General features: G+C 40.0%; 44 protein-coding genes, 1 tRNA gene and 1 pseudogene. 30 read left to right on the forward strand and 16 right to left on the reverse strand.

From position 1 onward, the window contains the following. The first annotated feature begins 42 nt into the window (after window positions 1-42). From GLIP_RS00575 to yjjX, 4 genes are all read left to right on the forward strand, one after another. Window positions 43-846 carry a substrate-binding periplasmic protein gene (locus tag GLIP_RS00575; RefSeq protein WP_008842590.1) on the forward strand — a complete coding sequence of 268 codons (804 nt, stop codon included), beginning with the start codon at window positions 43-45 and terminating at the stop codon, window positions 844-846. 72 nt (window positions 847-918) lie between these two features. Next, window positions 919-1,938, forward strand: a complete 1,020-nt coding sequence (locus tag GLIP_RS00580; RefSeq protein WP_040521514.1) for a hypothetical protein — start codon at window positions 919-921, stop codon at window positions 1,936-1,938. Between the two features lie 121 nt (window positions 1,939-2,059). Next, window positions 2,060-3,814, forward strand: coding sequence for an ABC transporter transmembrane domain-containing protein (locus GLIP_RS00585; RefSeq protein WP_008842592.1), 1,755 nt, complete (start codon window positions 2,060-2,062; stop codon window positions 3,812-3,814). Window positions 3,815-3,837: 23 nt separating this feature from the next. After that, window positions 3,838-4,380: an inosine/xanthosine triphosphatase gene (gene yjjX, locus GLIP_RS00590; protein WP_008842593.1), complete on the forward strand. Its 543-nt coding sequence runs from the start codon at window positions 3,838-3,840 to the stop codon at window positions 4,378-4,380. Window positions 4,381-4,431: 51 nt separating this feature from the next. Here yjjX and GLIP_RS00595 read toward each other — a convergent pair whose 3' ends face one another. Continuing rightward, complete coding sequence (locus GLIP_RS00595) at window positions 4,432-5,145, reverse strand: PepSY domain-containing protein (protein WP_008842594.1); 714 nt, start codon at window positions 5,143-5,145, stop codon at window positions 4,432-4,434. Window positions 5,146-5,282: 137 nt separating this feature from the next. Continuing rightward, complete coding sequence (locus GLIP_RS00600) at window positions 5,283-7,418, reverse strand: exonuclease domain-containing protein (protein WP_008842595.1); 2,136 nt, start codon at window positions 7,416-7,418, stop codon at window positions 5,283-5,285. 142 nt (window positions 7,419-7,560) lie between these two features. Here GLIP_RS00600 and GLIP_RS00605 point away from each other — a divergent pair, with 142 nt between their 5' ends. Next, on the forward strand, window positions 7,561-7,752 hold the full coding sequence (locus GLIP_RS00605) for a CPXCG motif-containing cysteine-rich protein (RefSeq protein ID WP_008842596.1): 192 nt from the start codon (window positions 7,561-7,563) through the stop codon (window positions 7,750-7,752). Window positions 7,753-7,924: 172 nt separating this feature from the next. Beyond that, window positions 7,925-10,168 carry a YgiQ family radical SAM protein gene (locus GLIP_RS00610; protein WP_008842597.1) on the forward strand — a complete coding sequence of 748 codons (2,244 nt, stop codon included), beginning with the start codon at window positions 7,925-7,927 and terminating at the stop codon, window positions 10,166-10,168. Window positions 10,169-10,576: 408 nt separating this feature from the next. Here GLIP_RS00610 and GLIP_RS00615 read toward each other — a convergent pair whose 3' ends face one another. Together GLIP_RS00615 and GLIP_RS00620 are read right to left on the reverse strand one after the other, a co-directional pair. Further along, window positions 10,577-12,118, reverse strand: coding sequence for a cryptochrome/photolyase family protein (locus GLIP_RS00615; RefSeq protein WP_008842598.1), 1,542 nt, complete (start codon window positions 12,116-12,118; stop codon window positions 10,577-10,579). A gap of 15 nt (window positions 12,119-12,133) precedes the next feature. Continuing rightward, on the reverse strand, window positions 12,134-13,564 hold the full coding sequence (locus GLIP_RS00620) for a cryptochrome/photolyase family protein (protein ID WP_008842599.1): 1,431 nt from the start codon (window positions 13,562-13,564) through the stop codon (window positions 12,134-12,136). Window positions 13,565-13,713: 149 nt separating this feature from the next. Here GLIP_RS00620 and GLIP_RS00625 point away from each other — a divergent pair, with 149 nt between their 5' ends. The 8 genes from GLIP_RS00625 to GLIP_RS00660 all read left to right on the forward strand — a co-directional run bounded on the left by GLIP_RS00625 (window position 13,714) and on the right by GLIP_RS00660 (window position 22,323). Continuing rightward, the gene (locus GLIP_RS00625) at window positions 13,714-14,832 is read left to right on the forward strand and encodes a M14 family metallopeptidase (RefSeq protein WP_008842600.1); all 1,119 of its coding nucleotides are present in this window, start codon (window positions 13,714-13,716) and stop codon (window positions 14,830-14,832) included. Window positions 14,833-14,940: 108 nt separating this feature from the next. Further along, window positions 14,941-15,549, forward strand: coding sequence for a hypothetical protein (locus GLIP_RS00630; protein ID WP_008842601.1), 609 nt, complete (start codon window positions 14,941-14,943; stop codon window positions 15,547-15,549). 14 nt (window positions 15,550-15,563) lie between these two features. Further along, on the forward strand, window positions 15,564-16,244 hold the full coding sequence (locus tag GLIP_RS00635; RefSeq protein ID WP_008842602.1) for an RDD family protein: 681 nt from the start codon (window positions 15,564-15,566) through the stop codon (window positions 16,242-16,244). Further along, window positions 16,241-17,227 (forward strand): stage II sporulation protein M, encoded by a 987-nt coding sequence (locus tag GLIP_RS00640; RefSeq protein ID WP_008842603.1) that lies wholly within the window; start codon window positions 16,241-16,243, stop codon window positions 17,225-17,227. The genes GLIP_RS00635 and GLIP_RS00640 overlap by 4 nt, the downstream gene beginning before the upstream one ends. Then, window positions 17,224-18,774, forward strand: coding sequence for a hypothetical protein (locus GLIP_RS00645; protein WP_040521517.1), 1,551 nt, complete (start codon window positions 17,224-17,226; stop codon window positions 18,772-18,774). Before GLIP_RS00640 ends, GLIP_RS00645 begins: the two co-directional genes overlap by 4 nt. Continuing rightward, on the forward strand, window positions 18,771-19,946 hold the full coding sequence (locus tag GLIP_RS00650) for a DUF4350 domain-containing protein (protein WP_008842605.1): 1,176 nt from the start codon (window positions 18,771-18,773) through the stop codon (window positions 19,944-19,946). The genes GLIP_RS00645 and GLIP_RS00650 overlap by 4 nt, the downstream gene beginning before the upstream one ends. Further along, window positions 19,943-20,989 (forward strand): AAA family ATPase, encoded by a 1,047-nt coding sequence (locus GLIP_RS00655; RefSeq protein ID WP_008842606.1) that lies wholly within the window; start codon window positions 19,943-19,945, stop codon window positions 20,987-20,989. Before GLIP_RS00650 ends, GLIP_RS00655 begins: the two co-directional genes overlap by 4 nt. Then, window positions 20,986-22,323 (forward strand): DUF58 domain-containing protein, encoded by a 1,338-nt coding sequence (locus GLIP_RS00660; RefSeq protein WP_040521520.1) that lies wholly within the window; start codon window positions 20,986-20,988, stop codon window positions 22,321-22,323. Before GLIP_RS00655 ends, GLIP_RS00660 begins: the two co-directional genes overlap by 4 nt. A gap of 37 nt (window positions 22,324-22,360) precedes the next feature. Here the strand turns inward: GLIP_RS00660 and hemN are convergent, their stop codons facing one another. Both hemN and GLIP_RS00670 read right to left on the reverse strand, forming a co-directional pair. After that, the gene (gene hemN / locus GLIP_RS00665; RefSeq protein WP_008842608.1) at window positions 22,361-23,728 is read right to left on the reverse strand and encodes an oxygen-independent coproporphyrinogen III oxidase; all 1,368 of its coding nucleotides are present in this window, start codon (window positions 23,726-23,728) and stop codon (window positions 22,361-22,363) included. Between the two features lie 188 nt (window positions 23,729-23,916). Continuing rightward, complete coding sequence (locus GLIP_RS00670) at window positions 23,917-25,329, reverse strand: hypothetical protein (protein WP_008842610.1); 1,413 nt, start codon at window positions 25,327-25,329, stop codon at window positions 23,917-23,919. Window positions 25,330-25,522: 193 nt separating this feature from the next. Here GLIP_RS00670 and GLIP_RS00675 point away from each other — a divergent pair, with 193 nt between their 5' ends. Continuing rightward, entirely contained in the window at window positions 25,523-26,371 is an 849-nt protein-coding gene (locus GLIP_RS00675; protein WP_008842611.1) for a substrate-binding periplasmic protein, read from the forward strand. A 140-nt stretch (window positions 26,372-26,511) separates the two neighbouring features. Beyond that, window positions 26,512-26,958: a DUF2721 domain-containing protein gene (locus GLIP_RS00680; RefSeq protein ID WP_008842612.1), complete on the forward strand. Its 447-nt coding sequence runs from the start codon at window positions 26,512-26,514 to the stop codon at window positions 26,956-26,958. 31 nt (window positions 26,959-26,989) lie between these two features. Here the strand turns inward: GLIP_RS00680 and GLIP_RS00685 are convergent, their stop codons facing one another. Then, the gene (locus tag GLIP_RS00685; RefSeq protein WP_008842613.1) at window positions 26,990-28,105 is read right to left on the reverse strand and encodes a c-type cytochrome; all 1,116 of its coding nucleotides are present in this window, start codon (window positions 28,103-28,105) and stop codon (window positions 26,990-26,992) included. Between the two features lie 311 nt (window positions 28,106-28,416). Here GLIP_RS00685 and GLIP_RS00690 point away from each other — a divergent pair, with 311 nt between their 5' ends. The 4 genes from GLIP_RS00690 to GLIP_RS00705 all read left to right on the forward strand — a co-directional run bounded on the left by GLIP_RS00690 (window position 28,417) and on the right by GLIP_RS00705 (window position 30,796). Next, on the forward strand, window positions 28,417-28,623 hold the full coding sequence (locus GLIP_RS00690; RefSeq protein ID WP_008842614.1) for a ParD-like family protein: 207 nt from the start codon (window positions 28,417-28,419) through the stop codon (window positions 28,621-28,623). Continuing rightward, window positions 28,616-29,401, forward strand: coding sequence for a type I methionyl aminopeptidase (gene map / locus GLIP_RS00695; protein WP_008842615.1), 786 nt, complete (start codon window positions 28,616-28,618; stop codon window positions 29,399-29,401). The genes GLIP_RS00690 and map overlap by 8 nt, the downstream gene beginning before the upstream one ends. A gap of 100 nt (window positions 29,402-29,501) precedes the next feature. Continuing rightward, entirely contained in the window at window positions 29,502-30,293 is a 792-nt protein-coding gene (locus GLIP_RS00700) for a hypothetical protein (protein ID WP_008842616.1), read from the forward strand. A gap of 122 nt (window positions 30,294-30,415) precedes the next feature. Next, window positions 30,416-30,796: a glutathione S-transferase N-terminal domain-containing protein gene (locus GLIP_RS00705; protein ID WP_008842617.1), complete on the forward strand. Its 381-nt coding sequence runs from the start codon at window positions 30,416-30,418 to the stop codon at window positions 30,794-30,796. Between the two features lie 3 nt (window positions 30,797-30,799). On the opposite strand, the gene GLIP_RS00710 is transcribed toward GLIP_RS00705, so the two are convergent. Next, window positions 30,800-32,014 carry a winged helix-turn-helix domain-containing protein gene (locus GLIP_RS00710; RefSeq protein WP_008842618.1) on the reverse strand — a complete coding sequence of 405 codons (1,215 nt, stop codon included), beginning with the start codon at window positions 32,012-32,014 and terminating at the stop codon, window positions 30,800-30,802. A gap of 379 nt (window positions 32,015-32,393) precedes the next feature. Here GLIP_RS00710 and GLIP_RS00715 point away from each other — a divergent pair, with 379 nt between their 5' ends. Continuing rightward, on the forward strand, window positions 32,394-33,137 hold the full coding sequence (locus GLIP_RS00715; protein ID WP_008842619.1) for a hypothetical protein: 744 nt from the start codon (window positions 32,394-32,396) through the stop codon (window positions 33,135-33,137). A gap of 277 nt (window positions 33,138-33,414) precedes the next feature. Further along, window positions 33,415-34,308, forward strand: a complete 894-nt coding sequence (locus GLIP_RS00720) for a TIGR01777 family oxidoreductase (RefSeq protein WP_008842620.1) — start codon at window positions 33,415-33,417, stop codon at window positions 34,306-34,308. Window positions 34,309-34,564: 256 nt separating this feature from the next. Here GLIP_RS00720 and kduD read toward each other — a convergent pair whose 3' ends face one another. After that, window positions 34,565-35,329 carry a 2-dehydro-3-deoxy-D-gluconate 5-dehydrogenase KduD gene (gene kduD, locus GLIP_RS00725; protein ID WP_008842621.1) on the reverse strand — a complete coding sequence of 255 codons (765 nt, stop codon included), beginning with the start codon at window positions 35,327-35,329 and terminating at the stop codon, window positions 34,565-34,567. 174 nt (window positions 35,330-35,503) lie between these two features. After that, the gene (locus GLIP_RS00730; RefSeq protein WP_008842622.1) at window positions 35,504-36,697 is read right to left on the reverse strand and encodes an MFS transporter; all 1,194 of its coding nucleotides are present in this window, start codon (window positions 36,695-36,697) and stop codon (window positions 35,504-35,506) included. Window positions 36,698-37,386: 689 nt separating this feature from the next. On the opposite strand from GLIP_RS00730, the gene GLIP_RS00735 reads away from it, so the two are divergent. Both GLIP_RS00735 and GLIP_RS00740 read left to right on the forward strand, forming a co-directional pair. Further along, the gene (locus tag GLIP_RS00735) at window positions 37,387-38,553 is read left to right on the forward strand and encodes a hypothetical protein (RefSeq protein ID WP_008842623.1); all 1,167 of its coding nucleotides are present in this window, start codon (window positions 37,387-37,389) and stop codon (window positions 38,551-38,553) included. 30 nt (window positions 38,554-38,583) lie between these two features. After that, window positions 38,584-40,410, forward strand: coding sequence for a hypothetical protein (locus GLIP_RS00740; protein ID WP_008842624.1), 1,827 nt, complete (start codon window positions 38,584-38,586; stop codon window positions 40,408-40,410). A 167-nt stretch (window positions 40,411-40,577) separates the two neighbouring features. Here GLIP_RS00740 and GLIP_RS22425 read toward each other — a convergent pair whose 3' ends face one another. Continuing rightward, window positions 40,578-41,078 (reverse strand): prepilin-type N-terminal cleavage/methylation domain-containing protein, encoded by a 501-nt coding sequence (locus GLIP_RS22425; protein WP_008842625.1) that lies wholly within the window; start codon window positions 41,076-41,078, stop codon window positions 40,578-40,580. 761 nt (window positions 41,079-41,839) lie between these two features. On the opposite strand from GLIP_RS22425, the pseudogene GLIP_RS21610 reads away from it, so the two are divergent. Next, a pseudogene (locus tag GLIP_RS21610) lies at window positions 41,840-42,202 on the forward strand (tryptophan--tRNA ligase); the annotation flags it as partial. On the opposite strand, the gene GLIP_RS21840 reads toward GLIP_RS21610, so the two are convergent. The 3 genes from GLIP_RS21840 to GLIP_RS00760 form a co-directional block, all read right to left on the reverse strand. Next, the gene (locus GLIP_RS21840; protein ID WP_008842626.1) at window positions 42,109-42,468 is read right to left on the reverse strand and encodes a hypothetical protein; all 360 of its coding nucleotides are present in this window, start codon (window positions 42,466-42,468) and stop codon (window positions 42,109-42,111) included. The pseudogene GLIP_RS21610 and the gene GLIP_RS21840 sit on opposite strands and share 94 nt — an antisense overlap. An 89-nt stretch (window positions 42,469-42,557) precedes the next feature. Continuing rightward, window positions 42,558-43,235 carry a DUF2306 domain-containing protein gene (locus GLIP_RS00755; protein ID WP_008842627.1) on the reverse strand — a complete coding sequence of 226 codons (678 nt, stop codon included), beginning with the start codon at window positions 43,233-43,235 and terminating at the stop codon, window positions 42,558-42,560. Between the two features lie 18 nt (window positions 43,236-43,253). Beyond that, the gene (locus GLIP_RS00760) at window positions 43,254-43,904 is read right to left on the reverse strand and encodes a hypothetical protein (RefSeq protein WP_153886228.1); all 651 of its coding nucleotides are present in this window, start codon (window positions 43,902-43,904) and stop codon (window positions 43,254-43,256) included. A gap of 199 nt (window positions 43,905-44,103) precedes the next feature. Here GLIP_RS00760 and GLIP_RS00765 point away from each other — a divergent pair, with 199 nt between their 5' ends. Beyond that, window positions 44,104-44,799: a response regulator transcription factor gene (locus GLIP_RS00765; RefSeq protein WP_040521559.1), complete on the forward strand. Its 696-nt coding sequence runs from the start codon at window positions 44,104-44,106 to the stop codon at window positions 44,797-44,799. 95 nt (window positions 44,800-44,894) lie between these two features. Next, window positions 44,895-46,085 (forward strand): HAMP domain-containing sensor histidine kinase, encoded by a 1,191-nt coding sequence (locus tag GLIP_RS00770; protein ID WP_008842630.1) that lies wholly within the window; start codon window positions 44,895-44,897, stop codon window positions 46,083-46,085. A gap of 41 nt (window positions 46,086-46,126) precedes the next feature. On the opposite strand, the gene GLIP_RS00775 is transcribed toward GLIP_RS00770, so the two are convergent. Further along, a tRNA-Ile gene (locus GLIP_RS00775) sits at window positions 46,127-46,203 on the reverse strand. Window positions 46,204-46,379: 176 nt separating this feature from the next. Then, window positions 46,380-47,792 carry a YdgA family protein gene (locus GLIP_RS00780; protein ID WP_008842631.1) on the reverse strand — a complete coding sequence of 471 codons (1,413 nt, stop codon included), beginning with the start codon at window positions 47,790-47,792 and terminating at the stop codon, window positions 46,380-46,382. 355 nt (window positions 47,793-48,147) lie between these two features. Here GLIP_RS00780 and GLIP_RS00785 point away from each other — a divergent pair, with 355 nt between their 5' ends. The 3 genes from GLIP_RS00785 to GLIP_RS00795 all read left to right on the forward strand — a co-directional run. After that, window positions 48,148-48,477 (forward strand): hypothetical protein, encoded by a 330-nt coding sequence (locus GLIP_RS00785; protein WP_008842632.1) that lies wholly within the window; start codon window positions 48,148-48,150, stop codon window positions 48,475-48,477. A 433-nt stretch (window positions 48,478-48,910) separates the two neighbouring features. After that, complete coding sequence (locus GLIP_RS00790) at window positions 48,911-49,213, forward strand: DUF3718 domain-containing protein (protein ID WP_040521525.1); 303 nt, start codon at window positions 48,911-48,913, stop codon at window positions 49,211-49,213. 886 nt (window positions 49,214-50,099) lie between these two features. Then, on the forward strand, window positions 50,100-50,957 hold an 858-nt coding region (locus GLIP_RS00795; RefSeq protein WP_040521526.1), incomplete at its 3' end, for a response regulator.

Raw genomic sequence — 50,957 nt, forward strand, 5'->3', positions numbered from 1 at the left:
GGATTGCTGAATTTTGAATAAAGTCAATTGTCAGGGAAACAAATGGATACTTCTATTTTGGCTAAATTTCGCGTGTTGAAATATATTATTTGCTTTTTCGTACTCTTTTCAAATATTGCTGCAGCGCAACAAGAATCGGAAACATTACGAAACTATGTCGCATTGACTACGGGTGATAATTATTATCCTTTTGTAGATCCAAAAGCGCTTGATAATGGTTGGTCTGTTGCAATCATGAAAGCTGTTTTTCAGCAAATGGAAAAAGAGTTAAACATCGACGTTCTTCCATGGCAAAGAGGCTATAAATGGGCATATGAAGGTCGTTACGAGGGAACGTTTCCATATGTGTTTACCAACGAGAGAGCGCAAAGGTTTTTATATTCCAATCCTATTAACTCGGTTCCGGTGAGAGTTTATACGGCAAAACATAAACATATAACATCAATGGAACAATTGACTAAAGGTCGTTTATGTCTACCTCGCGGTTACAGCTTAAGTTCTGAACTTGAGTCAGTGATTAAAGAGTATCAGCTAATAATTCAAACTGCAGCCGATGCTGGAGGTTGCGTTTTACAAGTTGAAAAAGGCTGGAGTGACCTAGGATTTATTAACGGTTATATGAAAAGTGAAAATGTTAATAGGCTTTTTACGTCAATGGATAAAGTCAATGTACTTGAAATTCCAATTGCCAACATACCTTTGTATTATATCGTCTCTCGCAAAAATATAGACGCCCAGTTACACATTGAGCGGTTTAATCAGGCGCTAGATGCGATTATCGCTTCTGGCGAAAAACAAAAAATTGATCAACGATTTACCCAATTTTTCGAGCAATCAGAAAAGTAAAGGTTTCGTTTTTTAGATATTTAACAGAAATATTTCAACACATGCATCATAAACTAAAAAGGATTTTCCCGCGTGCGACGCCCCCTAAAATGTAGACTGATTTTCTTAAGTCTTGCTGTAATATGTTTTAGTGCTGGATTTTATTTTCTTCCTGAGCAGATAAATACTCAATTTGAAAAGATGGTAAGTGCTAGTTTTGCTGTCATTTATTTTGTTGTATTACCTTTACTGTATTGGTTGTTAATCATTAAAGCGGGAAATCAAAAGCCGTGGAAAATGATTTTGATTTTTTCCTTAAGTGCGGCAGTGGCGCGATTTAGTTTTGCACCACAAATCGCCGAGTATTTTGATTTTGTCATGTGGTTACGCATTCCTATCATCGTTTTGTTAATCGCACTTGAGTTCTTTTTGTTTACTCATGTTATTAAGTCTTTATGGCAGGCTCGTAAGCTCAAAGGTGATCCTAGAGTGCATATGCTGAATAAAATGGGGAATGAAGGCGATGAGAAAAAGCTACAGATGTCTCTCACCTTATCTTATGAACCCGCTAGCTGGTATTACGCGCTACCGTTTCTGTCTAGGACTCATGCAACGTCTATTGGTCGATTAAAATTGCTGTCAGGTCATTTTTGGCATCTGTTGCTCTTGTTAACTGGCCTGGTAATTTTAACGGCTATAAGTTACTTTTTGATCGCATCTTTCAGCGAACTGGTGGCAATAATTGTAGCTTCTATAATCGGTTATTCGCTTATCTCAATTTGCGCTAATTATCGTATTAGTCGTTACTTCTCTGCGTATATTCTCAATCATCATCTAGTTATCAATCATTCCTTTTTGTCCTTAATGGTTATTCCACTTGATGTGATAAAAGGCGTAGAGCAAGGTAATTGGTCAAAACATCAATTATCTGAGTCATTGGTTTTAGGAAGAGGTAAACAGGCCAATATCGAGCTGACATTTAATCAACGAGTAGGTTATTTTTCGATGATGGGCATGATTAATGAAGCCTTTGAAAAAGTGTATTTGGTTGTTGAAAATCCAGAAGGTTTTGTCAAAAAAATCAATCAATCGGATAATATTCGCACGAACTGAGCGAAACAATATTGTGCATCTGAAAAAAGATGTTCTTGTTTCGCGCTATTTCTTCGGATTTGTAAATACAAACTGGGCTTGTTTCAGTAGGATAGTTAAAACTAAGATTATTTGAGAATGCATGTCTACTGATAAAGTCGAAACTCGCCAACTAATACGCTGGATTTTTGGTCAGCTCAAACCCTACCGACGTAGAGTCATCATCGCCATTTTAGCGTTAATTGTCGGTGCGGTATCTTGGTTATTACTTGGTCAGGGCGTTAAAGTCGTGGTTGATGAGGGTTTCTTGGCTAACAATGCAGGTAAACTCAATCAAATGGTATTTGCAGTTCTGGGAATTGCTCTTGTCGGCAGTTTGGCAGCCTATGTTCGTTTTTATTTGATGATCTGGCTGGGCGAACGAGTTAGCTCAGACATTCGTAAACAGGTCTATTTTCATTTGTTGAAACTGTCCCCCGGGTTCTTCGAATCCACTCGTACCGGTGAAGTGATTTCACGATTTACGGCCGACACCACGGTATTGCAGACGGTGGTTGGTATGGGGTTGTCGATGGCTCTTAGGGCATCAATAACCTTTGTCGGCTCCATGTTGCTGATGTTGATCACCAGCCCGCTACTGACTTTATATGTTTTAATCGCTGTGCCATTGGTATTGCTACCCATTAAGTTTTTAGGTGCAAGAGTGCGCACTTATGCGCGAAATAGTCAGGATCGTGTGGCTGACATGGGCGCGTATGTAGATGAAAGCCTGCATGAAATTCAAACCGTACAAGCTTATACACACGAAGACATTGATCGCAGTTTATTTGCCCAGCGCATAGAAGCAGTTATGCAAGCTGCTAGTCATAGAATCAAGTATCGCGCGCTAATGATATCGTTGGTGATGGGGATCAGCATAAGTGCTATTACAATTGTAGCCTGGCTAGGTGCGACTGAGGTGCTGAATTCGGGGATAAGTGCAGGTGAGCTGACTGCATTTATGTTTTATGCAGTTATGGCGGGGGGCAGTGTAGCAACTATCAGCGAAGTCATTGGTGAAATACAAAAAGCAGCCGGCGCCAGTGAGCGGTTGTTGGAGTTACTCAATACTAAACCATTAATTGAGCCTCCTTCGAGTCCCGCTGTTTTACCAACTAAGCTTCGCGGTACACTAACCCTTCAGAACGTGAATTTTACGTACCCCAGTGCACCACAGAATCCCGTCATTAAAAACCTCAATCTTGAGATCAAATCCGGTGAGCGCATTGCGTTAGTGGGGCCAAGTGGGGCGGGCAAATCTACCTTATTTCAGTTACTGCTGCGTTTCTACGATATTACATCGGGCAATATTTATATTGATGATCTTGATTCCCAAAAGTTAGATCCCTCAGCGCTACGTAAACAATTTGCTCTGGTGCCACAAGAGTCAGTAATTTTTGCTAGTAACGCAATAGAGAATATTCGTTACGGACGTCCCGATGCAAGCATTGACGATGTAAAAGCTGCAGCCAAAGCGGCAAGGGCAGATAAATTTATAGACGAGCTCACAGATGGTTACTTCACCGATTTAGGCGAACGGGGAGTTAGATTATCCGGTGGCCAAAAACAACGCATTGCCATTGCCAGAGCAATACTCGCCGATCGTCCGATTTTGCTATTAGATGAAGCCACCAGTGCACTTGATGCTACCAATGAGCAGTTGGTTAAACAGGCGCTAGATAAACTAATGGAAGGCAAGACCACATTGATCATTGCCCACCGTTTATCAACGGTGGTGAATGCCGATAGAATCGTGGTTATGGACAAAGGTGAAATTGTGGCGATAGGCAATCATCAAGAGTTGATGCAAGGTAATAGCGTATATCGTCAATTCGCTGAATTGCAGTTAGTTAATTAATTGAAGACTCAGGTTTAGTTAGTATGGAATATAAAAATAATATAATAGAGGCCATCGTTGGTTCGAAAAATCCAGTCAAAATTAAGGCATTTAACGACACACTAGAACGTATTTTTCCCAATCATCAAATAAACTGCCGTGGGGTAGATGCCCCGTCTTTGGTGGCCGAACAGCCGATGACTGAAAAAGAAACCTGTGAAGGAGCAATGAATCGTGTTCACTATTGTCAGTCACATTACTCTGCAGATTTTTATGCGGCAATGGAAGGTGGCGTAGACAACTTTGAATATGGGCCAAGTACATTTGCCTTTGTAGTCGTTGCAACAAATGACAAAAAACAGGTAGGGCGAAGTGCAAACTTACCCATACCGCAATCGGTATTTGATCAGTTGCAAAAAGGCAAAGAGCTAGGTCCACTGATGGATGAATTATTTGGAACAAGTAACATTAAACAAAAAGGGGGAGCTATTGGTCTTTTGACAAATGGCTTAGAAACACGAGCTGGTAATTATACTCAAGCATTGACCTTAGCCATGGCGCCCTTTCTGCATGCTGACCGTTTTTAAATTATGGTAGGTGGAGACTCTCAGGGAATAAATTCCCTGCTACAAGTATTATTATGTGCGCTTTGTTTTTCCTGAGATTTTAAAGCTTTTAAACAACAATACGATTCCTGTAAGAGTAAACAACAGTGCCGAAATAGAAAACGTAATCAGTATCGGGTTGTTAAAGTTTTCTCGCTCGTCATAATCCATAATATGTAACATCCAAAAAAAGTCGAAAATACGCCACAAATCGCTTCGAATTGTGGTTAACGTGCCAGTTTTTGGTGAAATATATAGTGTTGTATTCCAAGTATCGTCAAATTGAACTTGCCATATTGGGCCTACATTTCGTGATGCTTCCCTTGGGGCTTTATCCAACAACGAATGTGACGCTATTTCACCGTCGCCTAAATAATGCTGCTGGGCGATTTGGATTGCCTGTACTGACGTAATTGTATCAAATGGGTCGCCGGTTAAAGCATGAAATAATTTATCTCCCTCAACAGTCTTAAACGCATAATAGGGTTCATCTAAAATTTGCGTGTAGGCAATGTTGGTAATGGGGGCGATGATGTTCAAACGAAGTGTATCTATAGAATATAAATGTTGCGAGTTGTCCGGTGTTGAGGTGAGAACTTTTGTCGCTAAATGATCGCCATGTACTTTATCTAACGGGATAACGCTCATCACAACGCCACCTAAAATCCATAATAAAATTTGTAAGGCAAGAAATAACCCTGCCCATTTGTGGATAAACCGAGAGACCCGAAAAAGCTTTTTAATCATAATCTTATGTTAATCATCTAGATATATTCCGATTTACTCACGGATGGAGTTGGGTGTCAATCTCACCCAATTTGGTGTTTATTTCATAGAATAAATTCCATGCTACAGAGTTATCGTCGCAATGTAGACAGGGGGGCTCATTGCTGATGGCGAACTTCGTTGATGATAAATAATAACTCGGCGGCGGCTTGGGCATCGGAAAGGGCACGATGATGACGAGTCATATCTATGCCAAAATGACGGGTTAAATTTGCCAACGAATATGATGGCAGTCCAGGCACCGCTTTACGCATTTCACGCACGGTACACAATTTAGGCATTCGAAAGTTTTGTTCCAAGCGTTCGAATTCGGCGCGAATAAAACCATAATCAAAATTCACGTTGTGGGCAACAAATACACAATCCGCTAAGTAGTTGCGCAGTGTCTGAGCTATTTCGACGAAAAGAGGAGCATCAGCAACCATTTCATCGTCAATGCCAGTTAGCTGAGTAATCTTTTGTGGAATATGTCGCTGTGGATTGATTAACGTTTGCCAAGTATCAATGACTTTATCCCCAACCACTTTTGCAATACCAATCTCTGTAATTCGGTGCTGATTTGCTCGCCCGCCAGTCGTCTCAATGTCCACTACAGCATAGGGTTGTTGAGGGTCTAAAAACCACTCTACTTGAGAAACACTGACATTAAATCCTGATTTTCGAAGAGAATTTATGGTTAACAATTGGTTTTTACGTAATTGATCACCAGGGGATTTAACTTCTTCAAATCTAAGGCCCTGTTCGTCTACTATCATTAAGTCTGGGTAGCCGTCACTGTAGTTTTTAAAGTCCTTGGCCATCACCCGCAGATGGTCTTTAAACCCGTCAATACTTACGTGGTCAAAAAACACTGCCAGCACCTCTAATAAAGACTTATGCCAACGAAATATGCCATTCGGTTTACCGTATTTTTCGAGCATTACTTTAGATATCTGCTTAAACGCCATCTGCGAACTTGTGATGCGATATAGACGCGTTTCTATACTTTGTTGGTAAAGTTCAAAAAAATTATTTTGACTAATTGCTTGCGGTTTGTAATCAAATTCAGTGACCAGAGCGTTGCTATCCATTTCAAATAACTCATGCCAAAAGACTAATCCAAACAATGCACGCCATAACCGATTTTCTGTACGAAAAGCTTGCTTACCTTGCTTCTGGTAATATAGCTTTACACCTTGTTCCACGCTATCCATGTACATTTCGTCTATCATGATGGTGGATGATTGCTCGCGTAACATGTCTGTGAGTACGCTTGTCCGTTTTTGTTGAAATTTACGTGCTAGAAAGTCTTGGGCGAAGGTGAGTAACATTTCTGAATCAGGTTCTTCAATTATCTTTTCTAAGCGCTCTTTTACCCACTCTTTATTGCCGAGTTTGTAGTTTTCACGAATCACTTTTTCCTGTGCTAAGGGTTCAGAAGATGATGCCAATACTTCCAAAGCCAGCGGTAAATCATGTTGTATTAGGGATTTCCCCAACTTCAGTAAAAACCGATCGTAATTGACATTGGCTAAAGTACCTTGCGGGTTAGGGAAAGACGCGAGTTGTTTTGCTAAAGCCATTTGCTGCTTTGGCAGCAAAGTGTTTACTTCTCGTCGCTTTTGCGCGTAAAAAAAAGCGCTTTTTGCCTCGTCAATAAAGTCAAATCGGGCGTTATCGCTGGTTACCCCTCGTTGCGTCGGCATGATTCCCAGATCACGCATAGAAAACTTAGATAAGTTACTGTTTAAATCACCAAAAAACAGAAATAAAAAATAATTGATATGGAGGTCGTGTCCTCTACGTAATATCAACTGGGGATCTAAAAAAGCTGAAAAATCTTCAAACTGACAATAGTCTTCGACTAATTGTAAATAGTCGGCTTTGCTTTGCGAACTTTTAAATGCAACGCCTGCATTTTTTAGTGCTTGTGCTAGTTCTGCTTTGGTTAATGTCGCAATTAGTTCAGTTAAATGTTGATCTGTCACTTCGTTGTAAAAACCCTGTGCTAGTAGTTCCTCTATGTGAATTTGATGATGATTTATTTCGTCGTAGAGTAATGAAGCTCGTTTAATGATTGACGACTTTCTATTTAGTCCTCTGACATATAAACATTGTGCATCTTCACAAAGAGTATGAAATTTACCTATAAAAGCGCTATCTTCATTAGAGAGTAAATGTGCACAAGGGCCTGAAATGAACGCAAGAAACTCTTGAAAGTGAGTTAAATAATATTTACTTGGTAGTTCTTTCATCGATCAATTAAAACGTTTGACTGGACACAATTACAGTGTATTTTAAAAACAACTGTATATCTAGTCAGTATTTTGAATGTTTCAATCTTTTTATCGGACTTGTGCGTAACCAAATATAAATTAATCACTTTTAGGAGAGAACATGAGTCTCACCATAGCAAGCAAATTCGAATGTCCGTACTGTATGACATACAACGACTTAGAAATTGATGAAGTGAATGATATTGGTCAACAGCAAATTGTGGATTGTCAGATTTGTTGTCAGCCAATTGAATTACAAATTATTGATAACGGTTTTGGTATTGAAGTGATTGCTAAGCGAGATGACGAGTAGTGGAGGCGGAGGGTAAACACAGTAATAGTTACAAAGTGTGTAAATTGTGAACAGTTATGTTGACAATAGTGCCAGTGCTTAACTAGTTTAAAAGTCGATTAAATTCTTGTCTGCAGGCTTTTTCTGGTATACTCCCGCGAAATTTTAAACCGATAACTTCTTGGTAAAACAAATGACTGTCATGCGACAGCCTGCTCAGCGAATGAAAGCTGAAAGAGGGCTATTTTCCTATCCTAAATATTGGGCCGAATGCTTCGGACCAGCACCGTTTTTACCTATGTCTCGCCAAGAAATGGAGCAATTAGGTTGGGATAGTTGTGACATTATCATCGTCACCGGGGATGCTTACGTAGATCATCCTAGTTTCGGTATGGCGGTTATCGGAAGGGTGCTTGAATCTCAAGGATTTCGTGTTGGTATCATCGCGCAACCTGATTGGACAAGTAAAAAAGATTTTATGCAGTTGGGCGAACCAAATCTGTTTTTTGGGGTAACTGCCGGCAACATGGATTCGATGATCAATCGATATACCGCTGATCGCAAGTTACGTCACGATGATGCATATACGCCAAATAACGAAGGTGGAAAGCGTCCAGACAGAGCTGTAACTGTTTATACCCAGCGCTGTAAAGAAGCCTATAAAAAACCCGTTATTATCGGTGGTATTGAAGCCAGTTTAAGACGAATTGCCCATTACGATTATTGGTCAGATAAAGTTAAACGTTCGGTTTTATTTGATTCTAAAGCTGACATGTTGATGTTCGGAAATGCGGAAAGACCGTTACTTGAAATCGCCCATCGATTTGCTGCTGGTGAGACGATTGCAGAGATGCAAGATGTGCGCGGAACAGCGGTTATTCGTAAAGAGCCATTACCTGAGTGGCAGGGCGTCGATTCAACACATGTTGATGTGATTGGCAAAATTGACCCTATTCCTAGCCCCTATGAATATATTGAGGATAAATGTGCAGTTGCTGAAGGCGAGCAACAACAAGTGCTAGAAGATGCGCAAAAAGCCAAGCCAGTTGTAGTGCAACCATTTACCTCTAAAACTCAGCGCAGAAAACCTTGGGAAAAGACCTATGTAATGCTTCCACCTTATGATGTGGTGCGGGCAGAAAAGACCCATTACGCGCATACCTCACGCATATTGCATCAAGAAACTAATCCCGGATGCGCCAGAGCGTTGGCTCAGCGTCACGGCGATCGTATTATTTGGATAAATCCGCCGGCATTTCCATTAGAAACTGAAGAAATGGATGCGGTTTTTGATTTACCTTACGCACGTATTCCTCATCCGAGTTATGGTAAAGCTAAAATTCCAGCATACGACATGATTAAAACCTCGGTAAATATCATGCGAGGTTGTTTTGGTGGCTGTACATTCTGTTCTATTACTGAACATGAAGGTCGGGTTATTCAAAGCCGTTCAGAAGAATCAATCATTCGTGAAATCGAACAAATTCGCGATAAAGTACCCGGTTTTACAGGTGTTATTTCAGATTTAGGTGGGCCAACGGCTAACATGTATAAGCTGCGCTGTAAGAGCGCAAAAGCTGAACAAACCTGTCGTCGATTGTCGTGTGTATGGCCGGATATCTGTGGGCACTTAGATACTGACCAAACTCCTACCGTTGAGCTATACAAAAAAGCGCGAAAAGTAGAAGGGGTCAAAAAAGTATTGATTGCTTCTGGCGTGCGATATGATTTGGCAATAGAAGATCCAAACTATGTACGTGAGCTTGTGACTCATCATGTTGGTGGCTATTTAAAAATTGCTCCTGAACATACCGAAAAAGCACCACTAGATAAAATGATGAAACCGGGAATGGGAACTTACGACCGGTTTAAAGAAATGTTCGATAAATACACCAAAGAAGCGGGTAAAATTCAGTACTTAATTCCGTACTTTATCTCTGCGCATCCGGGTACAGAAGACATGGATATGGTGAGTTTGGCGATGTGGTTAAAAGAGCACAATTTCAAACTTGATCAGGTACAAAATTTTTATCCATCCCCTATGGCTAATGCGACGACTATGTATCACACGGGTAAAAACCCGATACATAAAGTGAATCACAAAAGCGAACAGGTAACGGTACCAAAAGGCGAAATTCATCGTAGATTGCATCGTGCGTTTTTGCGATATCATGATCCTGCCAATTGGCCCGTGATCCGTAAAGCCTTAAAAGAAATGGGGAAAGCCCATTTAATTGGCAATGGTCCTAAACACCTAGTCCCTGCTGAAAGCAAAGAAGAATTAAGTGGTAAAGCACATAAAGAATATGCCAAGCGTTCGCGCAATAAAGCATTTGCTAAAGGCAAAGGTAAGCCTAAAGCCCAGCAAGGCTTAACACGTTTTAGCGACAATCAACCGCATAATAAGGCGGCAAATAAATCCAACAAGAAGCGTTAGCCCTTGTAGCACGGAATTCATCCCGTGGAAGGTTTTAAATTGTTGCGGGACTAAAGCCCCACCTACAGGTGTGTTGTAGCACGGAATTTATTCCGTGGAAGGTTTAAAATTGTTGCGGGACTAAAGTCCCACCTACAGTTGTGTTGTAGCACGGAATTCATCCCGTGGAAGGTTTAAAATTGTTGCGGGACTAAAGCCCCACCTACAGGTGTGTTGTAGCACGGAATTTATTCTGTGGAAGGTTTAAAATTGTTGCGGGAATAAAGTCCCACCTATAGTTGTGTTGTAGCACGGGATTCATCCCCTGGAAGGTTTGAAATTGTTGCGGGACTAAAGTCCCACCTACAGGTGTGTTGTAGCACGGGATTTATCCCGTGGAAAATCTCAAATTCTTGAGGGACTAATCACTTAGACTTTTTGATTATTATCTAAGGCCGTGAAAAAAATATCACTGTCTTGGCGAATGCGTCGCACTTTGTCATCTGACATTTTATTCAAGGTGGAATAGGGCATACCCAGCCTAGGATTTTTTTGCAATGCTTCTTTATTGCGCTCTAAAAAATCCCAATAGAGATAATTAAAAGGGCACGCTTGCGCCCCGTTTTTTTCTTTGACGTTATAATGACAATGTTGGCAATAGTTTGACATCTTGTTGATGTAGCTCCCGCTAGCAGCGTAGGGTTTGCTTGCTAATAACCCACCATCTGCATACAAAATCATGCCACTTACATTTGGCATTTCTACCCATTCGTATGCATCTGCATAAACAATCAAATACCATTCATTAACTTCATCAGGGTGAACACCTGATAGCAACAGAAAGTTGCCTAGCACCATTAAACGCTGGATGTGGTGCGCATAGGCATTGTCTCGGGTTTCAGTAATGCATTGCTGAAGACAGTTCATGTTTGTGTCTGCTGTCCAGAAAAATTCAGGCAATCTGCGTTTAGCATTGAGCGCGTTTTCAACTTTGTAGTCCGGCATTTTAAGCCAATAGATTCCACGGACATATTCTCGCCAACCTAGGATTTGACGAATAAAACCTTCTACAGAATTCAATGGGGCATTACCATTTCGATAGGCATTTTCTGCCTCTTCAATCACTTCTTTTGGTAGTAGTAAGCCACAATTTAAATAAAAACTTATGTGCGAATGAAACAGCCAAGGCTTTCCTTGTACCATAGCGTCTTGGTATTGACCAAAGTTTTCTAATCGCTGCGCAACAAACGACTTTAACACCTGCAATGCTTGCTCTCGCGTACATGCAAAATGGAAATGTTCTAAATTGCCAAAATGATCTGCAAATTGATGTGCAACTAAATCCAACACTTCTTGTGTAATGGCATCCGGTTCAAATTGCGTATGTACGGGAATGGATAACTCGTTATCCATAGCGCGTCGATTTGCGCTATCATAATTCCACTTTCCCCCGGTGGGTTCTTGCCCCTCCATTAAGGTGAAAGTAGAGCGACGAATTTGTCGATAAAAATACTCCATTCGAAGTTGTTTTTTACCCTGTGCCCAATCTGCAAAATCATCAATAGAGCTTAAAAATCGGTCATCGTCTAAAATATTAACTGGGATATTGAATTTTTGCCGCCAACTCTTGAAATCTTCAAGTACCCGAAATTCACCTGGAAAAGTGAGCTCAATTTTATCTACTCGACTAATTTCCACGGCACGTTTTACTTCCTTGAAAAGTGATCCCTGATTGTCTTTGTCGTCGTATTTAATATATCGAACGTTAAAGCCCTCATTTTCAAGCTTCGCGGCAAAGTGGCGCATGGCGGAGAACAGAAAAGCGATTTTCTTTTTGTGATGCTTAACATAACTGGCTTCTGACTTTACTTCTGCCATCAATATCAGATCATTTTTTTTGTCACAGTCCCTAAGACTTGCTAACGAAATACTGAGTTGATCTGCTAACACCAATCTAAGAGCGCTCGCCATTATTTTTTCCAACCACTATGCATTTTTAACGGCTTCGTATGCGTCTAACGCCTGCTGGCGAGATTCTTTTAAGTCGACTAACGGATGAGGATAGTCCTGCCCTAGACGAATGTTTGCTTCGATTAACACGTCCTCTGGTGCATCCCAAGGCTTATGGATGTATTTATTCGGTAAGTTCTGTAGTTCAGGGCAATATCGGCGAACATATTCGCCTTCGCTATCAAACTTTTCACCTTGCGTGACAGGATTAAATATTCTAAAAAATGGTGATGCATCGGCGCCGGAACCAGCAACCCACTGCCAACTTGCGCTATTGGCGGCTAAATCCGCATCTAATAAACAGTCCCAGAACCAGCTTTCGCCATGATGCCAGTGGGTTTTTAGATTCTTAACCAAGTATGAGCCAACAATCATTCGTACTCGATTGTGCATGTAACCGGTTTGCCACAACTCTCGCATACCTGCATCGACTATCGGCACGCCCGTTTGACCCCGTTGCCACGCTTCTAAATCATTGTTACGACCTCGCCAGTGGTACTGATTGAACTTAGGGTTGAAGTTTTCACTTGGTAAAGTAGGAAAGTGGTATAACAAATAGTAACTAAATTCCCGCCATCCAATTTCGCTTAAAAAGCAGTCCATATCAGCGTTAGCCATACTGCCATTAAATTTATGCAGGGTGGCATACCAAATTTGATGAGGTGAAATTTCACCAAAGTGCAAATGAGGAGATAAGTGAGATGTGCCGTTCAAGCTTGGTACATCACGAGCTTGTTTATAGTCGTTTATAGATTGGTTAAGAAATTCGCTCAACGCGATGCCTGCACCTTCTTCGCCAGGCTGCCAATGCGCTTGCATTTGTTCATACCATGGAATATCAGGCATTAAATTAAGACTATCTATTCCTTCATCCAAGGCGCTTTCATAAACATAACTTGCCTGAATAGGGGCGGATGTGACAGAACGAGGAGAGGGGGCTTGTAAACATCCTTTACGATAAAATGGCGTAAACACTTTATAGGGGGAACCGCTTTGATTCATGATTGTCCACGGTTCCCACAATAGGCTGCCATTAAAGCTTTCAACCTGAATATTGCGCTGCTTGAGTTGCTCTTTAAGTTCTTTGTCTCGATGTATTTGCCAAGGTTCGTAACACCGATTCCAGACAACATGAGTCGCGCCAGTTTGTTCGATGATATTGTTTAAAACGTCGATAGGGTTGCCACGCATGACGTGTAGCTTTTCTGACAATGACGCGTTTAGGCTTAACAGCGATTGGTGTAACCACCATTTACTGGCTGCACCGGGAGAAAAACTCTGTGCATTATGCTCATCAAGAATATAAACGGGTATCACATCCCCGTTTGCACAGGCCGCACACAAGGCAGGATTGTCGCGTAAACGCAGATCTTGACGAAACCACATAATACTTTTTGCTTTGCTCAATGCAGGGTGTCCTTTTGATTTATTCTAAAGTCAGTTTTTACTTATCTTTGCAAGATTTGGATCTATTTCAACACGCATAATAATTTGTAGAACAGTCCGCATTCAATTACCGTAATCTGTAATCAGATAAAGAATAGATGGGCTGGTAAATGAATCAATTTTCTAAAGAGTACTTGGTCGTGGCGCAAAATGCCTCCGGACGAAACATGAATGTGCCTCTGTATCGCTTTAAGGGCAACCAACCTGGACCTAAAGTCTATATGCAAAGTTCAATTCATGGCGCTGAAGTACAGGGGAATGTTGTGATTTATCACTTGATTCAATTGCTTAAAAATATTGATATTTGTGGTGAGATTACTCTTGTACCGAACTGTAATCCAGTTGGTACTAATATCAAAGCAGGCGAGTACACGTTAGGCCGATTTGATCCCATTAATGGCACCAATTGGAATAGAGGGTATTATTTTGATCACAATTTAGTGACCGAGTTTGTGGATACTGTCACTGACGACGAGTCATTAGCTTCCATCAAATCTCGATTTCGGCAGGCAATAAAACATAAAATTGATGAAAAACTGACAGATACTTGGGGTTTGGGCCTCGCTCAACAGCTTAATCTCAAATTACAACAGCTGGCATTTGATGCAGATATCGTGATCGATTTACATAACGGCCCAGTATCTACGCGTCATATCTATGTGCCCGAATATGCTAAAGCGTCTGCATCTTTGTTTAATATTCCCCACGTCATTTTGATTCCCAATAAATTTGCAGGAGCACTAGATGAAGCCACATTTTGTCACTGGTGGAGCCTACAAGATTTATTAACTGAAAAGCGAACATGTGAAGTGAATTTTGCAGTTGAGGCCTTTACATTAGAGATGGGTTCTCAAGAAGTTATTAGCTTTGATGAAGGCTTGTATGACGCGCAAAGTATTATGGCCTATTTGAATGCAAAGGGCAGTTTGCAGAAAGCAGACTATAAACCCAAAGACATGACTAGAGTGGCAGTAACACTTAACAACTATAAAATTTTATATACCCATCAAGGTGGCATTGTGGATTATTTAGCAAAACCGGGAGAGCTAATTAAACAAGGAGAACTCTTGGCGAAAGTACTCAATGTCGATGAGTTAGATAATTCGCGAGCGACTGAAACGATTTTTGCACCCTGTGACCTGATTCCGATTTTACATTTTCCTTCTGCATCGGTACTTAGTGGCACACAGTTGTATAAGTGCTTTACCCATTATTTCCAGCTCACCTAAGTTTCTTTTGCCTACTCTAAATTGCTGGATCTCAATAGATATTCTGGCATACTCAAACGTGGGCGAGCTAATGCTCTGTTTGTTAAGCCTTCAGTACAAGGAAGTATCATGTCGTTAAATCAAACTTCAGAAAATAGTTTATATGCAGCACCTAAATCAGATTTAGGCAATATAGAAAGCCATGAAGCATTAGATCAAAAACCATTTTATGTGGTTGCTAAAACAAAACTCATCATTTTGTCTGTGTTTACCCTAAACCTTTATTTGGTTTTTTGGTTTTTCCGCAATTGGCGGTTACAAAAAGTCAATGCTGATTATCCTTGTATCCCTATTTTGCGTGCTATTTTTAATATCTTTTTTATTCACGCATTATATGCGCAGGTACAGGATGCCCTCGAATCCAAGAAGATTGAACGCAATGTCTCAGGGGGGATGGCCAGTTTATATGTGATTACTGTGATTATAAATGCGCTTACCAACAGGTGGGAACCGTCAGTTGACCAGCTAACCATTTACATAATAGTTTTCGTCGCTATTTTAGTATTGCAATTGTTACCGATTTGGTATGTCCAAGACCGCATTAATCAGGTGTGTGATGATCCAGAAGGTCATCAAAACGCATCCTTTAGTATTTTCAATTGGTGCTTTATTTTGCTCGGAACGGCTTTTTGGGGACTGATGTTGTTCGGTATATTTGCACCTCTAATTCTCAATTAAAAAGAGCCAACTAATTGAAAATTGACAACCAAATTAACTTGGAAACAGCAGAAGGTATTGATATTCAGTTGACGCCAGCTGGTATCGGCGTTCGCACTCTCGCATTTGTTTACGACCTTTTAATCCGTGTTGTCATTGTCGCTGCAGCGGCGATTGCTTTGTCATTTGCTGGAAAAATGGGGATCGGATTAATACTTATTGTTGTTTTCTTAGTGGAATGGTTTTATCCCGTCGTGTTCGAAATTACCAAAGGACAAACTCCAGGTAAAAAATCTTTTGGTCTCACTGTCGTTTATGACAACGGGTTGCCAGTAAACTTGGCAGGCTCGCTAATCCGCAACCTATTTAGGGCGGCAGACTTTTTACCTGCGTTTTATCTGTTAGGTGGAGTTTGCATGTTATTGTCATCGCACAATAAACGTGTTGGAGACTATATCGGTGGCACAATGGTGGTTTATAAAGAAGCCCCAATTAGAATGAGCTATTTTAGTTTCGATAAGCAACAAAAAGTAGACATTAAGCTTGATGAAGAGACGCAAAAGTCGGTCATAGCGTTTGCGGAGCGCAGTAAAACCTTGAGTCCACAGCGTCAACAAGAGTTAGCCGATATCATGTCACCCATTACCCAAGTTACGGGGCCTGAAGCGATTAGCCACCTTAAATCAATCGCCGCAAATTTGGTGGGTAAAACATGAAACAACATGACTTTATTCAAATGCGCCAAAAAAGCTGGGATGTGTTCGCTGAGGCAGTCAAAGAACCACATAAATTGCATGAATATGATATCGATTTACCGCATGCATTTAGACAGTTAACGCATGATTTAGCAGTAGCGAAAAGTCGTTTATACAGCCCGGCTTTAATTTCTCGGTTAAACGATTTACTGCTACAAGGTCAACAATGTTTGTACAAGCCTGGTAACCGTATTTGGGCCCCATTTTGGCAATTTGTTAAATATGATTTTCCTGCGCATTTATTGCTTATTCGTCCGTATGTGATTTGGGCACACATTCTCTTTTACGGGTTTGCCTTAATTACATTCACGGCGACTATGATTGAACCTGATTTTGTGCGTAATGTGATGCCGAACGCGCAGGTTACTCAGTTAGAACAAATGTATGATCCTGCGTCGCGAATAGATGAAAATACCGGAAATTTTCGCAATGAACGAGATTCTGACAGCGACTTTCTTATGTTTGGTTTTTACATCAAAAATAACATATCAATCGCTTTTCAATGTTTCGTGGGTGGCTTTTTGTTGGGCTTTGGTACGCTCTATTATTTGCTGTTTAACGCCATCTTTTTTGGTGCGGTCAGCGCGCACATTGTGAATGTCGGCTTTTCTAGCACGTTTTTCTCTTTTGTTATCACGCATGGATCATTTGAATTAACTGCTATTGTGCTTTCAGCTGCTGCCGGTGGAGTGGTGGGGATGCATGTCATTCGTCCCGGCGCATTGTCTAGAGCGGCCGCGTTAAAAAGGGCTGGTAAAATAACCTTCCCTATTATTTTTGGTGCATTTTTAATGTTAGTCGTTGCTGCATTTATTGAAGCATTTTGGTCTAGCAGCACTACGTTACCCAATGCCGTCAAATACACGGTAGGTGCGATTTGTTGGGTGTGGATATTGATTTATATTTTTCCCCGCGGCAGTCGAGATACTAAGGTGTTACCGTGAATCTTGATAATCTAAGTATCGAAATACGCCCCAGAAGTAGTTGGAAAGCATTCGATCTTGGCTGTCGAATGGCACTGCGCTGGTGGAAGTCACTTATGGGATTTTGGCTGGCAGTTACGTTACCTATATTTGTCATCGCTTGTAGCATTGATATCGTATGGGGGGTAGTCGCATTTTGGTGGCTCAAGCCGCTCTACGAGCGGGGCTTACTACACATTTTGAGCCGAAGGGTGTTCGCTGAGAATGTCACGGCTAAAGATGCGATTAAAGCGTGGCCGGGATTATTAAAGAAACAGTGGTTTGCCAGTATCACTTGGCGCAGAATTTCGCCTACCAGAGGGTTTGATTTAGCCATTCAGCAGTTAGAAGGCCTAGAAGGGGCAGAGCGCAGCAAACGTTTATCCATATTACATCGCACTACCGACGATAACACTGCTTGGTGGACGATCGTTTGTATGGTCTGGGAACTGATCATTATTCTGGGATTAGTTGCACTGATTAGTTTTGTAATCCCTTCAGGGGTTGAGTTTGATTATTGGCAAGCAATTAACAGTGATAGTTGGGGAGTTGAGTTAACCTACAACCTATTTACTTTTTTAGCATATTTGTTGGTTGCACCGTTTTATATTGCTGGCAGTTTCGCGGCTTATTTAAATCGTCGAATTATGCTTGAAGGATGGGATATAGAAATTGGTTTTAAGCGCGCAGTAAGTAGAGTCTCTAAGCCGCTAACGGGGGCAGTCACAAGTTGTATTTTGATAATGTGTTGTTTCGCACTTGTTACTGAATCGTGGGCGGATGAGAACCTTCCCGAAACACCGCCAGCGCAAACGATAGAAACTGATAGCGCCATATTTGTTGATACAGACCCTGCCGGACAAAAAAATATTGAATTTGAAAGTGAAGCGCAGATTAAGGCGATACTGGATGTGCCGCCGTTTAATGGACAAAAAACCGAAACTGATTATCGTTGGGTTGGTTGGGGAGACGAAGAGAAAGAAAAGGAACAATCATCCGATAGTTTACCTGATTGGTTGTCGAGTGCGATTATATTTGTTGCCAATATTGCAGAAGGTTTAATGTGGTTGGTCTTTGGATCATTGTTATTGCTGTTATTGTATTTATCTAGAGACCACATTAAAGCCTTGTTTAATCGACCGGCATCACCTCAAGATGCTCAAGAGCTCGATCTGACCGTGTTTAGTCAAAGTTATGATGGCGATAGTTTGCCTGATGATGTGCCATCAGAACTAGACCGCTTACTGGAGGCAAAAGCATATCGTAAATTGATGTCTTTGATGTTGATTACTAGCCTCTTGGAAATCAGCAAAGAACAAGCATTGCCTTTAACTAAATCAATGACGGAAAGAGAGTGTCTGGAGGTCATCAAAAAATCCATTGAGGGCGATCGACGTGAGTTTATGCAACAGCTAATTGACACTTGGATCCATTTAGCGTGGGCACATACTTGGCCACAAAAGTCGACAATGCAGATGTTGTGTGAAAAGTGGAAAACACTGTTCAATCAAACGGTGCCTGTTACATGAATAATCATAATTTACGCCCCGTTGAGAGTCGACAAACTTGGACAGTGCGCATTTTATTCGCCCTAATTCTGTTGATTGCCGGTGTCTACTTGTATAAAGGGTTTGAGTCATTCGAAAAAGTAACCCATTTGGGTTTGAGTGAAGAAGCACGGAACCAACCCTACCTTGCAGCGAAAATGTTTTTGCAAGAAAAGGGAGCACAGGTCGCGTTACTAGAAGATTATCGTGTGTTGTATAACGACACAAATACATCTATTTATCCACAAAATGACGACTCGATAGTGTTAACTGAAGGCGAGATTGCATTGTCAGACTCGTTAGCCAGTAAAATTCTTGATTGGGTGCATTCTGGCGGTCATTTGGTCGTTGCGCTTAATGCTACTGAAGGTACAGAAGGTTTTCGGGCCAACGCTTTAGTGCAAAGATTAAACGTTGGGGTTAAGTGGCGTAATGATGAAACATTCATAGAACGCTATCCCACTGAAATCATAAATCCAGATGAACTCCCTATGATGGTAAATTTGGAAAGCAGTTACCATCTGGATTTGCCTGAAAATCCTGACATTTTTTACACAGCAGGAGATGATTACGGTGCTACATTTGCACAGATGGACATGGGCGAAGGACTGATTACCCTGCTCACTGATGCCTATATTTGGAATAACTACCAAATTGGGCAAGAGGATAATGTTGTATTACTTGAACAATTAGTGAGTGGCTCACCTAACGTTTATATTTTTTCTACGCGTGAATTACCGCACTGGTTTACATTACTTTATGATTTTGCTCCCTATTTTATTTGGTTTGGCGGCGTATTGTTGGTATTCGCAATGTGGCATTGGGCGTTGCGTTTTGGACCGATACAAAATGTAGATGAACATAAGTACACCCCTTTTTCATTGCACATCAAAGCGGCCGGTGAGTTTTACTGGCGTCTTAAACGTCAAACAGAGTTAACAGAAGAGATTCGTCACTCGATTATTGTGGCGCTGCACAAAAAACGACCGGCCACCAAAAGTGCCAATAAAGACAAGCTGCTCGAACAATTGTCACAAATAAGCGGATGGCCTATCGACACCATCAATTCGCTTATGTTTAGTCAGACCCTCGTTAATGAAACGCAATTTACTCAACGGATAGCGAGTCTACAGACTCTCAGGAAAATGTTATGAATGACGCTGAATTAGAAACCAATCAAACATCGCCGGAGCTGCCGAATAGCACGGTGACTGACGCGCAAGCGGAATCACTTATCGATAGTGATACATTGCATAAAGCAAGTACACAAATTAGCGCATTGAAAAACAATGTACAGCGTTTGTTAATTGGTCAGAATGACGTCGTCGAGCAGGTTATTATTGCATTTCTCGCCGGTGGACACGTGTTGCTAGAAGGGGTGCCAGGTTTAGGGAAAACATTACTTATCCGAGCTTTGGCGAAAAGCATCGACTTAGATTATAAACGGGTGCAATTTACGCCCGATTTGATGCCAGCCGATGTAACTGGCCACTCAATGTTAGATATGGCAAGCGGTCAATTTTCGTTGCGCAAAGGCCCAGCATTTACCCATCTGCTGTTGGCTGATGAGATAAACAGAGCGCCAGCTAAAACGCAGGCCGCTTTGTTAGAAGTGATGCAGGAATATCAAATCACAATCGATGGTAAAAGTATGCCGCTGGAAACGCCATTTATGGTTCTCGCCACGCAAAACCCTATCGACAATGAAGGTACTTATCCTTTACCAGAAGCTGAACTTGACCGCTTCATGTTAAAAGTGTTGGTCAGCTATCCAGAACATCAAGATGAAATAAAGCTAACAAAACTGAATACTGAAAATCAGACAGGCATTGTGAATGCGTCGATACAAAGTGTGTTGAGCAAACAAGATGTGCTTGAGCTTAAAGCGTTGGTTAGCAAAGTATTGATAGACGACAACGTGGTGGATTATGCGGTTGGATTGGTCAGAGCTACACGAGAATGGGATGGTATAGTGCATGGTGCCGGGATTCGAGCCAGTATTGCATTGGTGCAAGCGGCAAAAGTTAAAGCATTATGCGAGGGACAAAGCTTTGTCACACCGGACCATATCAAAGCCATGTTATTGCCTGTTTTGCGTCATCGCATAATACTGTCCGCTGAGCGCGAAATATCTGGATCTTCCGCTGAACAGGTGTTGTCTGAAATCATTCAACAGGTAGCTGCACCTAGACAATGAGAAGAATTAGGTTAGCCCCCTCCACTCGATTGCTAAGTTGGACAGCGGCACTTACCGTTATAGGCTTAGTGATACCGATTGGTATTTACGCCAATGGCTTGGGTCAGTTTGCTGGTATTCCACTGGGTTTAGCGTTGATTGTTGCACTTTTGGTTGGTTATGATTTGCTGATTAGTCGACATCCTCCTCAAGTGGCAGTAAAACGAGAAATCCCCGCCAACTTGTCTGTGCACGTTGCACAACCGGTAAGTATTGCATTGGCAAATCGTGGTCATTTTGCTTTGTCGTTACAGTGTAGTGAAATGGTGCCAGAGCATTGGTTATGTTCTGATAATTATCATGGCTGCAGTTTGCAACCAGGACAAATCGCCGAGTTCAGTTATACAGTTACTCCAACTAAGCGTGGTCCTTCACAAATTTCAGCAACAGAAATTAAAGTTGCGTCTAAATTAGGCTTTTGGCTATATGTTTACTGGATTGAACATGTCAGCGATCACAAAGTATTCCCCAATTTTACCGCAATAAGTGATTTGTCTGGGTTGAAGGGGAGTGTGAATTTGGCTCAAGCTGGATTGAAGAAGTTCAACATGCGTGGCAGTGGTATGGATTTCTTACAACTGCGAGATTATCGCGAAGGCGAAAGCATTAAACAAATCGATTGGCGAGCGACGAGTCGTTTCAACAAGCTAATTTCCAGAGAATACCAAGAAGAAAAAAACCAACACCTAATCGTTATGCTCGATTCTGGCAGACGTATGCGGGTCCAAGATGATCAACTGAGCTATTTTGATCATGCTTTAAATTCACTCATCATGTTGTCGTATACTGCTTTGAAAAATGGCGACAATGTCAGTTTACAAAGTTTTGGTAGTGAATCACGCTGGTTGAGTCATATTCGGGGTGCTCAAAATGTTAGTAAAGTGATGCAACACTTTTATGATCTGTACCCGCAAAAAATAGCAAGTGATTACCTTAGTGCCGCTCAAGAGTTATTAGTGAAACAGCCTAAACGTGCGCTGATTTTGCTTGTCAGTTGCTTACGTGATGAAGACTTTGACGATTTACTCAAAGCAGTACAATTACTTAAGGCAAAACATTTAGTTGCCGTGATCAGCATAGAAGAGCCAATCTATAAACAGATAGAATCTCAACCTGTTGAAACGTTTGAAGAAGCGATTACCTATGCCTCCGCCCATAAAATCAAAAAATCCATTGATAGAAATGTTCAGCGTTTAAAACAAAAAGGGGTGATATGTATCAATGCTCCTGCTTCGCATTTAACGCCGAATGTATTAAATACTTATTTGAGCGTGAAAAAAGCGGGATTGTTATAATTAACCCCAATTCCTTATTCAGGATTGAGGTAAATCGCTAAATCACTGACGAGTACTTTAGAGCTTGTTGATTTTTAATATGCGCATCAAAACTCATGCAAATATTTCGAATTAACAATCGCGCTTTCTCACTCACTTTGATTTTTGTTGAATTGATGTCAACTAGTTGGTCTTGAACAAACGGCAATAATGAATACAAACTGTGTTGGAAATAGGTGTCAAAGTCGATATCAAACAAGGCTTCTACTTGACCTTTGTCGACCTGCAAATTACACATTAATTGACTGATTACATAGCCGCGTATTTGGTCGTCGAGCGAGGTTTTCACCCCTTTGTGAACTGCGTTATTGCTGTTATTTAATGCTTGATAATAATCTGATAAATTTTTATGGTTTTGGCTGAAACAATTGCCAATATGACTAATTGCAGATAAGCCTAAGCCTAAAAGATCACAATCTGCATGAGTAGTATATCCTTGAAAATTTCTATGCAGCTTTTGCTGTTGTTGTGCAATGGCTAATTCGTCGTTAGGTTTTGCGAAATGATCCATTCCCACCATCAAATAACCTGCAGAGAGCAAGCGTTCTATCGCGAGTTGCATTAAAGCAAGTTTTTCAGTTGCGTTAGGTAGCCATTCATCACGTAATTTTCGTTGTGCTGGAAAACGCTCTGGTAAATGTGCGTAACTGAACAACGAAATTCGCTGCACATTCATGGCAATTGCTGCGTCAAGCGTGCGAGCAAAGCGATCAGGTGTTTGATGTGGTAGACCATAGATTAGATCTAAATTCACCGACCTGAACCCTAGTTTATGAGCACGTTCGACTAATTGCTTAATTAACTCGGTCGATTGAACGCGATTGATGGCGATTTGTACTTGTGGATCAATATCTTGTACACCAATACTGAGTCGATTAAAGCCGATATTGGCTAAATGTTCGATGTAATCTTGAGATACGTTTCTGGGATCGATTTCGATCCCTATTTCTGCATTTTCAGCTAGATTAAAATGGCTTTTTAACACTGCTAATAAATTCGATAGTTGTTGCTTGCTTAAAAAACTTGGAGTGCCTCCCCCTAAATGAATTTGCTGCACTAAGTGCTTCTTAAATAGGTTTTTTCGCTGTGCTATTTCTGCAATCAAAAAAGTTAGGTATTCCTCCGCTTTTTCTGTATGGCGAGTGACTATTTTATTGCATCCGCAGTAATAGCATAGGCTTTGACAGAAAGGGATATGCAGATACAGCGAAAGGTCTGTATTAGGGGAGGTTTTTACCGCTTTAATCAAATCATCATTAAAAAAGGATTCGTTAAATGATAATGCTGTCGGATAAGAGGTATAGCGGGGACCATTAATATTGTATTTTCTAAGCAACTTAGGATCGAAGAAGCGTGTTGAATTCATGTTACATTTGCCATTGATAAAACCTGTTTGCAGTTTAAACAAATGGGTAAATGAGTTATTGATCTCGCGCAATACTTTGCTGGGTTATTCGTGAAATGGCAAAAGTAAGGAAAAAACTAGCAGGCATAAAAAAATGGCAGGGGTGAAGTGCTGCCATTTTTATATTAAGATTTTGACGTTGAGTTAGCTTAATCGCGATAACCAAAAAACTTGTGTTCAATGATTTCGTCAGCCACTTTTTGCGGTACACAATCTTCCCATTCACCACGTCCAGATGGTAGCTGTTTTAGCAAGTCACGGGAGTAGATTGAAAACAAATTGTTGTCGCTACACTCAATACCTGCCAAGAAGCCATTTTCAAGTAAATGACGATACAAAAACCGTAGATGTTCAGGTACTTTTACTAACGTGAAGTCATTGAGTTGACCATTGTCATCTAACTCAGGATAAATAAACATTTTGGTATTGTCAGGGAACAATTTACCAAAGCCTTCCATAATGCCGCCTTCTACGCCTTTGTAGCTAGCTTCATCGAATATTTGTTTAATATTGACCATGCCGACCACGATACCTATTTGCAATTTGGTATATTGGCGGAAATAAGCGCGTAGTGAGAAATATCGAGTGTAATCCGATACCATGACGTTATAGCCTAACGAATTGAGTAGTTGTACTCGCGCGACTATATCTTTTTCAGGCATTTGCGCATCATTACCTTTCATATCATTCAATGATATTTCAGCAATCACGGCGGTATTTTCTTTACTTACATCTTTGAGCTCGTAAAACGATGTTTGGCCTTGTTCAATCATATCAACATTGAGTTTAGTGACTGGCCTAAACGAACCACGAATGGTCAATATATTCTTTTTGTAAAGTAATTCAGCAGGAATCGCTACGCTACCATCAGGTTTGAACATTACTGCGCGTGTTTTCCAACTACGGATTAAGTGTAAGTTCTTAGCGCGATTGTCTACATCGAGGAAATAAGGACCTCTAAAGTCGATAAAATCAATTTCAACTCGATTCGGTTTCATGCCATCGGTAAGAGAGTCAATGATTTTTTTAGGATCTTCGAAATAAAAGTAGGCTGCATAAATTAGATTTACACCGATAACACCTAGGGCTTGTTGTTGGGCTTCAGCATTGTCGTCAAACATACGAACATGCACTTTAATATCAGATGGCTCAGCCCCTGGATACATTTGAATACGAATGCCCAACCAAGCGTGGCATTCATTTTTGCGACCAAAACTTTTGGCAGCCACAGTGGCAGCATAGGCAAAATAACGTGAACTTTTTGAACGTAGTTCACCTACTCGATCAACCACCAGATCAAATTCTTGTTCCATCATGGCTTGAACACGCGCTTGACTCACATAACGCCCATCGGCTTGCACACCATATATTGCGTCTGAAAAGACCATATCGTATGCAGACATGGTTTTAGCAATGGTTCCAGCAGCCGCACCGGCTATAAAAAATTGTCTGGCTACTTCTTGTCCAGCACCAATTTCAACAATAGTGCCATATTTCTTTTCGTCGAGATTGATTCGTAACGCTTTTTGACTGGTTGACCTAGAGCTGACTTGTTTGTCCATGAATTTTCCTCAACTGATGTACCCAGGTTGTGAATTTTAGAATATCCGTAAAAGGAGTAACAGAGAAAATTTGTATTAAATGCGCCTACTTACGCAAATTGATTGTATGGAATTAATCAAAAAGTGTCTTGAAAATAGCAAATTTAAGAATCTGACATAAACTTATGTAGAATTATTTAAGGACGCCACCATTATGAAAACAGTTAAATTGCTACTAATAATGAGTTTGTCTTATGCCTTAATTGCATGCAGTCCACAACAGGCACAGTCGTCAAGTCAAACAACTGAAAAACAACTCGCTGCTAATTCAGAAGAAACACAGGATAACGCAGTGGATTTACCTTCTTGCTCTTACAGCTTAGGTTTTGATGTCTGGGAACCCTATCAATATGTCAATGTTGATGGAGACATTAAAGGACTAGATATCGAAATTGTCACCGAAGTGCTAAAAGAAATGGGCTGTAACGTCACTTTCGTCAGAGGTACTTGGGTATCCTTGTTGGAAGATTTACGCGAAGGCAATGTAGATTTGTTACTCGGCGCTTCAAAAACGCCTGCACGCGAAGACTTCGCGTATTTTAGTGATCCCTATCGCACAGAAGAATTCTCTTTGTATATTCGTAAAGACGATTCAACGCGGGCAGGTTATGCAGATATTGATGAGTTTATTTCAAATGGCAGTAAAATTGGCGTTGTAGGTGATTATTACTACGGCCCGGAGATTTCCATTTTACAAGATAGTAAAGCAACTTCTACGAATTTTGTCAGTGGTATTATGGGCGAACTCAATATTGCGCGATTGCTCGATATGGATATTGACGGTTATTTAGAAGACAGTTTCGTGGGTGCGTCAATGTTACGCAGAAAAGCATTAGACAATTACATTGTTGCCCATGGGTTTACCGTAACCACGGGAGATATTTACGTCATGTTTAGCCAAGCCAGCGTATCAGAAGAAGAGGTACAGCAATTCAATTTGTATTTAGATGCGCTTAAGGAAATGGATAGCTACAAAAAAACGTTGCAGAAATATAGTCAGTAATTCGCTTTAGGATGAATTGAAATGCACTTACCCACGCATCTTTTTTATCGATGAACTAAAGAGTTCTGTGCATTTTACGTTCGCTTTTGGTATAAGTGAATAATTGAAAAGGGCAGGTGAATCTAAGCAGTGGGAGAATAATGGAAATTCATTTAGATGAATCAGCTGTAGAGCTAATTCAATTATCGCTGGCTCCAGTGTTTTTAATTGTAGGCATGGGGCAGATGCTTAATGTTGTGACTGGACGATTGGCTCGAATTATCGACAGAGCGCGTTATTGGGAACGGATAGGAGAGATCGACGTCAGCAAGATAAACGACCGGGCAAAAGGTGAATTGAAGTCGTTACGCAGAAGAATGCGATTTGCCAATTGGGCGGTAACCTTTATTACTGCTGCCGCAGTTACAGTGTGTCTGGACGTTATTTTATTATTGTTAAATGGTCTGATAACGGTAAATTTAGATGTGACGATAATCACCATGTTTATTTTTGGATTACTACTGATTACCGGCGGATTAATTTCGTTCTTTTTAGAAGTCAGTATCGCCAATGCGTCTTTAAAGATCGCAGCGTATGATGAAATGTAACAGCAGACCCAGTTAATAACTGGGTCTGTTTTTAATGACCTTCCAATTCTTCATCTATTACTTCTAACCCTTCAGCACGAACTACGGGGTAACCTAAGTTCATCCAACCGAATATGCCTTCATATAATACGGCTGTGTTGTTGTAGCCAGCGTCATTAAATTTTTCCATCACATATTCAGCAGCAGCGCGAGGGCAGGAACAATAACCAACAATTAACACATCCTTTGGCATGTCTCCCACTCGACTTTCAATATCAGAATAGTATGGAAATGGTACTGAGCCTGCTAGATGAGCTCGTTGCCAAACAGAAGTTACCCGAGTATCTATCAATACCATACGTTTATTGGCTTGCATAGCTGCATGTAAATCTTTAGAGGAAACGTATTTTCCCTGATCTAATTCGAATTTTGCATTTTCTCCTTCCGGGTTAATGACATATTGGTCTGGGGTAGGGATTGCTTGCAATGCGACCTTGGTTATTTTCGCTGCGCTGGCTTTACTGCGAATAAATGCAGTGACATTATCAATGTCTTCCTCAGATAGAGTTTCAGCAAACGGCAACATTGGAGTGCCATCTCGGCCTTGCTCGATTGCATAACGGATAAACTCGTCTTTATTGTGGGCTAGAAAAGATGGATTGAATAAAGCTGGAGCGGTGATACCTTCTCCATTTTCGCCGTGACAGGTTGTGCAATATTGTTGATAAATTTTTGCGCCTTTAGGTACATCGCCGTGAACGGGGTTTTCACTCAGTTTTACTCGCTGCGCGCCAGATTGCCAAAACAGCCAGTAAGTTAAGTCCCATGTTTCATCGAGTGTCATTGGGCCGCCAACTTCATCTAAATAACCACCCATAGCTGTGCCATGACGGCCATATGACATGGGGCGCAAAATCGAGTGAGGAACACCCGATTCAAACAGGCTTTTACTGCGCAGCGATGGCGCGTGATCATTTTTGTGGCCTTCGCGGTTGTCGCCGTGGCACAAAGCACAATACTTTTGATAATTGTTTGCTGCTACTTTGGCTTGTTCTTCTGTTAATTCTCGTGGGGGATCTTGTTTTTCATACTGACTTTTCGCCAACGCAGCTTGCGCGAATCCAGGCGTAACCATCACTAACCAAAATAACCATTTGTAGTTTTTCATAACTACTCTCCATGTACATAGGCCTTGGATCTTCCATTGCCCCAGAAATAGTGTTTTGTTTATTTAACGCCTTTTACTGTCGGTTTTCAATCAAATGCTCTTAGCTTTCTTAAGCATAATAAGTTTATTTTGTTCAGTAAGCTTAATCATTCAGTTCGTCAAAGCGATGACAGCTTATGATTTTAAAGCTAAGCCAAAGAAAACAACCACAGATAATATATTTGATGAAGTATGCGTTATGCTACATAATGTATCTCATCGTATCGTATCGTATCGTATCGTATTGTATTGTATTTATTTGGTTGGTCTGCATGGGCATCGTAAAAATTTCCGAAGGACTTCACGAAGAAGTCAGAAAAAATAGTGCTGTAATGGAGCGTTCAATTAATTCTCAAGCGGAATTTTGGATCAAAATAGGTCGTTTAGCCGAACAAAACCCCACCTTGACCTATGAGCAAATTCTCGAACGTGAAATGCGCCAGAAAAATGTTACCACTGTGAAGTTAGTCAATGAGTGACATAAAGATTAAATCTCAAGAAGAAATTTCGCTTATGCGCGAGTCTGGGCAGTTACTTGCGAAGGTGTTTGGCGCTCTGGATGAGGTTGTTCAACTAGGTATCACTACCATGGAAATCAATGATTTTGTGGAAGATTACATAGTGATAACGCTAAACGCTAGACCTGCCAGTAAAGGACAATACGGCTACCAATATGTGTTGAACTCTTCTATCAACGAAGTTGTTTGTCATGGTGTACCTTCGCATCACAAAAAGTTAAGAAATGGCGATATAGTCAATATCGATATTACTTTGGAGAAGAATGGATACATTGCTGATAGTAGCAAAATGTATGAAATTGGCAGCTGTTCGCCGATCGCAAAAAAGTTGGTGGCGGTGACTTATGAAGCGATGTGGAAAGGTATTGCTTGCATCAAACCAGGAGCAACCACCGGGGATATTGGTCATGCCATACAATCATATTCTGAACTAAATGGATTCAGTGTTGTTAGAGAGTATTGTGGTCATGGTATTGGACAGGAAATGCATGAAGCACCTCAAATTTTGCATTTTGGAGCACCTAATAGTGGCATTACACTAGAACCTGGAATGACCTTTACGGTTGAACCAATGATTAATCAAGGTAGCTACAAAACCAAGCAAAAAAAAGATGGTTGGACTGTTATAACTAGAGACAAAAAACTTTCCGCGCAATGGGAACATACAATTCTGGTGACCAGCGATGGCTACGAAGTGTTAACGCTGCGGCCGGAAGAAAAGTGCTTAGATGGGTCTTAACCTTAAACATGGTTTGGCCCGCTAGATTTTTGAGTTAGAATGTCTGGCTGTAGTAACAGAATAATTAAAAACTAAATCACATAGCATTAGGGAAGTACAAATGTGGAAAGCAACAAAAACACTTACGTTACTAATATGTCTTATTTTAACTGCGTGTTCGTCACCCTATACAATTTCCACCAAAAAACCACTTATCGATAAAGATGATGAGCTAATGTTGTTAGCAGGCTACAAAAAAGCTTATTTTAAATTAGATACTAAAGACTCACTGAGCGGTTTTATGGGTGAGAATCAACGCTATATCGATCAAAAAACGGTGCTTGATATTGTCGCTAACGACGGCATCCTTTCCTTGGAAATGCCGGTTACTATTAGCAAAGAATTTGATTGCTACAGGTTAGATATTCAGACAAGTAAAAAAAACAGTTCTAGTGAATCTGATACTCAAACCTATTATTTGAAGATCAGTAAAGGCAATGTTGAAGATTTATACATAATGAACTTACTTGAGTCCTGTTATGTGGATGAGTCAGATGATGAATATAAATATAATTATTCTCCATTTACCCTGAAAAACGATACGGTCACATTTTTTATTTTTGAAGATGATGAGATGGCTAGTTTGACTAAAGCTTGGTATCAAGGATTAAACTTTGTGCAACGGTTTTGGTTTGATGTAAGCGAAAACCCAACTGATGACAGCAAAGTACGCGCTAAAAAACCTATTATTTTCGAAAATAGCAGAGGACTCAATGCCATGATGGAGTATGTCTATTATCATCAATTTGAAGGTGATAAGTTCGTGGTGCAATTAGGCGAAGCCTCTGAACAAGACAAAGAGTTATTTAGTCGCTACGACCGAGCGTTAAAAAGAAAAGAAAATAAAGGCTAAGCTTCTGCATTAGCAAATGGATTCGTTTCGCTCTAAATTCAATATATTTTGCGTTTAGAGCGTATTTTCAAATACTAAGTGTTTATAATACGCCCTTTCGTTTTTAAGGTAGTATCCGTAGTATGTCATTTTTATTGAATATCATCCGTAATTTCCTTGGCTATATCATTGTTCTAGTAGACTTTATTACTCGCCCCTCTAAACAAAAACGCAGCGCGCAAGCACAACAACAAGTGGAGCAAGAACTTCAATCCATGGCGTTGTATCAATTTTTTGCCTGCCCGTTTTGTATTAAAACTCGCCGTGCACTGCATCGATTGAATCTTCCAATGCAAACTCGCAATGCTAAAAAGGGCAGTGAGTATCGTACTGAGTTAGCTCAGCAGGGCGGCAAAAGTAAAGTACCCTGTTTACGCATTAGCGAAGATAACAAAGATGTTTGGATGTATGAAAGCTCAGACATTATAAAATATTTAGAACAGCGTTTTGGAACTGTTAACTAAAATTTAAAAGTGCAACTTTTCGATTTGCTGTTGGTATGTGATAGCGTGTTGAGTTGACAATGAATGGGCACTAGTTAATCGTTTTAATTCAATACTATCACCTTGGTTAAAAGTCAAAAATGCCTTTAAAGTGGGAAGAAATGCTTGTAAAAAAGCCTCAATTTTTGAGGTTTCAATGTGTAGATGTTGTATATGTAATCGACCAGTTTTTCTATCTATCTTGGCATCCATGCGTCCAGCAAAATTATCAGCCCATAACAATGGTAAGCTGAAATAGCCATACTTGCGTTTAGTTTGTGGTAAATAGCATTCAATCTGATAATCAAAACCAAACAACTGTAGTATTCGTTTTCGTTGAATTAATAAATTGTCAAAAGGTGACAAAATTTTCACTTGTGAGCGCTTAATTTGGCTTCTTAACAAGTTATTACTGTTAGGTAGAGCGTAATAATATTGTCCTTCACATTTCAACAGTCGCAATTCATTATTCTCAAGCATCTCTGTGCATTGTCGTGCTACTTTTGCTTTAATACCTTTGCGTAGGTAGGTGATTTCTGACAAAGTTGCTAATCCGTTGGCTTGTAAACATCGGGTAATTAAATAACGAAAAAACTCCTCATCTGTGGGAGGGATTGTGTTTGTGTCTGCAGGTAAGGCCCTTTCTGTAAGATCATATACTTTTTGAAAACCACGTCGTTCGATTGTCATTACTTTGCCTTCCATAAACAGCTGTTCCAGAGCCTTTTTGGCGGGTTTCCAATCCCACCAACCCGAAGATTTTTCTCCACCACTACGCTCGAAATCTTTGGCTCGCAAAGGACCTTCATAGCTAATTCGCTGAAGAATTTCATGATTAAGTTTTACATCTTTTGTATGCCAATGCTTGTCGCCTCCCGCAAAGGCTTGTTTTCTAGGTAATGAAAAACGGTAATCTTCGATAGGTAAATAGGCTGCAGCATGCGACCAATATTCAAATATTTGTTTATCTTTCATTAATAGAGCGAGCATGTCTACTGAGTAATCATTCACACGACTCCAAAAGCTGTGGTGGTGTGCGCGTTCTACAACCGAGATGGTATCGATTTGTACATAACTCAGTTGTTGCAGGGCACTTAAAACGCCTTTTGTCCCGTAGCCGAAGGGGTTTACTTTATGTAACCCTTGACTCACGATCGCTAATTTTCGCGCTTCACTCAGGCTGATATGTTGGGCATCCATCTATATCACGTGTTGTCTAAATTGAGGGGGTAGTATAGTACTGTAAAAGCGACGCACTCAAGTGTCAGTTTCCAGCTAATCGGTTACTGGTGTGGTCACTAATTACTTAACTGTCTAGTGTCATAGGAGCGGAGTAGAATGGGGGAAGATTGTCGAAGATGGCATTTTCCGTCCGACTTTTTTACACTTATTTTAAACTTGTTTTGCATGGTAAATTATTAACCTAATTAATCAGTACGTTAACTATTTGGCTCGAATAATGCTGCCTTTAATATTCTATATGCAAGTTATTTGTATGTCCTTGCATCAATTCTTTCGACAAGGTACCTCAAGTTAAATGATGTTTTGATATCTTGCCTTTTTACAAAGGTAGAAATCTATGAACAACCTATTTAAACCAAGTTATTTAATGTCAGTTCTGACATGTTTCATTCTAATATCTAATTCAGTTTTTGCCGTAATAATCAGAGACAATGAGCCTATAGCACAGGGCACGTTTGTGGGTATCGAGTTCACTGCACCAGAAGATCCGCCTTCGCCAATAACCGATTTGCATTTTGAATTGCCATTTGACGCGTCTCTGGGCCCCTCGTTTGGCTCACCAAACATTTTTAGCTATGACTGGGATCATGTTGTTTTTGCCGACACAGTGTATAACAGTGCTGGCGAGCAAATAGAGGTAACAGGTGCTTCTCAAGGTCTAATCGATCGTGACGAACACGGTGGCCTTTTAGATGCTTTTGATGTGTTTGCATTTTGCTTAGATTTTGGCAGCGAAATAATGCCGGGCGAAACCATTACGCTTATCATCGACGCATTATTTGAAGATGCTGAAATGATATTTGAAAACTATGAAGATTTATTAGCATCCTTGAGTTGGTCTTTGGCCGACGGCACTTTTGTCTCTGGTAGCGGCATCAAAGGAAATGTATTCCCACCAGGAGACATTGAACTTTTGCAAGGCGGGTTGAAAGATGGAAAAGGTGGTTTCATGCCTATTAAAGTAGATGAAAATGACACTGTAAGACGCACTTTTGACGTGAGTTCTCCAGCCACAATCCATCTTTTTTCAGTCGCTTTATTGGTTACGTTGTTATTTGGTTTACAAAACAAAGCCATTTAATACAGGTAACATGTTTAGGAGTTTAAAAAGGCAAAGTACGAGTCAAAATAGGAGTCTGTGAATAGCAGGCTTCTATTTTTAACTTTATATGAACCCCCTTAAATACATTCCTCAGCTATACTTCTAGTACATCAAAGATGTGTTAAAACTATAGTCGCCTTAAACAACAAAAAGTCTCAATACTAGTGTTTATGCTTATCCGAATTTTCGTCACTGGCTATACTTTTTTTGATCCTTTTGGCATGTATTTACTTAGCATTAAGTAGAGGTAGTTCACATGAATTTTCTAATAACAGGTGGTAGCGGTTTAATCGGCACTCACTTGATTGCCCAACTTAGCGATAAACATAGCATTACAGTATTAACTCGCCATCCCGAAAGTGCGGCTAAAAAACTGGGTAAATCGCCAAATTATATTACTAGCCTAAATCAGTTAGCGACTTTAGATGATTATGACGTGGTGATAAATTTGGCGGGTGAACCTATAATTAATAAACGCTGGTCGACAAAACAAAAAGCTAAAATAGAAAAAAGCCGATGGGGAACGACAGCGAAATTAGGGGAATTATTTGCAGCAAGTAAAAATCCTCCAGCACTGCTTATCAGTGGCTCAGCGATAGGTTTTTATGGCCGCCAAGATAAACAAAAAATTGATGAAAGTTTTGATATTCCAAACCAGGAATATAGCCATGCACTATGTGCTATGTGGGAAAAGTTAGCGCTCGAAATAGCGAATGATAAAACCCGTGTTTGTGTGCTTCGCACAGGTATTGTTTTATCTTCAAAGGGCGGGGCACTAGATAAAATGACATTGCCCTTCAAAATGGGATTAGGTGGTCCTATCGGCTCGGGAGATCATTATATGTCGTGGATCCATATCGACGATATGGTTGGCGGCATTTTGCATCTAATAGACAATGCAAATTGCACTGGAATTTATAACTTCACAGCACCTAACCCAGTAACCAATAAAGAATTTTCAAAAGCATTGGCGAATGCACTGAATCGACCCTGTTTACTTACGACTCCAAAGATTGCCTTGAAACTCGCTATGGGTGAGATGGCAGACTTACTAATTTATGGGCAACGCGTTGTTCCCAAAAAATTGCTCAACAGTGGTTTTTTATTTGTTTTTCCCACAATTGAGGATGCGTTTTCGGATTTGTATTAACACTTTGATGCGTACGCACAGTCGATGAATGCTGATTCCCCATTTTTTGGGTAGAGTCCTTAATTTAAATTAATGCAGATTTTGATTTGTATTTAGTTGTTATTGATAAAATTGCATTAAACCTAAATCAATAAAAAATTGGTTTAAATAATTTTAGTCAATTGAAAGGCAACAGGGGTAAGAGTGAATGGAAAAATCTTTGTATATTTACCATTTTGGCAAGCATACAAAGCTATAATTAAGGTATAGGAATTACTTATCTAGCCATCCAACCACCATCTACTAAAAGTGTATGCCCGTTTACGTAATCCGAGGCAGACGATGCTAAAAATATTGCTGCACCTGCTAAATCTTCAGGCTCTCCCCATCGACCTGCAGGGATCCTAGCTGATATTGCTTCATTGCGCTCTTTGTCAGCTCTTAATGCGGATGTATTGTCAGTCGCAAAATATCCTGGAGCGATAGCGTTTATATTGAGTCCTTTTGCGGCCCATTCATTTGCGAGTGCTTTGGTTAATTGCATTACAGCCCCTTTAGACGCGCTATAAGCAGGAACCGTAATACCGCCAGAAAAACTGAGTAAAGATGCAATATTAATGATTTTTCCACTACCGTTGGCCAACATATGTTTACCTATCCCTCTTGATAGACGAAACACACCATTAATATTTGCCTCCATTATTAAGTCCCAATCTTCGTCAGAAAAATCTTCGGCAGGAGCTCTTCTTATTGTTCCTGCGTTGTTCACTAATATATCGACTTTACCAAAAGCTGCGATTGCATCATCCACAAGTTGCTTAACTTGCTCGGGTTTATCTTGCTCACATCCAAGTGCGATGACTTTACTTGTGCCAAGCTTTTCGATTTCTGCCATTGTGTCTGCTACATTTTCTTTTTTTGAAGCTACCGCAATAATATCAGCGCCGGCTTTTGCTAAACCAAGTGCAATAGCCTGTCCTAAACCTCTACTAGCTCCAGTAATCAAAGCAACCTTACCGCTTAAATCAAACATATTACTCATCAAACTAACTCCAATTAAAAAATTTCACTTACAGTGAGGTGATCCATATCGCTAAACTCTTGATTTTCACCTCCCATCGACCTACGAAATGTATGCGTATTTGTGCTAAAACCAAAGCATGTATGAAAAGGGGGTGAGCTCTTTTTTATAGGCGATAATTCCAACTTAAGCAATTTAACTCAATGCAGGTTGCATACTTCTAGTACGCATCTGTAAATAACTCAGTACCCACATTCCAAAGCCACCTAAAAATAACATTGCAGAGGCGTAACCAATCTCATTAAAGTTTGCACCCGAAGCTAACATCGCGCCGCCAACCATTGGTCCAATCGCATTAGCTGTGTTAAATGCACATTGCACCAATGCTCCTATCATGGCATGACCTTTTGGCGAAACGTCGAGTAACATTGACTGAATAACTGCGGCCAAGCCAACACTTGCTCCCAACAAAAATACGGTAATGTACAACCACCAAATATTACTAGCAGCAAACACATACATTACAGAGATCCCCACACTGCACAGCAAAGCAATACCTGTGGTACTTATTGGAGAATTATCAGCCAATTTGCTGATGACTAGGTTACCAATCGTCGTACCTACACCAAACATCATCATGGCAATAGAAATGGTCACAACAGGTGTTTGTGTGACATTTATAATGGTATCGGCAAGGTAAGTATAAATGCAGAAAACGCCTCCAAAACCCACAAAAATAATGCCTGATATAGACCAAACTAACTTATTTTTAAGCACACTAAACTCTTCTCGTAAGCGAGAAGGCTCTTTTACCGGACAGCTTGGAACTAACCAATATATTAGGACCAAAGTCATCATTGCTAACACCGCGACTATGGCCATGCAGACTCGCCAACTCATTGACTGTCCAACTAAGGTTGCTAAGGGCACACCCACAATCGTTGCAATGGTGAGACCAGCAAACACTTTCGACATATAGCTGGCACGTTTTCCTTTAGGAGCCATGCTAGCAGCAATTAGTAATGCAGTACCGAAATAAGCCCCATGAGGCAATCCAGACAATATTCGATAAATGACCAATTCCGATAACGTCGATGCTATTGCGCTTAATCCATTGCCAACACACATCATAGCAGCGAATATAATTAACGAAGTCCGCCGGTTGGTTTTGTTAGTTAACAACATAAACAGAGGCGCCCCAATAACTACACCTATGGCATAACCACTGATCACATTTCCCGCTTGCGAAGGGGTGACGCTATACGAGTCGGCAATCAACGGCAGCATGGACATTGATGAAAACTCAGTTAACCCCAATACAAAAGCGCCAAGCGCCATTATAAGTAGGGGCCAAACCGTCGAGCCGTGCTCAGTTTGAGATGCAGACATATAAAACCTTAAAAGATGAGAGCAAACGAAATCACGTAATCGGAAAACAAAGTTATCCGTTAATGCTAAAAACAAACGGAGAACCAAAATTAATTTAATTGTTGTAGGGGATCTAGAATTAATGAAAGGCTGATTTAGTAAAACTAATAAGCCGTTAATGTCGAAATACTTTCTTATTATTTGATACTTGGATTATACCGTGCGTTAGCTATTAAATTCTACGTTTTAACGACTAACTGGCGTTTTTACTGTTGTCCAGCGATAATTTATAAACTCAATTTCATCATAATCGATCACCATTCACTCGGTGTTTACAAAGCTTGGGAAATGTTAACAACAGCAGACATAGCTTAACTGCCCGTTTTACCGATTTTCATAGGTAAAAGTGTCTTCCACTTCTTCACGAATCTGCTTTAGCTCTCGATTTGCCAAATACGCATTTCATAATTTAAGTGACAAATACTAATGATAACCCAACATTTTAATAGCAATTAATTTAACTTGTTTGAGTAAAAATCCACTATAGAAGTTAGGTAATAATATTTGGCGCGAATTGTCTATTTTTTATTCAATTTAAATATTCAGAATATTCAAAAAGTTACTCGTTTCATACTCTATTGAGACTGAGGGTTAGTTGTAAATTAGTAATTATCACCTAACATTTAATAAGGTCAAATAGGAGAGATCTTATGAAAAGGAAGTCAATTTCATGCTTATCCGTATTTATATTGCTCTTAACATTACTTGCGAGTTGCTCCACTAAAAAAGGAGTAAACCAAGTCTCAATCGATTCATCTTTAGGTCGATCATTTAGTCATTGTGAACAAACATTTTTAACACTAAATTCATCAGGGTTAGCGCTTGATAATGCCCATATTGTTTGGTCTATCGAGTCTGACAGTGAGAATATCGATGCTAGGATAAATGGTACGGGTCAGGAAGCGTCTTTTGCCGCTATGCCTGGCTCATACACTATCAGTGCAGAAGTCGCGGACAGCGAATTATCCACTTCTATACAAGTTATTGTCGAAATGGGAGATTGTCTCGGTCAACCTTTTACGTATAACCGCAATGCGACCGAAACTGAGGTACAGTCATTAATACAACGCGATGATTCTGGAAATCTCATTCTAGCGTTATCAATTGATTATTTAACTGTTCCTGATATGTATGAACAGCAAGTGGATGAATTCCAGAAACGTTTATTAAAAGCTATCTCATCAGGCTTTACCATTCAAAAAATAGGTCAGCAAAAACCAATAGAAACACGCATTGTTATAGGTAGATACAATTTATTCGGTCAGCAGCTTCCTTGGGTGTCTCAATGGGAATTTAGCTTATTACCAATAGATGAATTGGAAGATGGTGCTTACATTGTTAATTTAGACCTTGCTCCGGCAATTGCAGAAAACCTGCTTCCAGAAGCTCATTCTACAGGTCTATTCGACACCCCAATAACTGAAACTATTTATTTAGGTAAATCCTATATAGCAACCAATACCTTTACACGTTGTGCACTTGATGATGACGGAGTAAATCGATGTGTTTTTGGTATCAGTCTGTCAAATGAGATGCCGAACTTCGAATATAACAATGCAATGAATTTTATCACCATGGTTTTTTCGGGCAATCCACAACAATGCACTCCTATTACAAGCCCTCATCGCAATGCCATGAGCAGTATTATGCTGCAATGCGATATGCCGTCTTGGGGGACCACTGTTGAAATGCGAATATCGCAAAACATAATTACAGATTTGAGTGGTAGCTTTAGTAACAGGTTTGTCTTCAATCACAATTTTGCCACCTTTAACAATATCGGTACGTCTGTTAAGCCCGTATGGACAAATTACTAGAAAGGAACTGCTCTAAAGGAGGACTTCAAGATGCTAACTAAATTTACGTTTACTTTATTGTTTTGGTTGTTGATTTCTGCTCAATCTTTCGCACAGAGTTTTGAGGAAGTAGCGCTAGAAGTAGAGACCAATATTCTTTTCAATTTTGGTACAAACGACAGCAATGATATTTTGTCTAATCAGAATGGAGGACAATATCTTAGAAGTATTGGACATAGCTCATATTCACCTTTACTCGAAGTTCAAAGGAAGATAATAGGAAATTCTTGGATTGGAAGTATCAAAATTAGTGGCCCGGTAATCACAGCACTTAGATTATCTCAGGATGAATGTAACGAACGCGATATCGCGGCATCAGGTATGCCATGCACCATGCCTGATGCAGATAAAATAGACAGAGTTGAATTGAATTGGTTAGGAAACAATTCAAGTGTGTCCGTAATTAAAGCAGACGAAATAAACGGCCCTGTGACATCTGGTTCTGCTATCACGCAATTTTTACAAATCGACGAAACCGAAGATGGATCTATTTTTTCACTCGCCAATCCTGGTGCAGAATTAACATTTATTAGTGGCCCAGCTTCTGTTCATGATGAGGCATTTCCTTGGCGGTCCCAGTCGCAGATTCCGCAAAATGAAAATACTGGCTTTTTGTTGGATCAGATCCAAGTCACTCCAGTTTCTGGAATGCGTCGTGGCCGGCAAAACCCTATTACCATTCAAATCTATGATCAAATCATAGGCGTACTGTTAGGTGGTTTAGAAGCAAACAGTGAAGACTCCATACATTTCATTGTGGAAAGTTCAACAAACCCACAAACGCTTGCAGTGTGGATGCCAAACGCGGCGGTTTCAGTACACGATATTGAGGCTTTTGCTAGGTGTGGCAGAAAGCCAACTCGAGGTGATGGCGGATTTCAAGTAACTAAACAATCGGCGAACTCAGGTGAACCTATGTTTTTGGATTTACCTGTGTGCAGTGATGGATGGCACATTGTGATTTCATCCACCGGTACAACCAATCACATTGTGAATATAATCGCAGGTGAGCATTATAATCAGGCCAATAGAGACCTGCAAATAATGCGAGTGGGAATCGAAAACACACCTGCATCGAATACCGAACGAGATATTATTAAAAACACGATAAGGCAAGCTGTTTGGCGTTTTTACGGCGCTACGGGCGGTAGCTTCTTGATTAGAAATATTCAATATACAGAGAACAGTTGCTCTAATGTACATATCTGTATACGAAATAGACCAAGACCAGGTCTTGGCGGTTGCACGACCCCTTCTGCTGCTGCCAACCTTTCTCAAGGGAATTTGCATATTTGTTGGAATCTACAAAATCTAGCACCTGGTGCATCAGATAATCCTTCCATTACTGTAGCACGAACAATAGTTCATGAAATGGGCCATGCTTTTGCGCATTTACCAGATGAATACTGGAGCTCTAACGATTTTGCTAAAATTTGTGGCGTATCTGGGGTGCAAATTAGACGATGCTCACATAGTACTATGGGGTATCAGTGGACAGCAAGGAACTCTCTCTGTACAGATTCGACCCATGCGCAAGTTCCAGAATTTTTTATTCAGCTTCCGTCCGAGACAACTTTAACTCCTCCAGCTAATAGTTTTGCCACAGGGCCTTTCAATGTAGCCGGACCAAATACCATTACTGAATGTTTTAATGGTGAAGTGAATCAGGCCGGTTATCATGCGAATGCTGCATGGACGACACTGTTTGGAAACGGCGTAGCGACTAAACCACACCCTAATCGCTCTGCAAACAATTTTGATTACGTTGTTTTTGCTAATAGCGGCTTAACTGATTTAGGTAACAATGGTACTTATTGAGCAAGGTTGCTTGCTGGAAAGGGGGACGTCACATTTATTGTTTTCAAAAACAAAGCTTCTACTTTTTATGAGGTAGTCTGTTTTTATATTCATTTAAATAATTTTAACGAATCACTTAGAGTATTAGGTTGCTAACACTATCGATGGACAGCAAACGATTTGCTTGTTTAGCAACCACTTGTGGTCAGGCTATAGAATACGGGTTCACTGATATTAGTGGCATCGACATTATACAATAAACTGCAACTGTCAAAGGTAGCATAGCCTTGTGGGACAATATAAACAGAGCTGCCACCAGGCAAATCATAAACGCCCCAGTCGGCGGTAATCGTATCGTTAGCATTGAGCATTATTTCATAGGAGCCTTGTAGTACTTTGACAATATTGGTGCCCACGGGCGTAAGATGTCCCAATGTGGTGCTAACGTTGGTGTTGCCTAAAGAAACTGAGCCAGGATTCAACTTTTCTTGTTTCGCTAAAACCGCTTTCGTAAACGTTAGAGTGTTAGCCGATTTTAAAGCCGCTTGCAGGTTGCTCATTTGTGCAGATATTGCATCACCTTGTAAATTAATAAACCGAGGAGCTGCAACCACCGACAAAATACCAAGAATAACTATCACAATAATCAATTCAATTAACGTAAAACCGCGGTGTAAATTTTGTAGCATGAAAATGTACTCAAGAGGTTAGTGGCTGAATTCGTAAGTGGAGCAGTATAATAAGGTAGCTGAAAGCTGTTATTTAAACTAGTAATACCTTCATGTTCTCGGCAATGCAATTGATTTCTCTTCCCCGTTTATGGGTAGAGCCAGCCTGAATGCGGGGGAGGAGATGGTGGCCGACCCTGACTCGAACCGAAATGTGGTATGAAATTTAGGCCACTAACAATCAATTAATTTCTATCATAGAAAATTTAGAGCGTAAGGGACAATTTTCTTATTAATTTAATATACGAGTAGCTCTGATATTGAACGAGCTAAACTTGATGTTATTGTGGCTTATTTCAGTCAGATATGAGCAAACAAGAGGCAGTCAAATTTGTTTAATGCTAATCAGTTAGCGCTACAATAAGCACGATTAATTAACTCTTTATTGCACCAGAATACGTCAACGTAAATGCTCATAATTGATATGACTCTGTGATAAAGTGACTAGGTAGTGTAATGTCCAACAATCTTGGTGTTTACATTACTTTCCCCGAATTGATTGAGGCCAGCCATATATTTTGATACGCTTTCGTTCATGAATAAGACACTTCTTAATACAATTTTTTCTAATTGGTGGCGCTCACTCTGAGCGGCACGGAATTCGTACATTCTTTTGCTGCTGGAAGGTAGCTAAGTATGTATGTTCTTTATATCTCCAGTAGCACAATTTATTCATTCGGAGATATTTCATGAACAATCAAACAAACACTAAACGATAAACCATCCTAACTGGCGACAGAGCGACTGGTCCTCTTCATCTAGGCCATTATGTTGGTTCGCTGAAGAAACGTGTATCTTTACAAAATGAACACGATCAAACAATCCTCGACGCTGATATTCAGGGACTGATTGACAATGCACATAAGCCATCAAAGGTGTCATCCAACATATTAAATGTAGTGGATGACTACTTAGCTGTTGGAATAGACCCTCTGAAAACTAATATTTGCTTGCAATCGCAACTACCTGCTCTTGCTGAGTTAACAATGTACTATAGTAACTTAGTAACCATTTCAAGACTTGAGCGCAATCCAACAGTAAAGAGTGAGATAAAAAGCAAAGGCTTTAATCGCTCTGTTCCTTCATTTACCATTTTTATTGCTCGTGACCATGGCATGCTATGAATTTCTAATTCATAGTTTTTACCTGAGAATATTAGTTCTACAATGTCTTGCACGTAGCCCTTATTGACCTCTTTAGGACAGATCTGAGGGCACCAGACTATCGAAGCAATTTTCAACTTTACAATTTCTGTATTTTCTGCCGAAACAGCTGACAAAGGCTGTAAACTAAAAGCCAATACGATGAACGTGATAAACTTAAACTTCCATTTACTTATTATTATTTTCATAGCTGGTCTTCTATCCTTAATCCAACAAAATTACCTTTCTAGCCTGACAAGACGCGTTTAACTAATGGTTCGCAGCGCTAAAATAATTCTCACAAATTTTTTGCTTTAGTTTTAATTTGTTTCAATTGCATTTTAGTTATCCAGTAAATCGTAGTAAGTACGACCAAAACGACGGGCAGTAATAAGAGCTCTATTCGTTGTATAGACTCAGGTAAGTGTTTAGCTTGGCCAAGAAAGAATGCTGCTGTCGACATTAGAAGTGGGAAAAACATGCGCCATAAATGTCTAACTAATCTGCTATTTCCGCTTAATCCACCACGTATTAGAAAACGACAATCACCGAAACAGCATAAAACCATAACACTGCCGAAAACTATATAAGCTTCAATGCCAAAGCCACCTAGCTCTTTGCTCTCTGTCTGGGTGATTAAATAAGAATACCAACCAAAGCCAATCGTAATCAGAATGACAAAAGTAAACAGCAGCTTATCATATGCATTAGTTTGTTTAGGCGCTTGCCAAATCGTGTTTATTGAAGACAATACAAAGTAGCAAAGTACTAGGCCATTTAGCATCGAAAGCGGTATTTCTCTTATAATCGCTATATATGTACCAGTAAGCCCAAGCGCTAACATTGCTAGGACATAAACTCGACCTAAGTACTTATGTGCCATCTGTCCTTTTTTTGCAACAATCACTGAGTACCCAGCTAACAGAGCGATAGCACCCGCACATATATGAAACACTAAAAAAAACGATAAAAACATGGGGAGATTCCTCTAGTATTAACTGGCTTTTTCAAGCTGTTCATTAACTAAATGTGGGTCACATTTAAACCCTGCCACTAAAAGATAAATCGGCACAATAAGTTGAGTTAGAGCGATAGGCGCTTGAATTAACGTTGGAATGGATAATTCAAAAAAGGTATGGCCAACTGCAATCAACTGAAGTATTACGGAGAAAACCGCGAAACTGGCAAGGTAAGTTGGCAGCAGTTTTTCTCTTAAAACCAAGCCATAGAAAAACAACAAGCTTAAACTTGATATAAATATTGAAAAAAAGTGCGCCTCATTTCTTCCTGTCGCCAGTAGCTTTTTCAGTGACTCGAATATCTCACTACTTGAACCCGCATCTAAATAACCACCTGTTAAAAATACTACGTATTCAGACAGTTTTGCGTATTCAACTGTAGAAAGCGCTATTCCTACTGCAGCCAAGGCAATAAGGATAATAAACATGCCGCTTTGTCTACTCACTCTGTCTTTTGGCAGTAGCAAACCAAATACTAAATTAAGTGAACTAATAATAAGCGCCACAAGAGTTGCAATACCTAGTATATAGATGAGTTCTTGAGTACCTACTGAGCCCTCATATCTTAAAATTGGTTTTAAAAAATAGAAATTTAAAACTATTCCCAAGATCATTTGCACAAGCATCAAACATGCTAATAATCTCGCGATGGATTTGTTACTGTTGTTAAGTAGTGACATAAAATGCTCCTTTGTTGGTAATTAGGAGCGATCATACCCACTTCCACTAATGGCTTGGGTAACATAGTGTAACAATTGCAATGAAAGGTTTGTGTTTGACTCTATCATGAAAGAATATGTCGTAAACAATACACAAGTAGCTACTATGACAAAGATATTAATAATTGATGACGATGAAGAGTTAACGGAAAGTTTAGCTGCTTTCTTCAACAATCATCAATGTGAGCTCGTCGTAGCCAATGATCCGCTTTTAGCGATGGCTCTAATAGAAAAAGAAGCACCACTATTACTGCTGTTAGATGTAATGATGCCAAAAATAGATGGCTTTACTTTATGTGAACAGATCCGAAAAAAATACACTTTACCTATCATTATGTTAACTGCTAGAGGTAAGTTAGAAGATAAAGTACATGGCTTCGAAATTGGTGTTGATGATTACTTACCCAAGCCTTTTGAACCATTAGAGCTGTTAGCCAGAGTACAAGCCTTACTTCGACGAACAAGGAGTAAAAAGCAAGAAACCGAAATACAAGAACACATTCAGTTTGCTAGCCTTGATATTTTTCCCGCACAGCAATTAGTTAAAGTGAGCGGTGAAGAGATCAGCTTGTCCGGCATGGAATTTCACTTGCTTTATACGCTGGCGACCAACCCTGGTAAGGTTTATAACCGAGAACAAATTACGGGTGCCTTAAAAGGTGTAGAAGTTGACTTATATGGTCGCGCTGTCGATATATTGCTCAGTCGACTAAGACAAAAACTGAATGATTCTGCCGCAGCTCCCATGTTTATAAAAACCATCAGGGGCATTGGTTACACATTTATTGGGAAGCGGTTGTGAAACTCCCAAACTTGAACTTATACACGCGCTTCTTTTTGCTGTTTGCCATCACGACACTGCTACTAATTGTTCTGGTTGTACTGGGGAGTTTTTCCATGTCTGAACAAAAGGCACAGCAAATTGTTTTAGACAGACATGAAGCGCTGCATGAGATGATGGCTAAATTAGTTGCAGGGGCAATCGATATTGAGCATTTAAAGACAGAAGCTAAAAAGAATCGTGTGGCGATACAAATTACCAGAGGTGAAAAGGTTTGGTTAACCGGAGATCCGCTACCAACACCTGAAAAGCTAATGAATAATGCAACACCTCTCGGCAAGCTGTTTTTTACAAAAGTAGGCACGAAGTATTTTGTGTTTACCACATCAAATAACACAACCATCGCGGTCACCTCGCAAATAGCTAACCTTATCGTTTACCCAAACTGGCTGGTGTTTTGGCCTTGGCTTGGTGTGCTATTAGTATTGTTTGTTAATTATAAGTTGTTGAATAAGCAATTAAGTCCAATCCAAAGCGCCATAGACAGCGCCACTCAAATTAGCCAAGGCAACCTTAAACACCGCATTCAAACTCACCCGGCCAATGACTTGGGAAAACTCACCAATGGATTAAATACTATGGCTGAAAATTTAGAAGAACTTTTTGCTTCAAAGAATGAATTATTACTGTCCGTTAGCCATGAATTAAGATCTCCTATGGCAAGAATGAAGGTGTTGTTAGCACTTTTAAATAAAGACCAAACTGTGTCAAAACTCAATCGCGAAATAAACAAAATGGATGCCATTGTAGAGCAACTACTAGAAAGTGAACGGCTGCGAGATTCACACAAACTATTAAATTTAGAGCCATATTACTTTCCCAATGTGATAGCAGACATCACTAATAGTTTTGATGGCATAGACAACTTAACACTAGAAGGCTCAATTCCAGAGATAGTCATTGATATTGATTTAGGCCGCTTTAAGTTTTTAGTGCGAAATTTAATTGAAAATGCGCTAACCCATTCCACCGACTCAAGCCCTGTACTTATTGCCTGTAAAAAGAGTTCAAATCAACTAATAATCTCGGTAAGAGATTTTGGCTCAGGAATGGATGAACAGTTTTTGTCTAAGGTGTTTGAGCCCTTTTCTCAAGCAGAAAACGTAAACAACCGCAGCAATAAAGGTGTTGGTTTAGGGTTATTTTTATGCAAACGTATCGCATTAGCTCATGGCGGCGATTTAACAGTAAAAAGTGAGCTTGGCAAAGGTAGTACGTTTATTTTTAAGTTACCAATCGCTGCTTAATGTTAAACAGGGCTCTTCATCATTAACGGGGGAGGAGATGGTGGTGGCCCGACCCTGACTTGAACAGGGGACCTGCCGATTATGAGTCGGATGCTCTAACCAACTGAGCTATCGGGCCATTTGCAGATGTTCTGAACTAGGTTTTTCAAAACGGTGCGCAGTATAAGCAGTTTTAACGGCGTTGTCATTACTTTGTAAGGTGGAATTTTCCGTTTGCTTAAAAAATGCGCGTTTCAGCTGTGAAACTGTGAATAGGTAGTGTTTTAACTACCTATTCATTTCGTTTTTCGTGGTCTAGTAAGGCAAGGGTATGGCGTTGCCATTTAGCATTGCTGCCCCGTCTTTCAAAGAAAAATGCATTTTTAATTTATCGTCTTCTTCGGTTATGAAGCCTTGTGCCTTTAAACCTTCAATCATGTTAGGTACTTGTTGCGCGGCTATGAGTTCAATTTCTTCAGGAGACATGCCAGCGGTTTGTGGATTAAGTTGCAATTGGCTGATCATGTAACGTGAGAAAAAGAGATTGGCTACGCCTTTGTCTAATTCAAGTTTTGTATCAGAAACAGTGTGCTCCAACCAAAATTTTGGATCTTCTGGTGTGGTAGGTAACGCATCAATTCCGATTAGTTGATTATTGCTGTAAGCAACGAATTTACCTTCAGGTAGTGTAGCTGAAAAGTCGCTGATGTTAATTTGTGGTTGGCTTTTTAATAGCGACAATAAGTTCTGTTGGAAAAAGACCATGGATTGCTGCTTCATTTCATTTTCATTGAGCTTTGACAATGACTTAGCAAACTCTTGATATGCTTTTAAAAAGACGAGGCTAATTCGATTTGTTTCTATATTTAACTTGAAGTCTGAAACGTCGTAATTCATGGCTGAAACATTTTCGACAGTCATTTTTTGAGAAATGTTCACCAACTCTTCTTTTTCGTCAATGTTGGTATCAACTTCAAACGAAAGCTTGTTTAAATCTATACTTTGCTGAGTACCGTTGGCGGTTAATATTTCCAATTTATCCATGGTTAGTAATGCACTGGAGTCAAACATTTCACCATTCATCGCAGCAATGAACTCGCCTTCAGAAGTCATTGACAAATAAACGTCTCCAACTTCGAATTTACCTTCGTCAGAAGTGAATTGGAAAGTTTCAATCTTTCCTTCATATGAAAACTCATCACTAGATTGTTTACCTTCGCCTTCATATCCAGAAAAAACAACATTTTGGTTTGTACTTTGATCATTGACAGTAAAAGGTACGATACGGTCTTCCAAATCAGCCGCGCCGAATAGTCCACTGTTGATAGACAATTCATAGAAATTTGTTTCTTCTGGCCATTCCAATTTGCTTCTCAAAACGTCGCCAGCATAAACTACGTCCCAGTTGATCAGTCCAATATCGACACCATCGGTAAAAATTACCGGTCCATGATGAGATACGAATTCAAGCAACACTTCAGGTTCACTTTCGCTCCATGGCGAGTCGTCGCCTTGGCCTAACGATGCTAACGCAAACTTTACTTTAACAAGCCCATTCGAACTGAACCAACCCTCATTAAGTTCCACTACTTCAGCGCTATACCCATTTAAATTATTCAACTGAGTTATATATTGATCGATATTGCTACTAACTTGGGTGCTGATATATTTGGGTAAAATGAGAATTGTCGCTAGAACTATGGCGAGAACGAGGTAGCGTTTTTTCATTGTGTAAAACTTCCTTGAGAACCGATAAACATACAGTTTGAGCGGCCAATCTATTTTGAATTTAGTAGGAAAAATTCCTACCCTTGGAGAAATGGATTATGACACAGAGCTTTAACCAATAAAACTCACTGAAAAAGCAAAGTTATTCGCTTGTATTTTTTCTCAAATGCTTAAAATGTTTATATAATGTTAATTAATTCTTTAGGGAAATTCCCTGATGTACTTTGCAAAAACTGTGAAATCTGCTTGAAAGTCAATAAAATAGGGGTGCAACCTCGAAAAAACTTTGTTACATTCAAATCACAGCTGCAGAATTAAAACTATATAAATGGCATCTAGCCAAAGCGGAGACTTTATGACTGAAAAACCTTTCTTGGTAAGTGGTAGAAATACCATCATCCATAAGATAAGAAAATTAGACTTGCTTATTTTAAATGGCGAAGACAATCCGCCAGTTCTGGTTACTCATAAAGCACTAAAATTATTCACAGGTAAAGTACCTGAAAACAAACGCGAAGCTAAGATGCAAGACATGGAGTTAGTTGATGTCACATTGACGGATGTGTTTGGTGATGAGAAAACGTTGATTTTTGTTCAAACGTTAAACGGTAAAGAATATAAAATTGATTATAGTAAGTTAGATACGCCATTGTTTATAAAAATCCATCAAGACAACGCATTTTAATTGCAAATTAACTAAGTGGTTCAATTGAGCCACTTTGTTATTCCTTCCTGATTAAGTTTCACCTTCAACGCATTTTACATTTCTTAGTCTTTTTTCTATTTAGCAACCCAATTTAAATTCTAGACACATTAAGGTGTTTGTAACAAAGCGTGTGCAATTTACGGTAGCAGGCAGTATTTCACGACCATCTATCGCAGTAATTTATCTGCTTATCTCTTTATCTCAACTTTCTGTAACTTGGCGATATTTTCTGTGCAGCTTGAGTTTTTGCACTTAGGGTTAATGACAAATCTGCTTTAGTTCTGGAAGGGTATTATTGGCTAGATAGGAGTAGATTAAAGCCGAAATGAATTCCGTTTTGGCATTTAATTAAGTTAATCAAAGGTGGAACCAAAAATGAAATTATTTAATAGCGTGAATAATAAAAAAATAGGTGGCTGTAGCGTTTGTGTTAGGTGCATTCGCTACTCATAGTGCGAATGCTGCAACTTCTTTTACTCCTACTCAGGAAGCGTCTTTAGTTAAAATTTGCAAAGCATTAAAAAGTGACAGCCGAATCAAGTTGAACAATGCCATTAAGTCGAGCAATTTAAGTTATAAGTTGGTAGCAAATGGGTTGATGTGCAATGGCAAATCAGCGCTCGAATTTGCAGTGATGCATGAAGCACAAAAAACCGCTGGTTTGTTAGCCCGTAAGGCCAATATTAATTATGACGAAATGTTAGCCAAGCGCTAATTTGAAAATGTTATTCAACGGGCTAAAGCCCGCCCTACAGATTGTAGTCTGGAATTCATTCCACAGAGAGGTTCACGGGTGACCAGTTGTAGTCTGGAATTTATTCCAGAGAGCGGTTCACGGGTGACCAGTTGTAGTCTGGAATTTATTCCAGAGAGCGGTTCACGGGTGACCAGTTGTAGTCTGGAATTTATTCCAGAGAGCGGTTCACGGGTGACCAGTTGTAGTCTGGAATTTATTCCAGAAGGGGAGCTTCATAGGCTTACGGGCTAAAGCCCGCCCTACAGCTTGTAGACTGGCTATACCCAGTACGAATGTCTCGAAATTTCAAACCAACAAAGGAGGACGTTAATCCCAGCAGAGCGTGCTTTCATCACAAACACCTGAAAATGGGGTGATAGAAAGCTAAAATTTTAAACGTCGGAGTAGTGACCCGATGAATACATGCTTTAAAAACCCTATTTTAAAACATGTATTGTTTCCTGGATTAGATTGAGGCTGCTTGTTGCAAAACACAGCCTCTTTTTTTGTATGGCTAATTTATTATCCGTACTCTCCAATAGTTAATGGTAGCTATATAAACGTGAATCTACCGAGGTAAATAAAGCTTCCCCAATGTACGCCGATAAAAACAGCAGTGATGTTGATCATAAAGCGACTTTATCGCAGGTGACTTGAATGTACGTCAGTTGAATACAAGTAAATAATTAACCAAAGATAAAAGTAAGGTTTATACTTGGTATTATTGACAAGAACTGCTATCTATTAACATACGCAAGTTGACAAGCGAATGAATTTTCTACCTTTTGTTGATTATTTTTACCGATTCGTTTTAGAACCATATTCCAATAATGACTTTTCGTTTGAGTAGAGAATTTTAAAAGATATGTTTTCAGTGTTGATATGTGACGATTCTATGGTCGCCCGCAAACAGGTCTCGAAATGTCTCCCCCAAGATTGGGATGTTGCTGTGCATTTTGCTAAACATGGTCGTGAAGCAATCACTGCTATTGAAGAAGGCAAAGGACAACTTATGTTCTTAGACTTGAATATGCCTGTGATGGACGGTTACGAGACTTTAAAAGCTATTCATCAACGTCAACTCAACTCAAAAGTTATTGTTATCTCCGGAGATATTCAACCTACAGCACATGAACGCGTAAAAGCGCTCGGCGCTATCGAATTTATTGAAAAGCCAGTTAATCCAGAGCTTATTCACGATGTACTAGTGAAACACAATATTATTGGTGCTGAGCAAGAGGAAGAGCAGATTGAAGCGTCCGCTTTGCCTGCGGATATACGTGATTGTTATCAAGAGATCACCAATATCGCCATGGGGCAAGCGGGTGATCATTTGGCCCGTATGCTCAAGGTGTTCGTAAAATTGCCTATCCCAAACGTTAATCTTATCGAAGTCTCAGAATTACATATGATGCTGCAAGATATTGAAGATAAAGATACGGTATCTGGAATATGTCAGGGCTTTTTGGGCGCAGGAGTGTCAGGTGAAGCGTTATTCATATTGAGTGATTCAAGTTTTGGTGATGTAGCTAAAATAATGGATATCACCGAAGAAGTGGACGACCAAGTTCAGCTCGAATTGTTGATGGATGCTGCGAATATCTTAATTGGCACTTGTTTACGTGGATTCGCAAGTCAGTTGGATTTGAACTTTAGTCAGGGACATCCAGTCGTGTTAGGACAACATCGAAGTGTATCTGAACTAATTTCTAATAATAAAACT

Source organism: Aliiglaciecola lipolytica E3 (assembly GCF_000314975.1).
In the GTDB taxonomy this organism is placed as follows: domain Bacteria; phylum Pseudomonadota; class Gammaproteobacteria; order Enterobacterales; family Alteromonadaceae; genus Aliiglaciecola; species Aliiglaciecola lipolytica.

Coding starts and splice junctions, on each gene's coding strand:
- GLIP_RS00780 (WP_008842631.1), bottom strand. CDS start 47,792: ATGAAAAAACGCTACCTCGTTCTCGCCATAGTTCTAGCGACAATTCTC.
- GLIP_RS00585 (WP_008842592.1), top strand. CDS start 2,060: ATGTCTACTGATAAAGTCGAAACTCGCCAACTAATACGCTGGATTTTT.
- hemN (WP_008842608.1), bottom strand. CDS start 23,728: ATGAATTCAACACGCTTCTTCGATCCTAAGTTGCTTAGAAAATACAAT.
- GLIP_RS00710 (WP_008842618.1), bottom strand. CDS start 32,014: ATGGATGCCCAACATATCAGCCTGAGTGAAGCGCGAAAATTAGCGATC.
- GLIP_RS22425 (WP_008842625.1), bottom strand. CDS start 41,078: ATGCTACAAAATTTACACCGCGGTTTTACGTTAATTGAATTGATTATT.
- GLIP_RS00680 (WP_008842612.1), top strand. CDS start 26,512: ATGGAAATTCATTTAGATGAATCAGCTGTAGAGCTAATTCAATTATCG.
- GLIP_RS00610 (WP_008842597.1), top strand. CDS start 7,925: ATGACTGTCATGCGACAGCCTGCTCAGCGAATGAAAGCTGAAAGAGGG.
- kduD (WP_008842621.1), bottom strand. CDS start 35,329: ATGAGTAATATGTTTGATTTAAGCGGTAAGGTTGCTTTGATTACTGGA.
- GLIP_RS00640 (WP_008842603.1), top strand. CDS start 16,241: ATGAAACAACATGACTTTATTCAAATGCGCCAAAAAAGCTGGGATGTG.
- GLIP_RS00785 (WP_008842632.1), top strand. CDS start 48,148: ATGACTGAAAAACCTTTCTTGGTAAGTGGTAGAAATACCATCATCCAT.
- GLIP_RS00655 (WP_008842606.1), top strand. CDS start 19,943: ATGAATGACGCTGAATTAGAAACCAATCAAACATCGCCGGAGCTGCCG.
- GLIP_RS00720 (WP_008842620.1), top strand. CDS start 33,415: ATGAATTTTCTAATAACAGGTGGTAGCGGTTTAATCGGCACTCACTTG.
- GLIP_RS00690 (WP_008842614.1), top strand. CDS start 28,417: ATGGGCATCGTAAAAATTTCCGAAGGACTTCACGAAGAAGTCAGAAAA.
- GLIP_RS00625 (WP_008842600.1), top strand. CDS start 13,714: ATGAATCAATTTTCTAAAGAGTACTTGGTCGTGGCGCAAAATGCCTCC.
- GLIP_RS00650 (WP_008842605.1), top strand. CDS start 18,771: ATGAATAATCATAATTTACGCCCCGTTGAGAGTCGACAAACTTGGACA.
- GLIP_RS21840 (WP_008842626.1), bottom strand. CDS start 42,468: ATGAAAATAATAATAAGTAAATGGAAGTTTAAGTTTATCACGTTCATC.
- GLIP_RS00595 (WP_008842594.1), bottom strand. CDS start 5,145: ATGATTAAAAAGCTTTTTCGGGTCTCTCGGTTTATCCACAAATGGGCA.
- GLIP_RS00615 (WP_008842598.1), bottom strand. CDS start 12,118: ATGGCGAGCGCTCTTAGATTGGTGTTAGCAGATCAACTCAGTATTTCG.
- GLIP_RS00675 (WP_008842611.1), top strand. CDS start 25,523: ATGAAAACAGTTAAATTGCTACTAATAATGAGTTTGTCTTATGCCTTA.
- GLIP_RS00705 (WP_008842617.1), top strand. CDS start 30,416: ATGTCATTTTTATTGAATATCATCCGTAATTTCCTTGGCTATATCATT.
- GLIP_RS00605 (WP_008842596.1), top strand. CDS start 7,561: ATGAGTCTCACCATAGCAAGCAAATTCGAATGTCCGTACTGTATGACA.
- GLIP_RS00600 (WP_008842595.1), bottom strand. CDS start 7,418: ATGAAAGAACTACCAAGTAAATATTATTTAACTCACTTTCAAGAGTTT.
- GLIP_RS00770 (WP_008842630.1), top strand. CDS start 44,895: ATGTCTGAACAAAAGGCACAGCAAATTGTTTTAGACAGACATGAAGCG.
- GLIP_RS00760 (WP_153886228.1), bottom strand. CDS start 43,904: ATGCTTGTGCAAATGATCTTGGGAATAGTTTTAAATTTCTATTTTTTA.
- yjjX (WP_008842593.1), top strand. CDS start 3,838: ATGGAATATAAAAATAATATAATAGAGGCCATCGTTGGTTCGAAAAAT.
- GLIP_RS00670 (WP_008842610.1), bottom strand. CDS start 25,329: ATGGACAAACAAGTCAGCTCTAGGTCAACCAGTCAAAAAGCGTTACGA.
- GLIP_RS00685 (WP_008842613.1), bottom strand. CDS start 28,105: ATGAAAAACTACAAATGGTTATTTTGGTTAGTGATGGTTACGCCTGGA.
- GLIP_RS00735 (WP_008842623.1), top strand. CDS start 37,387: ATGAAAAGGAAGTCAATTTCATGCTTATCCGTATTTATATTGCTCTTA.
- GLIP_RS00715 (WP_008842619.1), top strand. CDS start 32,394: ATGAACAACCTATTTAAACCAAGTTATTTAATGTCAGTTCTGACATGT.
- GLIP_RS00755 (WP_008842627.1), bottom strand. CDS start 43,235: ATGTTTTTATCGTTTTTTTTAGTGTTTCATATATGTGCGGGTGCTATC.
- GLIP_RS00700 (WP_008842616.1), top strand. CDS start 29,502: ATGTGGAAAGCAACAAAAACACTTACGTTACTAATATGTCTTATTTTA.
- map (WP_008842615.1), top strand. CDS start 28,616: ATGAGTGACATAAAGATTAAATCTCAAGAAGAAATTTCGCTTATGCGC.
- GLIP_RS00660 (WP_040521520.1), top strand. CDS start 20,986: ATGAGAAGAATTAGGTTAGCCCCCTCCACTCGATTGCTAAGTTGGACA.
- GLIP_RS00765 (WP_040521559.1), top strand. CDS start 44,104: ATGACAAAGATATTAATAATTGATGACGATGAAGAGTTAACGGAAAGT.
- GLIP_RS00740 (WP_008842624.1), top strand. CDS start 38,584: ATGCTAACTAAATTTACGTTTACTTTATTGTTTTGGTTGTTGATTTCT.
- GLIP_RS00575 (WP_008842590.1), top strand. CDS start 43: ATGGATACTTCTATTTTGGCTAAATTTCGCGTGTTGAAATATATTATT.
- GLIP_RS00730 (WP_008842622.1), bottom strand. CDS start 36,697: ATGTCTGCATCTCAAACTGAGCACGGCTCGACGGTTTGGCCCCTACTT.
- GLIP_RS00630 (WP_008842601.1), top strand. CDS start 14,941: ATGTCGTTAAATCAAACTTCAGAAAATAGTTTATATGCAGCACCTAAA.